Source organism: Escherichia sp. MOD1-EC5189 (assembly GCF_002966045.1).
Taxonomy (GTDB): Bacteria; Pseudomonadota; Gammaproteobacteria; order Enterobacterales; family Enterobacteriaceae; genus Escherichia; species Escherichia coli_F.
This window is the reverse complement of the sequence record NZ_PTRX01000029.1, coordinates 1-54,447: the sequence shown is the minus strand read 5'-3', so window position 1 is coordinate 54,447 and position 54,447 is coordinate 1. Positions and strand designations below refer to the sequence as shown.

Annotated in this window: 44 protein-coding genes, 1 tRNA gene and 1 other RNA gene; 16 read left to right on the top strand and 30 right to left on the bottom strand. The window is 51.7% G+C overall.

All coding sequences use genetic code 11. The annotated features are described in order from the left end of the window. The coding region (locus ATB02_RS20665) for a pyridoxal-dependent decarboxylase (RefSeq protein ID WP_001756651.1) at positions 1–452 on the bottom strand (452 nt) is incomplete at its 3' end. A 210-nt stretch (positions 453–662) separates the two neighbouring features. Then, on the bottom strand, positions 663–2,060 hold the full coding sequence (ccp, locus tag ATB02_RS20660) for a cytochrome c peroxidase (RefSeq protein ID WP_000784846.1): 1,398 nt from the start codon (positions 2,058–2,060) through the stop codon (positions 663–665). A 404-nt stretch (positions 2,061–2,464) separates the two neighbouring features. Here ccp and ATB02_RS20655 point away from each other — a divergent pair, with 404 nt between their 5' ends. Further along, a complete protein-coding gene (locus tag ATB02_RS20655; protein ID WP_105272164.1) occupies positions 2,465–4,114 on the top strand; it encodes an alpha,alpha-trehalase in 1,650 nt (549 codons plus the stop codon). Between the two features lie 50 nt (positions 4,115–4,164). Here ATB02_RS20655 and ATB02_RS20650 read toward each other — a convergent pair whose 3' ends face one another. After that, the gene (locus tag ATB02_RS20650; protein ID WP_001167676.1) at positions 4,165–4,767 is read right to left on the bottom strand and encodes a helix-turn-helix transcriptional regulator; all 603 of its coding nucleotides are present in this window, start codon (positions 4,765–4,767) and stop codon (positions 4,165–4,167) included. Between the two features lie 519 nt (positions 4,768–5,286). Here ATB02_RS20650 and ATB02_RS20645 point away from each other — a divergent pair. The 3 genes from ATB02_RS20645 (at position 5,287) to ATB02_RS20635 (ending at position 8,978) form a co-directional block, all read left to right on the top strand. Further along, the gene (locus ATB02_RS20645; protein WP_032321500.1) at positions 5,287–6,186 is read left to right on the top strand and encodes a LysR family transcriptional regulator; all 900 of its coding nucleotides are present in this window, start codon (positions 5,287–5,289) and stop codon (positions 6,184–6,186) included. 48 nt (positions 6,187–6,234) lie between these two features. Continuing rightward, the gene (yhjD, locus tag ATB02_RS20640) at positions 6,235–7,248 is read left to right on the top strand and encodes an inner membrane protein YhjD (RefSeq protein WP_000191251.1); all 1,014 of its coding nucleotides are present in this window, start codon (positions 6,235–6,237) and stop codon (positions 7,246–7,248) included. 407 nt (positions 7,249–7,655) lie between these two features. Then, positions 7,656–8,978: an MFS transporter gene (locus ATB02_RS20635; RefSeq protein WP_001149003.1), complete on the top strand. Its 1,323-nt coding sequence runs from the start codon at positions 7,656–7,658 to the stop codon at positions 8,976–8,978. A 117-nt stretch (positions 8,979–9,095) separates the two neighbouring features. Here ATB02_RS20635 and ATB02_RS20630 read toward each other — a convergent pair whose 3' ends face one another. Further along, positions 9,096–11,156 (bottom strand): AsmA family protein, encoded by a 2,061-nt coding sequence (locus ATB02_RS20630; RefSeq protein WP_105272163.1) that lies wholly within the window; start codon positions 11,154–11,156, stop codon positions 9,096–9,098. Positions 11,157–11,226: 70 nt separating this feature from the next. Next, positions 11,227–11,994, bottom strand: a complete 768-nt coding sequence (gene pdeH, locus ATB02_RS20625) for a cyclic-guanylate-specific phosphodiesterase (RefSeq protein WP_105272162.1) — start codon at positions 11,992–11,994, stop codon at positions 11,227–11,229. A gap of 231 nt (positions 11,995–12,225) precedes the next feature. On the opposite strand from pdeH, the gene kdgK reads away from it, so the two are divergent. Next, positions 12,226–13,155 carry a 2-dehydro-3-deoxygluconokinase gene (gene kdgK, locus ATB02_RS20615; protein WP_105272161.1) on the top strand — a complete coding sequence of 310 codons (930 nt, stop codon included), beginning with the start codon at positions 12,226–12,228 and terminating at the stop codon, positions 13,153–13,155. Positions 13,156–13,250: 95 nt separating this feature from the next. On the opposite strand, the gene ATB02_RS20610 is transcribed toward kdgK, so the two are convergent. The 9 genes from ATB02_RS20610 to bcsR form a co-directional block, all read right to left on the bottom strand. Next, positions 13,251–14,747 (bottom strand): M16 family metallopeptidase, encoded by a 1,497-nt coding sequence (locus ATB02_RS20610; RefSeq protein WP_105272160.1) that lies wholly within the window; start codon positions 14,745–14,747, stop codon positions 13,251–13,253. 219 nt (positions 14,748–14,966) lie between these two features. Then, positions 14,967–16,253, bottom strand: coding sequence for a C4-dicarboxylate transporter DctC (gene dctA, locus ATB02_RS20600; RefSeq protein WP_000858214.1), 1,287 nt, complete (start codon positions 16,251–16,253; stop codon positions 14,967–14,969). A gap of 182 nt (positions 16,254–16,435) precedes the next feature. Then, complete coding sequence (gene hmsP, locus ATB02_RS20590; protein WP_001266333.1) at positions 16,436–18,424, bottom strand: biofilm formation regulator HmsP; 1,989 nt, start codon at positions 18,422–18,424, stop codon at positions 16,436–16,438. A gap of 81 nt (positions 18,425–18,505) precedes the next feature. Further along, positions 18,506–21,979: a cellulose synthase complex outer membrane protein BcsC gene (gene bcsC / locus ATB02_RS20585; RefSeq protein ID WP_105272159.1), complete on the bottom strand. Its 3,474-nt coding sequence runs from the start codon at positions 21,977–21,979 to the stop codon at positions 18,506–18,508. Further along, complete coding sequence (bcsZ, locus tag ATB02_RS20580; RefSeq protein WP_001353587.1) at positions 21,961–23,067, bottom strand: cellulose synthase complex periplasmic endoglucanase BcsZ; 1,107 nt, start codon at positions 23,065–23,067, stop codon at positions 21,961–21,963. The genes bcsC and bcsZ overlap by 19 nt, the downstream gene beginning before the upstream one ends. A gap of 6 nt (positions 23,068–23,073) precedes the next feature. Further along, the gene (gene bcsB, locus ATB02_RS20575) at positions 23,074–25,413 is read right to left on the bottom strand and encodes a cellulose biosynthesis cyclic di-GMP-binding regulatory protein BcsB (RefSeq protein WP_105272158.1); all 2,340 of its coding nucleotides are present in this window, start codon (positions 25,411–25,413) and stop codon (positions 23,074–23,076) included. Positions 25,414–25,423: 10 nt separating this feature from the next. Continuing rightward, positions 25,424–28,042 carry a UDP-forming cellulose synthase catalytic subunit gene (gene bcsA, locus ATB02_RS20570; protein ID WP_032185390.1) on the bottom strand — a complete coding sequence of 873 codons (2,619 nt, stop codon included), beginning with the start codon at positions 28,040–28,042 and terminating at the stop codon, positions 25,424–25,426. Continuing rightward, entirely contained in the window at positions 28,039–28,791 is a 753-nt protein-coding gene (bcsQ, locus tag ATB02_RS20565; RefSeq protein WP_032185391.1) for a cellulose biosynthesis protein BcsQ, read from the bottom strand. Before bcsQ ends, bcsA begins: the two co-directional genes overlap by 4 nt. An 11-nt stretch (positions 28,792–28,802) precedes the next feature. Then, a complete protein-coding gene (gene bcsR, locus ATB02_RS20560) occupies positions 28,803–28,991 on the bottom strand; it encodes a cellulose biosynthesis protein BcsR (RefSeq protein ID WP_001063314.1) in 189 nt (62 codons plus the stop codon). Between the two features lie 271 nt (positions 28,992–29,262). Between bcsR and bcsE the strand changes: the two genes are divergently transcribed. The 3 genes from bcsE to bcsG are packed head-to-tail and all read left to right on the top strand — an operon-like array spanning position 29,263 to position 32,698. Then, positions 29,263–30,834 (top strand): cellulose biosynthesis c-di-GMP-binding protein BcsE, encoded by a 1,572-nt coding sequence (gene bcsE, locus ATB02_RS20555; protein WP_001204924.1) that lies wholly within the window; start codon positions 29,263–29,265, stop codon positions 30,832–30,834. Next, on the top strand, positions 30,831–31,022 hold the full coding sequence (gene bcsF / locus ATB02_RS20550) for a cellulose biosynthesis protein BcsF (protein ID WP_000988308.1): 192 nt from the start codon (positions 30,831–30,833) through the stop codon (positions 31,020–31,022). The genes bcsE and bcsF overlap by 4 nt, the downstream gene beginning before the upstream one ends. Continuing rightward, positions 31,019–32,698, top strand: a complete 1,680-nt coding sequence (gene bcsG / locus ATB02_RS20545; protein ID WP_000191596.1) for a cellulose biosynthesis protein BcsG — start codon at positions 31,019–31,021, stop codon at positions 32,696–32,698. Before bcsF ends, bcsG begins: the two co-directional genes overlap by 4 nt. 86 nt (positions 32,699–32,784) lie before the next feature. Here bcsG and ATB02_RS26240 read toward each other — a convergent pair whose 3' ends face one another. The 3 genes from ATB02_RS26240 to ATB02_RS26235 form a co-directional block, all read right to left on the bottom strand. Next, entirely contained in the window at positions 32,785–32,892 is a 108-nt protein-coding gene (locus ATB02_RS26240; RefSeq protein WP_000170736.1) for a type I toxin-antitoxin system toxin Ldr family protein, read from the bottom strand. A gap of 375 nt (positions 32,893–33,267) precedes the next feature. Next, positions 33,268–33,375, bottom strand: coding sequence for a type I toxin-antitoxin system toxin Ldr family protein (locus ATB02_RS20530; protein ID WP_001295224.1), 108 nt, complete (start codon positions 33,373–33,375; stop codon positions 33,268–33,270). 376 nt (positions 33,376–33,751) lie between these two features. Further along, the gene (locus ATB02_RS26235) at positions 33,752–33,859 is read right to left on the bottom strand and encodes a type I toxin-antitoxin system toxin Ldr family protein (RefSeq protein WP_000170738.1); all 108 of its coding nucleotides are present in this window, start codon (positions 33,857–33,859) and stop codon (positions 33,752–33,754) included. 475 nt (positions 33,860–34,334) lie between these two features. On the opposite strand from ATB02_RS26235, the gene ATB02_RS20510 reads away from it, so the two are divergent. Then, the gene (locus ATB02_RS20510) at positions 34,335–35,606 is read left to right on the top strand and encodes an aromatic amino acid transport family protein (protein WP_105272155.1); all 1,272 of its coding nucleotides are present in this window, start codon (positions 34,335–34,337) and stop codon (positions 35,604–35,606) included. A gap of 29 nt (positions 35,607–35,635) precedes the next feature. Here the strand turns inward: ATB02_RS20510 and dppF are convergent, their stop codons facing one another. The 10 genes from dppF to ATB02_RS20455 all read right to left on the bottom strand — a co-directional run bounded on the left by dppF (position 35,636) and on the right by ATB02_RS20455 (position 46,627). Next, positions 35,636–36,640: a dipeptide ABC transporter ATP-binding subunit DppF gene (dppF, locus tag ATB02_RS20505; RefSeq protein WP_000103580.1), complete on the bottom strand. Its 1,005-nt coding sequence runs from the start codon at positions 36,638–36,640 to the stop codon at positions 35,636–35,638. Continuing rightward, positions 36,637–37,620 carry a dipeptide ABC transporter ATP-binding protein gene (dppD, locus tag ATB02_RS20500; protein WP_001196486.1) on the bottom strand — a complete coding sequence of 328 codons (984 nt, stop codon included), beginning with the start codon at positions 37,618–37,620 and terminating at the stop codon, positions 36,637–36,639. The genes dppF and dppD overlap by 4 nt, the downstream gene beginning before the upstream one ends. A 10-nt stretch (positions 37,621–37,630) precedes the next feature. Further along, the gene (dppC, locus tag ATB02_RS20495; protein WP_000084677.1) at positions 37,631–38,533 is read right to left on the bottom strand and encodes a dipeptide ABC transporter permease DppC; all 903 of its coding nucleotides are present in this window, start codon (positions 38,531–38,533) and stop codon (positions 37,631–37,633) included. A 9-nt stretch (positions 38,534–38,542) separates the two neighbouring features. After that, positions 38,543–39,562 carry a dipeptide ABC transporter permease DppB gene (gene dppB / locus ATB02_RS20490; protein ID WP_000938853.1) on the bottom strand — a complete coding sequence of 340 codons (1,020 nt, stop codon included), beginning with the start codon at positions 39,560–39,562 and terminating at the stop codon, positions 38,543–38,545. Between the two features lie 307 nt (positions 39,563–39,869). Then, positions 39,870–41,477: a dipeptide ABC transporter substrate-binding protein DppA gene (gene dppA / locus ATB02_RS20485; protein WP_001222892.1), complete on the bottom strand. Its 1,608-nt coding sequence runs from the start codon at positions 41,475–41,477 to the stop codon at positions 39,870–39,872. 663 nt (positions 41,478–42,140) lie between these two features. Beyond that, positions 42,141–42,275, bottom strand: a non-coding RNA gene (locus ATB02_RS20480) — RtT sRNA. Between the two features lie 33 nt (positions 42,276–42,308). Next, positions 42,309–42,385: transfer RNA gene (locus ATB02_RS20475), tRNA-Pro, on the bottom strand. A gap of 91 nt (positions 42,386–42,476) precedes the next feature. Further along, positions 42,477–44,168, bottom strand: coding sequence for a kdo(2)-lipid A phosphoethanolamine 7''-transferase (gene eptB, locus ATB02_RS20470; protein WP_001269242.1), 1,692 nt, complete (start codon positions 44,166–44,168; stop codon positions 42,477–42,479). Positions 44,169–44,491: 323 nt separating this feature from the next. Continuing rightward, positions 44,492–45,700: an L-lactate MFS transporter gene (locus tag ATB02_RS20465; protein WP_000189051.1), complete on the bottom strand. Its 1,209-nt coding sequence runs from the start codon at positions 45,698–45,700 to the stop codon at positions 44,492–44,494. Between the two features lie 228 nt (positions 45,701–45,928). Beyond that, positions 45,929–46,627, bottom strand: coding sequence for an autotransporter outer membrane beta-barrel domain-containing protein (locus tag ATB02_RS20455; RefSeq protein WP_000584470.1), 699 nt, complete (start codon positions 46,625–46,627; stop codon positions 45,929–45,931). 157 nt (positions 46,628–46,784) lie between these two features. On the opposite strand from ATB02_RS20455, the gene tag reads away from it, so the two are divergent. Together tag and ATB02_RS20445 are read left to right on the top strand one after the other, a co-directional pair. Next, positions 46,785–47,348 (top strand): DNA-3-methyladenine glycosylase I, encoded by a 564-nt coding sequence (tag, locus tag ATB02_RS20450; RefSeq protein WP_000438962.1) that lies wholly within the window; start codon positions 46,785–46,787, stop codon positions 47,346–47,348. Next, on the top strand, positions 47,345–47,785 hold the full coding sequence (locus ATB02_RS20445; RefSeq protein WP_000617470.1) for an N-acetyltransferase: 441 nt from the start codon (positions 47,345–47,347) through the stop codon (positions 47,783–47,785). The genes tag and ATB02_RS20445 overlap by 4 nt, the downstream gene beginning before the upstream one ends. On the opposite strand, the gene bisC is transcribed toward ATB02_RS20445, so the two are convergent. Continuing rightward, the gene (gene bisC / locus ATB02_RS20440; RefSeq protein WP_105272154.1) at positions 47,754–50,087 is read right to left on the bottom strand and encodes a biotin sulfoxide reductase; all 2,334 of its coding nucleotides are present in this window, start codon (positions 50,085–50,087) and stop codon (positions 47,754–47,756) included. The two genes, ATB02_RS20445 and bisC, sit on opposite strands and share 32 nt — an antisense overlap. A gap of 152 nt (positions 50,088–50,239) precedes the next feature. Here bisC and ATB02_RS20435 point away from each other — a divergent pair, with 152 nt between their 5' ends. Together ATB02_RS20435 and ghrB are read left to right on the top strand one after the other, a co-directional pair. Further along, positions 50,240–50,899, top strand: a complete 660-nt coding sequence (locus ATB02_RS20435) for an OmpA family lipoprotein (RefSeq protein ID WP_000747625.1) — start codon at positions 50,240–50,242, stop codon at positions 50,897–50,899. A 103-nt stretch (positions 50,900–51,002) separates the two neighbouring features. Then, positions 51,003–51,977, top strand: a complete 975-nt coding sequence (gene ghrB / locus ATB02_RS20430; RefSeq protein ID WP_105272153.1) for a glyoxylate/hydroxypyruvate reductase GhrB — start codon at positions 51,003–51,005, stop codon at positions 51,975–51,977. A 49-nt stretch (positions 51,978–52,026) separates the two neighbouring features. On the opposite strand, the gene ATB02_RS20425 is transcribed toward ghrB, so the two are convergent. Further along, positions 52,027–52,737 carry a DUF3053 domain-containing protein gene (locus ATB02_RS20425; protein ID WP_105272152.1) on the bottom strand — a complete coding sequence of 237 codons (711 nt, stop codon included), beginning with the start codon at positions 52,735–52,737 and terminating at the stop codon, positions 52,027–52,029. A 433-nt stretch (positions 52,738–53,170) separates the two neighbouring features. Here ATB02_RS20425 and ATB02_RS20420 point away from each other — a divergent pair, with 433 nt between their 5' ends. The 3 genes from ATB02_RS20420 to ATB02_RS26765 all read left to right on the top strand — a co-directional run bounded on the left by ATB02_RS20420 (position 53,171) and on the right by ATB02_RS26765 (position 54,166). Then, positions 53,171–53,461: an HTH-type transcriptional regulator gene (locus tag ATB02_RS20420; protein ID WP_000455798.1), complete on the top strand. Its 291-nt coding sequence runs from the start codon at positions 53,171–53,173 to the stop codon at positions 53,459–53,461. A 280-nt stretch (positions 53,462–53,741) separates the two neighbouring features. Next, positions 53,742–53,954: a transcription antiterminator/RNA stability regulator CspE gene (gene cspE / locus ATB02_RS20415; protein WP_000014594.1), complete on the top strand. Its 213-nt coding sequence runs from the start codon at positions 53,742–53,744 to the stop codon at positions 53,952–53,954. A 140-nt stretch (positions 53,955–54,094) separates the two neighbouring features. After that, the gene (locus tag ATB02_RS26765; protein ID WP_212734940.1) at positions 54,095–54,166 is read left to right on the top strand and encodes a hypothetical protein; all 72 of its coding nucleotides are present in this window, start codon (positions 54,095–54,097) and stop codon (positions 54,164–54,166) included. On the opposite strand, the gene hokA is transcribed toward ATB02_RS26765, so the two are convergent. After that, positions 54,143–54,295 (bottom strand): type I toxin-antitoxin system toxin HokA, encoded by a 153-nt coding sequence (gene hokA, locus ATB02_RS20410; RefSeq protein ID WP_001135727.1) that lies wholly within the window; start codon positions 54,293–54,295, stop codon positions 54,143–54,145. The genes ATB02_RS26765 and hokA overlap by 24 nt on opposite strands. Positions 54,296–54,447: the final 152 nt, after the last annotated feature.

Here is a 54,447-nt window from a genome sequence, read left to right as displayed (position 1 = left end):
GGCTTGCCTGCGGCTTCCATACGCTTGCGCCAACGCCATTTCATCGCCATCCCGCCGAGCATACAGGCCTCGGAAGAGCCAATGGTGTTGGTGCCAACGGCCTGACCATTTTTCGGCGCAGGCGCATGCCACAAGTCAGCAACCATATTTACGCAACGCAGGTCGATAGCTGCAGATTGCGGATATTCTTCTTTGTCGATCCAGTTTTTGTTGATCGACAAATCCATCAATTTATGGACGTTTTCGTCGTCCCAGGTCTGGCAGAAAGTGGCCAGGTTCTGACGAGCGTTGCCATCAAGATATAATTCATCATTGATAATCTGGAATGCGACATCATCGCGCATTTCGTGCAGCGGAAATCGTTTTGACTCCGCGATAGTAGAAATGGCCTTTGCGCCAAAACGTGAATCGAGTAGTTCTGAGCGGAAATCCGTTAACAGCTTCTGGTCCATTTCGAACTCCTTAAATTTATTTGAAGGCAATAAAAAAGTAGGATTTATCCGCAATGGAAGCAAGGCATTACAGGCTTAATTTAAATAACAAAATCCTAAGCAGAAAAAGGACTTTTTATAATATAAACATTTAACATGATAATATTAAAAACAGACTTTATTGTCGTAATAAAAATCGCCCAAACATTCCTGTTCGGGCGATCAAATTAATTATTGTTTATCCTGCATATACGGCGTATATACCCCGTTCAGACTGTGCAGGAAAGCTACGATATCATCCACATCCTCCTGCGGTAGCTCTTTGCCTACCTGATAGCGCAGCATCAGTTTTACCGCCCCGTCCAGCGTCGGCACGTCACCGCGATGGAAGTACGGTGCCGTTAAAGCAACGTTACGTAAACCGGGTACTTTCTGACGCAATTTATCACGCTCTTCTTTAGTAACATTCATACGACCAATATCCGCCGCCGTAATTTCCCCAAAGTTAAAGTCTTTTTTCAGCCCCAACGGCTCGAAAGAACGTCCGCCGAGAATAATACCACCATGACAAGTTGCACATTTATTATCTTTAAATAATTGATAGCCTTTTTTCTGTTGCGCCGTCAGCGCATTCTCATCTCCACGCAACCATTTATCAAATGGGGAATCCGGCGTAATTAATGTTTTCTCAAATTCAGCAATAGCATCAGTAATATTTTCGCCACTGAAACCTTGCGGATAGACTTCGAGGAACTGCGCTTTAAGCTGCGGATCTTTTTCCAGCTTAGCAATAATTTCGTCCCAGGATTTCGACGCCATTTCAATCGGGTTCAACGGCGGTCCACCCGCCTGATCCTGCAATGTTGCCGCACGACCATCCCAGAACTGCTCAACGTTAAATACTGAGTTAAAGACCGTTGGTGCGTTAATCGGCCCAACGGCACCACCAACACCAATCGACGTTTTTCTACCATCAACGCCACCCGCATTTAACGCATGGCAATGTGCACATGAAATGGTGCTATCAGCCGATAAACGGGGATCATGATACAGCGTAAAACCCAACGCCACTTTTTGCGCATCGGTAGGCAGTTTTTGCGGAATAGGCTGCACCGGTTCATTGCGATGCTCCGGAGCAGTATCATTACTGGCGTAATATTCCGCGCGCTGTTTTGCAATCCAGGCAAGTATTTCCGCCCGCTCTTCATCACTCACCTTACCCGCCCAGTGTAGCGCGGTGTAACGCGTTGGCGGCATAGTTTCATACTGCATCACCCATTCAATCTTATTCAGATCGCTTTGCGAAACAGGTTTATCTGCCAACAGAGCCGCACGCACGGCCTCGAGGTTAAAAGATTTATATCCAAGCTTAATGTCGTAATCCATCAACTGTTTCGCGCCAGGAATATAATAATAGGCGGGTAATTCTGCCGAAGGCGTATGACAATAGTCGCATCCTTTTTCGCGAAGAAAACCTAAAACCTGATTATTTTCACTGACAGCAGATGCCTGAACATCGGCCTGTTTACTGCGTTTATTATCGTGGTACCACACATAACCAGATAACCCTAAATAGCAAATCGCGACGCCAGCCAGGCCGATCGCGGTAATACGTGAGACCATTTTCATTATTCTTCCCTCACGGTGGTGAGTTATTGTGACCCAGAAAATTTTCCAGAATGCTGCAAACGTCTCTGCGAGACAAAGCCATCATAAAAAACAGGGAAATACGCTTTTTGATAGGAATCAATCAATTACATGAATATAAACTATCAATAAGATAGTCTGTGCCTATTATACAGAGCAGGAATGGCATATCATGATTGCGGCGAGAGCAGGATTGAATGTTCTGAAAATGAAAAACAACACGGAATCCGTATTTTTATAAATTCTATTGATATTAGTGCGTTATATTTTTTGACAAGTTAATAAACGTGATCCACCGCACGCTTTGTCGCCCACCAGGCGGAGCGAATGACTACCCTTAAAGAAAAGCCCGATAATTAGCGACGAATTTCGGAGGTCGGATCCTTATGCTCAATCAGAAAATTCAAAACTCTAATCCAGACGAACTGATGATCGAGGTCGATCTCTGCTATGAACTGGACCCGTATGAATTAAAACTGGATGAGATGATCGAGGCAGAACCAGAACCCGAGATGATTGAAGGGCTGCCCGCCTCTGATGCGCTGACGCCTGCCGATCGCTATCTCGAACTGTTCGAGCATGTTCAGTCGGCGAAAATTTTCCCCGACAGTAAAACCTTTCCCGACTGCGCACCCAAAATGGACCCGCTGGATATTTTAATCCGCTATCGTAAAGTGCGCCGTCATCGTGATTTTGACTTGCGCAAGTTTGTTGAAAATCACTTCTGGCTGCCGGAGACCTACTCCAGCGAGTATGTATCGGACCCGCAAAATTCCCTGAAAGAGCATATCGACCAGCTGTGGCCGGTGCTAACCCGCGAACCGCAGGATCACATTCCGTGGTCTTCTCTGCTGGCGCTGCCACAGTCTTACATTGTTCCAGGGGGCCGTTTTAGCGAAACCTACTACTGGGATTCCTATTTCACCATGCTGGGGCTGGCGGAAAGTGGTCGGGAAGATTTGCTGAAATGCATGGCCGATAACTTCGCCTGGATGATCGAAAACTATGGTCACATCCCCAACGGCAACCGCACCTATTATTTGAGCCGCTCGCAACCACCGGTTTTTGCGCTGATGGTGGAGTTGTTTGAAGAAGATGGTGTACGCGGCGCGCGCCGCTATCTCGACCATCTGAAAATGGAATATGCCTTCTGGATGGACGGCGCAGAATCGTTGATCCCTAATCAGGCCTATCGCCATGTTGTGCGGATGCCGGACGGATCGCTGCTCAACCGTTACTGGGACGATCGCGACACGCCGCGTGACGAATCCTGGCTTGAAGACGTTGAAACCGCGAAACATTCTGGTCGCCCGCCTAACGAGGTGTACCGAGATTTACGCGCGGGGGCGGCCTCCGGTTGGGATTACTCTTCCCGTTGGCTGCGTGATACCGGTCGTCTGGCGAGCATTCGTACCACCCAGTTCATCCCTATCGATCTCAATGCCTTCCTGTTTAAACTGGAGAGCGCCATCGCTAACATCTCAGCGCTGAAAGGCGAGAAAGAGACAGAGGCGCTGTTCCGCCAGAAAGCCTGTGCCCGCCGCGATGCGGTAAACCGTTACCTCTGGGATGATGAAAACGGTATCTACCGCGATTACGACTGGCGACGCGAACAACTGGCGCTCTTTTCCGCTGCCGCCATTGTGCCGCTCTATGTCGGTATGGCGAACCATGAACAGGCCGATCGTCTGGCAAACGCCGTGCGCAGTCGGTTACTTACGCCTGGCGGGATTCTGGCAAGCGAGTACGAAACCGGTGAACAGTGGGATAAACCCAACGGCTGGGCACCGTTACAGTGGATGGCAATTCAGGGATTTAAAATGTACGGCGATGACCTTCTGGGTGATGAAATCGCGCGCAGCTGGCTGAAGACGGTGAATCAGTTCTATCTGGAACAGCACAAACTGATTGAGAAATACCATATTGCCGATGGTGTTCCCCGCGAAGGCGGCGGTGGCGAGTATCCGTTGCAGGATGGGTTTGGCTGGACTAATGGTGTGGTACGCCGTTTAATTGGTTTGTACGGCGAACCATAATATTTTTACAGCCAGCCGCTAACTTCCTGCTGGCTGTAAAATTATCCTCTTCAGGAGGAGATATTTAACATCATTGCCGCCTGGGTGCGATTTTTCACTTCCAGACGGCGATACAGGGATTCCAGATGCGCTTTTACCGTTCCGGTACTGATATTCAGCGCCCTGCCGATCTCTTTATTTGATTCGCCCGCCGCTAACATGGTTAAAATCTCCCGCTGGCGGGCGCTTAACGATTTGAGATCTTTAATGTCCTTTTCCGGCGTCGTTCGCCAGTCTCCCGGCAGAAACATCATCCCCATCGCCGCACTATTTACCGCCAACGCAAATGTCTCGACGGTTGAATCACGAGGCACAATAGCCAGCACATTAAAATGGATAACTTCCTGTAACCACCGTTTATTGCAATCCGTCGCCGTAATTAACACCTTAACCTCAGGAAATTGCACCACGGTTTTTTGCAGCAACCAGTAGCAAAACTCACCATCCTGATCGCCATCGAGCATCACTAAGGCTTCAGGGTAACTTTCCAGCTTTTGCCATAACTCGTCTGCCTGACTGGCCCCCTGAATACTCACTCCTGGAATACGTTGCTGTAAACTGATTTTCATTCCATGAATAAATATTGACTGCCTGTCAAACATGACTATTTGCATAACTGAATCTCCACCTGAATACGTTAAAAAGACTTAAGTAGTGGAAGGGTATTACCCGCGAGAAAAAATAAGAATTCGCCATTTGGCGGTGGCCATTCTACAGAGATGACGCGTAGAAAATAGTTACCGATATAAATGGTTACAGCTAAACGCCTGAAATTACATGTCGAGGGCATTATTTAAAACAATTTTGAGGATTTCCTTATATTGGTGGTTAGTACGCATGCAATTAAAAATGAAATTCCGCGACCACAAGCCAAAATAACAAACAGCAATGAGACAAAAATAAGCACAAATAGCCAACACGTCCTCTGTTCACTTTAAAGGAAATCGCTGAAAAATACGCTCTGTTTAAGGGGATTCACCTTTCTCATAAAGCTATTCTCCCCTTTTCCTACTGAGAAATCGCCACATTCGTCATGACAACATTGTGAAACCCGGCATTAGATGTTAGAAAAAACAATAAACAATGCGATATGCGCGTTACTGTTTCGCTGTGAACAACAATCGGTCAAAGAAATGGATAAAATTCACGCAATGCAGTTGTTCATCAAAGTCGCGGAGCTGGAAAGTTTTTCCCGCGCAGCGGATTTCTTTGCTTTGCCAAAGGGAAGTGTTTCGCGCCAGATACAGGCACTGGAACATCAACTTGGCACCCAGCTTCTCCAGCGCACCACGCGACGGGTCAAACTCACGCCAGAAGGCATGACCTATTATCAACGGGCAAAAGATGTGTTGAGTAATCTCAACGAACTGGACGGTCTGTTTCAACAGGATGCCACCAGTATCAGCGGTAAATTACGCATCGACATCCCGCCAGGAATCGCGAAAAGCCTGTTACTGCCGCGTCTGTCGGAATTTCTCTATCTGCATCCGGGAATTGAGCTGGAGCTGAGTAGCCATGACCGTCCGGTAGATATTCTTCACGATGGTTTTGATTGCGTGATACGCACTGGCGCGTTACCGGAAGATGGCGTTATCGCCCGTCCCCTCGGCAAACTGACCATGGTCAACTGTGCCAGTCCGCACTATCTGACGCGCTTTGGTTATCCGCAAAGCCCCGACGATCTGACTTCACACGCAATAGTGCGTTACACACCGCACCTGGGTGTACATCCGTTAGGTTTTGAGGTTGCCAGCGTTAATGGTGTCCAGTGGTTTAAGTCTGGCGGCATGTTGACGGTAAACAGTAGCGAAAACTATCTCGCCGCCGGTCTTGCCGGTCTGGGGATTATTCAGATCCCGCGCATTGCCGTGCGCGAAGCCCTGCGTGCCGGGCGGCTTATTGAAGTATTACCTGGCTACCGTGCCGAGCCGCTCTCCCTTTCGCTGATTTATCCGCAGCGTCGGGAGCTTTCCCGGCGTGTAAACCTGTTTATGCAGTGGCTGGCTGGCGTAATGAAAGAGTACCTGGACTGACCGACTATACTTTTTAAGAATGACCACGACAGAAGGACAAAAGAGCGGATGACGCAGGAAAACGAGATCAAACGTCCCACCCAGGATCTGGAGCACGAGCCGATTAAGCAGTTGGATAATAGCGAGAAAGGCGGCAAAGTTAGCCAGGCGCTGGAAACCGTCACCACTACTGCCGAAAAAGTCCAACGCCAACCGATTATTGCGCACCTGATTCGCGCGACTGAACGCTTTAACGATCGGCTGGGGAATCAGTTTGGTGCGGCTATCACCTATTTCTCATTTTTGTCGATGATTCCGATTTTGATGGTGTCGTTTGCCGCCGCTGGTTTCGTTCTGGCCTCCCATCCGATGTTGCTACAGGATATCTTCGACAAAATTCTGCAAAACATCAGCGATCCGACGCTAGCCGCCACGTTGAAAAACACCATCAACACCGCCGTTCAGCAGCGTACTACCGTAGGGCTTGTCGGCCTGGCGGTGGCGCTTTATTCCGGCATCAACTGGATGGGTAACCTGCGTGAAGCGATTCGCGCTCAATCGCGCGATGTCTGGGAACGTTCGCCACAGGATCAGGAAAAATTTTGGGTTAAATATCTGCGTGATTTTATTTCGCTGATTGGTTTATTGATTGCGCTCATTGTGACGCTTTCGATCACTTCGGTTGCCGGTTCGGCGCAGCAAATGATTATTAGCGCCCTGCACCTGAACAGCATTGAGTGGCTGAAACCAACGTGGCGGTTGATTGGTCTTGCGATTTCCATCTTCGCCAACTATCTGCTTTTCTTCTGGATCTTTTGGCGATTGCCGCGCCACCGTCCGCGCAAAAAAGCGCTAATTCGCGGAACATTTCTTGCTGCTATAGGTTTTGAAGTGATTAAAATCGTGATGACCTACACACTGCCATCGCTGATGAAATCTCCGTCTGGCGCAGCATTTGGCTCCGTGCTGGGACTGATGGCGTTTTTCTACTTCTTCGCTCGTCTGACGCTGTTTTGCGCGGCGTGGATTGCCACCGCCGAATACAAAGACGACCCGAGAATGCCGGGGAAAACGCAGTCTTAAAATATGCCGGATGCAGCGTAACGCCTTATCCGGCCTACGAATTTATTCGGCCTGGCTCCCCGTAGGCCGGATAAAATGCGCCAGCATCGCATCCGGCTATCATGCGCACATAACCACTTAAACTCTTCCCCAGAGCCTTTTCTGTCATCTCTTAGGAGCAAACAATTTCATTCCAACTCATTACTCCAGCATATAAATCCAGTTGGTAACTTTTATTTAACCTAAAACCAGTTTTATCCACCATTTATGAAATTATGTGAAGCATTTCATAGAAGAAAAATCACCAGCTTAAACATTATTCCCTTTTTGGCTGATTTTCGACCAACTCCGCGATTTGTTACACATTGAAATATCACTTTTGCTGTGCGTAATATGGCTATTCGTTAGCCAAAAAATAAGAAAAGATTATGCAAGCAACAGCCACAACACTCGACCACGAGCAAGAATACACGCCGATCAACTCGCGTAATAAAGTCCTTGTCGCCTCTCTCATTGGCACGGCCATTGAGTTCTTCGACTTTTATATTTACGCCACTGCGGCCGTTATTGTGTTTCCGCATATCTTCTTCCCGCAGGGCGATCCTACGGCAGCAACGCTACAGTCGCTTGCCACCTTCGCCATCGCCTTCGTCGCGCGTCCTATTGGCTCTGCCGTCTTTGGTCATTTTGGCGATCGCGTTGGGCGTAAAGCGACGCTGGTCGCCTCGTTGCTAACGATGGGGATTTCGACCGTGGTGATTGGTCTGCTGCCGGGCTATGCCACGATTGGTATTTTCGCCCCGCTGCTGCTGGCACTGGCTCGATTTGGTCAGGGTCTGGGCTTAGGCGGCGAATGGGGCGGAGCGGCGCTGCTGGCAACCGAGAACGCACCACCGCGCAAACGTGCATTGTACGGCTCCTTCCCGCAGCTGGGCGCACCGATTGGCTTCTTCTTTGCCAACGGCACTTTCTTACTGCTTTCCTGGCTACTGACCGACGAGCAGTTTATGAGCTGGGGTTGGCGCGTGCCATTTATCTTCTCGGCGGTGCTGGTCATTATCGGCCTGTATGTTCGCGTGTCGCTGCATGAGTCGCCGGTGTTTGAGAAAGTCGCTAAAGCGAAAAAACAGGTGAAGATCCCGCTGGGTACGCTGCTGACCAAACATGTTCGCGTAACCGTACTGGGTACGTTCATTATGCTGGCAACCTATACGCTGTTTTACATCATGACGGTCTACTCAATGACCTTCAGTACCGCCGCCGCGCCCGTGGGTCTTGGCCTGCCGCGTAACGAAGTATTGTGGATGCTGATGATGGCAGTGATTGGTTTTGGCGTGATGGTGCCAGTCGCCGGACTGCTGGCCGATGCCTTTGGTCGTCGTAAAAGCATGGTAATCATCACCACGCTGATCATCCTGTTCGCGCTGTTCGCCTTTAACCCGCTGCTCGGTTCTGGCAACCCGATTCTGGTTTTTGCCTTCCTGCTGCTGGGGTTAAGTCTGATGGGACTGACCTTCGGGCCGATGGGCGCGCTGTTACCAGAGCTGTTCCCGACAGAAGTGCGTTACACCGGAGCATCGTTCTCTTACAACGTAGCGTCGATTCTCGGGGCTTCCGTTGCGCCGTATATCGCAGCCTGGTTGCAGACTAACTACGGGTTAGGTGCGGTGGGGTTATATCTGGCGGCGATGGCTGGCTTGACCTTAATCGCCCTGCTGCTGACCCATGAGACGCGACATCAATCGTTGTAATAAGAGTGAAAAGCCTGATGCGCTACGCTTATCAGGCCTGAATTCCCATACAATATATTGAATTCGCAAGGATTTGTAGGCCGGATAAGGCGTTCACGCCGCATCCGGCAGTTTCCATCACTTCTTCATCTGCGACAAAATCGTCCGACACTGATTAGCCTCCCCTTCGGAAGGAGAGATCAGCGCCAGTAACGCCGCCGCCGGTGTTACCAGCGTTGCCAGTGCCGCCGCGACGGCTCCGCGAGCAATCAACGGTCCGGCTTTTACCCCAGCCTGCGGATTTTTAAATGTCCCACGCACATACAGCGGCGAACGCAGTGTGATAATGCGAATCCCTTTACTTTCTGGATCGATAGTCAAATCCAGTTGCTCCGAAGCAAAACTTGCCGTGCCGGTAACATTGATCAACGCATTCTCAGTATCAAAAGCAAAAATCTGCGGACGCGCCACACCGTTGGCAATATCCAGATTCGCCGCCGCACAGTTCACCCGCACCTCATCGTCACCAAATATCGCGCCGACAATGTAGTTACCGACATTCAGCCCGACAATCTCCATCAGGTTGCGGCTCACCAGCCCGTCATTCATCAACAGTTTCAGGTTGCCGTTACTGTTGCCTAAAAGCGCCGCCACCGAGTTACCGCTACCGCGTAGTTCCGCGTCACCGTTCATTTCCCCCAGCGTCTTCTGCATCAGTTCTACATCGGGCATCAGTTCTTTCAGTTTCAGCCGACGGGCCTGAATATCAGCCCGTCCTTGCATCGGCTTTTTATCGCCTTCCAGATGAATATTCGCCGCAATGCTGCCTCCCGCCATGCCAAATTTCAGCGGTTGCAGGCGCAGGTCAGCATTTTTGAGGATGATATGAGTAGAAAGATCGCTAATCGGCAAGCTACTACCATGTTCAATGCGCCGACCTTTGAAGCGGACATCGGCATCCATGACGTCCCATTTATCGGTTTCGAAGCGGTCATAAGGCAGCACTTTGCCCGCAGGCTGAACGCTTTTTTCGCCTTTCTTCTGCTCAGACCGTTTCGACTTTTCTGCACCTTTTCCAGAATCAACGCCAATCAATGGCCCTAAATCTGCCAGCCGCAATTGCCGCGATTCGACATCACCTTCCAGTTTTGGCCGTGGCTTGCCGGTGGTGTAGATCAGAGAACCGTGGATATCACTATCGCCAATGCGCCCATTAAAGCCTCGATAATCAAATACCGACGATTTTTCAGTGTCGATTTTCGCGACCAGCCGACCATCGGTTTCAAACGGCGGGGTATCGGGCAGCAGAACGCCCGTCAGTTCATAGAGATCACCCAGCGAATCGCCAGAAAATTTAAGCCGTAAATCGACACCGCCCATCTTCATTGGGTCATTCACGACGCCATCAAAAGCGACGCGAGTATTCCCGGAGCGGAAATCAGCCTGTACCGGAAACGGTGTACCTTCGCCGCGTAGTGCCAGCATACCGCCGATTTTACCTTTGCCCGTGAGCGGTTCACCGTTATAACGTCCCTGCGCCTTCAGACCAAAAACGTAATCGCCCACCTTTTCTTTGTCCGCTATACCTTTCGATCCGGTAACTTCACTGAACGGCAGCGGCTTGCCTAACGGATCGACAAAAATTTCCAGATCCGCTTTGCTTACTTTGTCATCAATGGCGATCCGCCCTTGATCGAACAGAATATTATCCAGCCGAAACGACCATGCCGACGGCTTTGCATTCGTGTCTTTGTTGTCATCGTTGGCGAGATTAAAGGTCCAGTTATTGTTCTTTTCAGAGAGGCGAATCAGGCGCGCGTCGGGCTTTTCGAGCTTGATCCACGGCAACCAGACCGTTTTGGTCAGCAGCGCCAGCGGGGCCAGAGTTGCCTCTACGCGTGGCAAATGCACCATTGTGACTTCGGGAATATCTGGTGGGTTGCCGAGAATGATGTCTTCCGCGTGTATATGGGGCCACGGCACCCAGCTGCGCCAGCCGGTTTCTTGTTTTTGCCGCTCCCACACCACGCCCAGATCGCCACGGATAGCGAATGGACGATTCAACTCCGCAGAGACTTTCTGGTTGATGGTCGGTTTGAGTCGATTCCAGTCAAATGTTGCAATCAAAATGATCGCCACGACAATCAACAACAAGAAAGCCCCTGAAATCGCAGCGGTTATTTTGCCTGCCTTGCTCATCATTCGCTTCCTCATATTTCTTCCTGTGCCAGTCCTAAAGATAGTCCAGCCAGGCAGAAAATGAGGCAGCTTATAGCGCCAGAACTGCCGAATTCAGCGTTTCTATCGGTGCCGGGCGTGAAAGAAACCAGCCTTGTGCGGCAAATGCAGGCGAATTTTGTACATCGCGCCACTCTTCCTGCGTTTCCACACCTTCGACAATCACCCCGCGACAATAGCGATTCATTAGATGTAAAAGCTGAGAAAAGAGCGTGCGTCCTTCCGGCGACTGACGCAGCATCACAAACAGCTCACGGGCGATTTTGATGTAGTCGTAACGTACTTCACTTAGCGCAGAGAAATTTGCCATCCCAGTGCCGAAATCATCCAGCCACAGCGGACCAAATTCACACATCGAGGCAAAGGTTGAGTCTTTTGGCAGGCGGATTTGTTCTACCAGTTCGAAACGCAGCCAGGGAAGATGCTCAATCTGGCGCAGGATTTTTGGTTGCTGACGCAGGGCGATGAGCGTAGGACCATCAATATTGACCGATGCCAGCAGGCCGTGCTCGACAAAGAAGTCGGCATTTTGCGCCAGCAAATCAATCTGCTCTTTCACAACCTCCATCCGATGGCTGACGGTGATTTCAGTAAAATAGCGATCCGGCGGCAGGCGTTGCGAAGGGTTCAAGGGATGCGTGACCACCGTTAATAGCTCCACGGCCATTAACCGCCCGCAGGTTTGATAGATCGGCTGCCAGGTGTAAGCACGCTCACACTGCAACCAAAAACGCCGTTCCTGCAAGCTCTCGATGCTTGCTTCAGGGTTGCTTATTCGCTGGATAACCTGCCTTATCATCAAAGATGTCCTGTGTTTAAAAGTGATGCTGCCCGGACTCGACAAAGATTATCGGCGCGCAAGGGCAGAACTTTACCGACTGGCCGGGTTAAATTTCCCCACTCCACAACGGAATCTTTCAGGAATACGTTCTGGCTCAAAAAAATAATGGAACACTGTTTTAATATGGTTGACCAGCAAACCACCACAGCGCAAACTAACGCTAATTTTTTACAGATCAGGTTCACGACTATGTCCAAAAAGATTGCCGTGATTGGCGAATGCATGATTGAGCTTTCCGAGAAAGGCGCGGACGTTAAGCGCGGTTTCGGCGGCGATACCCTGAACACTTCCGTCTATATCGCCCGTCAGGTCGATCCTGCGGCATTAACCGTTCATTACGTAACGGCGCTGGGAACGGACAGTTTTAGCCAGCAAATGCTGGACGCCTGGCACGGCGAGAACGTTGATACTTCCCTGACCCAACGGATGGAAAACCGTCTGCCGGGCCTTTACTACATTGAAACCGACAGCACCGGCGAACGTACGTTCTACTACTGGCGTAACGAAGCCGCCGCCAAATTCTGGCTGGAGAGCGAGCAATCTGCGGCGATTTGCGAAGAGCTGGCGAATTTCGATTATCTCTACCTGAGCGGGATTAGCCTGGCAATCTTAAGCCCGACCAGCCGCGAAAAGCTGCTTTCCCTGCTGCGCGAATGCCGCACTAACGGTGGAAAAGTGATTTTCGACAATAACTACCGTCCGCGCTTGTGGGCCAGCAAAGAAGAGACACAGCAGATGTACCAGCAAATGCTGGAATGCACGGATATCGCCTTCCTGACGCTGGACGACGAAGACGCGCTGTGGGGTCAACAACCGGTGGAAGACGTCATTGCGCGCACCCATAACGCGGGCGTGAAAGAAGTGGTGGTGAAACGCGGGGCGGATTCTTGCCTGGTGTCCATTGCTGGCGAGGGGTTAGTGGATGTTCCGGCGGTGAAACTGCCGAAAGAAAAAGTGATCGATACCACCGCAGCTGGCGACTCTTTCAGTGCCGGTTATCTGGCGGTACGTTTGACGGGCGCCAGTGCGGAAGACGCGGCGAAACGCGGGCACCTGACCGCAAGTACCGTTATTCAGTATCGCGGCGCGATTATCCCGCGTGAGGCGATGCCGGCGTAAAAGCAGCATATGCAAAAGGCTGGATAAAGTGTTACCCCTCTATCCAGCTCATCCATAAATACCTGATGGTTGTGCTAACTCATCACCATCAGGCATTACTGTGCGGGTGGAATATCCGTCACTTCAGGATGTACGTCATCCGTGGCAACTGAGGTTGTGGCAGCAGTAGTAGATGAGGCCATGATTTGATCCCAGGCCGCCTGCAACGCTTTCATGTTAAATTCTGGCTCGCCTTTCGGCTGCAGAAGAATTAACGCCATATCGTTCGACAACTGCTGGCGCAGATCCTGATTTAACATCTCTACCGTCAGACTATTAAGGAAATCCTGCCGCAATTTCTGATATTGCTCCGGCGCGATATCGACAACCTGATTTTGCAACGAACGCATCCGCTGCCCCATCAAAATATCGGTATCAGCTCGCGCATAGGCGGCAAACAGTTTCTGCAGCTCCAGTTTCTTTTGCGCCACTAACGCATTGAACTCTTCTTCCGGCAGACCTTTATCGCGAACCTTTGCCAGCTCACGCGCAACCAAATTAAGGTTGCTGTTCAGCTTGTCGTTTGGTGACTCGATGTTGATGGCACACTGCGCACGCAGATACAGCACACGGCAGTCAAATCCAAGACCGATGTCTTTGCTGTTACTGGTGCTTAACGCTTGCTGAACGTGCCAGAACAGCGCCTCACGGGCCAGGTCCGCACGCCAGTAGCGCAGCAGTGCGGCTGATTCACGAATTGGCTGCCACGGCGTATCCCACATGATAGATAACCGGTCCTGACGTACCGCATCGGTCATAATACTCACCGCTTCAGGACGCAGCGGAGAAAGCGTCGGCACCGGAGCCGGTGTTTCACGTTTGCCTTTCAGTTCGCCAAACGTTTTGTTGATTTGGTCGACAACCGAGCGCGCATCCACGTTTCCCACCACCAGCAGCGTCATTGCATCCGGGGTGTACCATTTCTGATAGAAATCTTTAATCTTTTCCGCTTCAACGGGTTGTTTCAGCGGATCGGCAGGATCGTGACCTAACAAGGTTGATCCTTTCAGACGATAGCGCCACCAGCCCTCTTTAGTATCGGCAGGCCAGGTTGCCACCATGTCCTGACTTTGCAGCGCGTGGTTGATGGTTTCTGGCGTGATAGTCAGTTTGCCAGTGGCATTTGCCAGATAAGAGAGCGCTTCTTTCAGCAAGTCGTTACGGTTATTGGGCAAACTCAGATTAAACAGCGTGGTGTCATAAGAGACAATTACCGGCGGCATCGGGCGTTTAGGGTCGATCCCCTGCTGCCACAATGAACGCGCCTGTGCTGCGTCAAGGCCACCGCTTTGCGTTAACGCAATACGAGGGATGGCGTGGCTGTAACCGCTCTGTTGTGTACTTTCGGCGAGCGAACCGGTATTAACCAGCAGGCGAATTTCAACGCGATCGCTGGGACGCTGGGGCGTGGTCAGCACTTGCCACTGTAAACCGTTGGAAAGCGTCCCCTGTTGCCATGCTGGATCAGGCTGGAGCGCATCTGCCTGCACATAGCCAGCAGTGGCCATCATCAGCAAACCGCCCGCTAAAAGTCGAATTTTTGTGCCCTGCATGTGAACCCCTGATCAACTATCCTGGTAATAAAAAACTGCCCGTTGTCGGTCAGTCTAAATGACATTAAAAACACTTCGTGTTAGACCGCAAGAACATGAAAATGTCACGGAAGAAGTGAAATAAACCTGAACTCACCCAGGTGGTAAGTTCAGGCACAGGGGTCAATTATGCGCAAACACCCGCACTCGGGGAAGGGAGTGCGGGCATAAGTGGTGAGATTAAGAGGATAATTCGTGCGTTTTGCCATCCGGCGCACGATTATTCAGCACATCGTCCAGTTTTTTGTGGTCCAGTTCTTTCACCCACTTAGCAACAACAATGGTCGCTACGCCGTTACCGACCAGGTTAGTCAGCGCACGAGCTTCTGACATAAAGCGGTCGATACCAAGAATTAGCGCCAGACCCGCTACCGGCAAATGGCCCACCGCAGAGAGCGTCGCTGCCAGCACGATAAAGCCACTACCCGTTACCCCTGCCGCCCCTTTAGAAGAAAGCAGCAACACGATTAACAGCGTGATTTGGTGGACGATATCCATCTGACTGTTAGTGGCCTGGGCGATAAACACCGCCGCCATTGTCAGGTATATCGATGTGCCATCAAGGTTAAACGAGTAGCCTGTCGGGATGACCAGCCCCACCACCGATTTGCGGCAGCCGAGTTTCTCCATCTTGTCGAGCATACGCGGCAGCGCCGACTCGGAAGATGAAGTCCCCAGTACAATCAGCAGTTCTTCACGGATGTAGCGGATAAATTTGAAGATACTGAAACCAGTCGCTTTAGCGATTGAACCCAGTACCAGCACCACAAACAGGATACAGGTGATGTAGAAGCAGATAATCAGCTGCCCCAGTTGCACCAGTGTGCCGACGCCGTATTTACCGATAGTAAACGCCATTGCCCCGAACGCACCAATAGGTGCCAGACGCATGATCATATTGATGATGCCGAAGATGACCTGCGAGAAACTTTCGATCACGTTAAAAATCAGTTGGCCTTTGCTGCCCAGACGGTGGAGCGCAAAACCAAACAGTACGGCAAACAGCAGCACCTGCAGAATGTTACCGCTGGCAAATGCGCCAATGACGCTCGCCGGGATGACATCCATAATGAAGGCGACAATGCCCTGGTCTTTCGCCTGATCGGCGTAAACCGCTACCGCTTTCGCATCAAGCGTTGCCGGATCGACGTTCATTCCGGCACCAGGCTGCACGACGTTAACGATGATAAGACCAATAATCAGCGCGATGGTACTGACAATTTCAAAGTAAAGCAGTGCGACTGCGCCGGTACGACCGACCGCCTTCATGCTTTCCATGCCCGCAATGCCCGTTACGACGGTACAAAAGATGACAGGAGCGATGATCATCTTAATGAGCTTAACGAACCCGTCGCCAAGCGGTTTCATTTGCTCGCCTATTTCAGGGTAGAAATGGCCAAGGAGAATACCAATGGCTATCGCTGTCAGGACCTGAAAGTAAAGGCTTTTAAACAGAGAGGTTTTCATAGGGTGTCCTTTAGTAAAACCACAGGTCTTGTAAGGTTATGGGGTACCTGCGGCCTTAAAATAACACCCAGACAACATCACAGAAATGTACCTGGATCATAATTGAAACAAAAAGGTTAAAAAGTTTGAGCTGGCTCGCACAAACCAGCACTTTTTAAAGTTTTGTAATCAGTTTGGGGTAGCTACTTTTCTTCCAGGTAACTCTCTTCGAAGATTTCAATAGGGAGTGGGCGAGCAAAAAGGAAGCCCTGGGCAATACCAACGCCCGCTTTTGCCAGCCAGTCGCGTTGTGCTTCAGTCTCCACGCCTTCGGCAATCATTTGTAAGTTCAGGCTTTGCGCCAACATGATAATTGCAGCAATCATGCTGCTATCTTCCGGCAAGCCTTCAACAAACATTTTGTCGATTTTTAACACGTCGATTGGCAACGATTTCATATGCTGCAGCTGACGCAGCCCTGCGTAGCCCATGCCGAAATCATCCAGCGCCACCCGAACGCCGGCATTACGCAACGGGCGGAGGATTGCCACCGCTGCATGAGGGTCGTCAATACGTCGGCTTTCTGTCACTTCCAGAATCAGTGTTCCCGGCTGAATGCGATAGCGGGTTAACAGTTCCAGCATATCCGCTACCATATTCGGGTGCATCAGTTGCAGCGCTGAGAGGTTTACCGACAAGGGCAGCATAATGCCGCGCTCTTGCCAGGCAGCCAGCAGTCGACAGGACTCTTCCAGCACCCAGTGACCGACGGTAACCATCAGCCCACAGCACTCAATGCGATCGATTAAGCCATCCGGCAGATCCCAACTGCCATCCGGTTGCTGGATACGCAGTAACACTTCCGCACTGACCAGTTTACCGCTGGTCATCTCGACCTGTGGCTGTAACCAAATCGCAAACTGATGATTTTCCAGTGCATTAAGGATATCGCTCTCTTCCGTCAACCGCTGTTGGGCGGCTTCCATCTGCTGCGGATCAAAGAACTGAATCTGATTCTTACCTTTATGGCGAGCGGTAAATGCCGCAGAAATAGCGCGACTGTAAAGCTGTTCGGCGGTGAGATCGCCGTAGAACATCGCCACGCCAATGCTACAGTGCGGACGGAGTTGAATACGTTCAATCGGCAGGCGCTCGCTCATGATAGTGAGCACTTGCTGACCTAAAGTAATAGCATGCCACGGCTCCTGTACACCGTTGGCAATGACAGCAAAGTCATAACCACTAATCTGCGCGAGGATCATACGTGGCGACAGTACCGATTTGAGTTTTTCCACCAGCGTCAGCAGCAGAATTTCTCGTTGCGCCTCTTTCAGCACGCCCGCAGTATCACGCAGGGTTTCACAGGTGATGATCATCAGCGCGGTGGTTTGTTTACGCGCGACAACCTGCTCCAGCATCTCCATCAGCAAGGCTTTGTTCGGCAAATCCGACACCGGGAAGCGCATCGCATTTTCGTTCTGTTCTTCATAATGGCGCTGCAGCAATTGCTGGTTGAGGTTGTAACTGCGCACCAGCATACCGATTTCATCGTCCTGATGCAGACGTGGTAATGCCAGTTGGTGACCAACAAGCTCCTGGGCTGGGATGGCGTTAAGTTCACGAGCAATATTGCGTAACGGATGCAAAATCAGGCGGTTAATGCACCAGCTAATCGCCACCGTCAATATTAACGACAAAAGTAAGTAAATGGTCACTAACGTTGAGAGGGTGCTCATCACGAACTTATACATGCGGAAGGAATCCGCCTGTAGCACCAGATAGGCAATTGGCTGCGGGTTTGCCGGACGTTCCAGCGAGTAAACGCCCAGCGAGATTTGCACCGGTAGCTCAAACATGCGAGTAACCATTACCGGCACCGGACGCTCTGGAATAAAACTTTTACGCAGCGCCTGGAACTGGTTAGGCAGCACCACATCGGCACGGCTGACCACGCCTGCCGGTTTAATGCTGGCAAGAATAGCTTCCGCTTCGGGAATATCGCCTTTCAAAATGGCAGAAGATAAGGGTTCGCGGACAGAGCGAGCAATGCTTTCCAGTTGCGTAGCCGTGTTATAGCGATTCTGCTGGACCAGATGGAACAGCAAAACGGTGCAAAAAATAAAAACGAACACCAAGACAACGGCTGCCACCATTGCCATCTGCTTGATTGTTAACGAGCGACTTACGCGCAAATTGTCTCCCCCCGGAAATCCCAGATTGCCGCCCGAGTATACCCGATCGCAGCGGCATTAAGAGAGGCGCTATCTGAAAACTTACCAGTCGGCGTAAGGTATCAGCGGCTGCGGCGGTAAATCCATGTCACCCTGCCATCCGGCGGCGGAATAACGTACGTAGAGCAGGAAATGGCTGGGCGCGTAATCCTTCGCTTGCTGGATATCAATTGCCGTACCGACAAACCAGTTGGATGTGACGCGACGCTCAAGTAATGCCCGCGCCGTATAGCCAAAGCCCTGACTGCTGCCGCCATCGTTGGATTGCCGCGCAGCTTCTTCCTGCCAGTCAGTCGGGATCAGATTCATCAGCGGATACCGCGGCATGGTTTTGGTGCGCGAATGCGACCACGAACCAGACGCCCCCAGCTCCCACGACCAGTTTTCTGTCCGTTCACGCCACATCACCGGAATAGCAAACGACAGGTATTCCTGCGGGCTGTAGTAACCGCCCTGACCGAGTGAGTACCCACTCAGGTCTTTGTCGTAATGCCAGATCATGTTGTTCAGGCCAATGGTCACACGGCGATTATTCTGGTTGATGACCTTATAGTAATAGCCCGTCATCCAGCGCACGCGCCAGTTATCTTCGACATTTTTACCGGTTAACTGGTCACCGCTAAGCGATGCCCAGACGCCGTTTGCTTCACCTTTATCGTAGCTCAGGCTTAGCCCCACGCCGTCGGCACGCACGCCACCCCATTTTTTCCCGGTATTGCTCGGGGAGTCTTTTTGCCCGCCAAAGGCCAGCAAAGAACTGGAAATGGGCCGACGATGGGCGTTAACGGTGTAACCCAGCGGCCCGATATCATCACTGTAACTGATGCCGCCGACCACATCCACCACGTTGAAGCCCATCGGCGTGGTGCCGATATCCCAGCTCCAGACGTCATTTCGCCAGCCGACCGCCACGCTGGCACCGGAATCCGACTGGCTGCGGTTGCCGCTACAGTCCTGTAATGTACAAGTGCCCCAGTTGTCATCCCATTTGCCATCGGCATTAGTGGAGAAACTGCCGACGTTCATATTGACGAAATCACTGCGAAAGAACATCCGCCCGTCAGAATAGGGCGCATCCACCTGCAACATGGTAGTGTGCGCTTTCAGATCGGAGTAACCACCGGTGCCGCTCGACCCCCAGTAATCGTGCTCGAGGGTGACGTTAAGATCCTGCTGGCGATAGAGGTCCGCTGCATCGCTGCGCACGCCGCGTTTCAGCCAGTCATCTTTCTCGTCGTTACGGGTCAGCCGGGTAAAGGTGTCGTTATCCTGCGGACGCGTCGTGGTCACACCGGATGCGACCATCGCGTCTTTGTAGGTTTCCAGCGCCTGCGTTGGATCGCCCGCCTGCGCTTCAAACTTCGCACCGTCGCGCAGTACCATCGCGCTTTCCATCGACGGTGGCTGAGATTTTGCCTGCGGGATCAGCTTGTTAAATGTCTGCTGCGCCGCTGCGGTATCGCCAAGCTGCGCCTGCGCCAGCGCCACGCGCCGCTGTGTGTTCAGGGAGGCGTTATCGGTGGCAGGCAGTTTCGCCAGTTGGCTACGTGCCGCCGCTTTGTCACCGGCAGCGATATCCACTTCCGTCAGGCCAAGAATGGCATCAGCGTTAGTTGGCTCCCGCGTCAGGACATTCTGATATGCAGCACGGGCAGCAGCGTAATCACGTCGTTGTTGCGCCCAGTCAGCCAGCGTCAGATCAATACGCGAGGAAGGCGGTTGCTGGCGCAGCATCGCTTCTGCTTCTGCCTCTTTACCGTTTTCTCGCAGGCGATTAGCGGTTTCCAGCACCTGGTCGCTTTGCAGCCGATTAACCAGCTCCTGAATATTGCTGTTCCACTGCGCGCGCGGCAGGCTGTTGATATGCGCCAGTGCCGCTCTGTCCTGGTCGTGACCTGAGAGGTACAGCCCGTAAGCGTAAACCTGCTCCGGGTCGTTCGGCTTCTGCTGCGCGAGATTGCGCATTAACGTATCGGCCTGGCTGCGTTGTCCGGCCTGCCAGAGATCCTGCGAAAGTCGGTAAGTAATCCATACACTGCCGGGGTCCAGTGCCAGTCGTTGCCGCTGAAGTGCTGCTGCCTGCGCCCATTTGCCCTGGTTTTCCAGTGCCTCTGCCTGCTGTGCCAGACGATCGTTTTGCAGGCTGCGTTCGATATCATCAATGCTGCGCCGCTGACTGGCAGAGAGCGAGGCGATAAACGCTTCGGCTTTTTCTGGCGACTGCTGGCGGTAAATATTCGCCAGCCCGCGCACGGCGTTAGTGTTGCTACTGTCCATACGCAGCGTCTGCTGGTAATAGCGTTCGGCGGCAGGGTAATCTTTGCGCGCCATCGCCACATCGCCCAGCCCAAGCACTGCATAGCTGTCAGTATTATCAACGTTACGCGCCTGCTGGAACAGGCGTTCTGCCCGGTCAGGATTATTGGCTTTCAGCGCGGCATCACCCTGCTGGATCGCCAGCCAGTAGCGGTTTACTTTCAGCAGACTGTTCCATTTGTCGTTGTTGCTGCTGTGCGGGTCCAGTGCGAGGGCTTTTTCCAGATTCGCCACCGCATTGGCGCGATCGCCTTTCTGAGAATACGCCTGGCCCAGCGCCCCCAGTGCCTCACTGTCTTTCGGGTTCGCCCGCACTGCCTGTTGTAGTTCGGGAATGGCTTTACCCGCCATGCCAGAGTCCACCGCCGCTAAACCTTGCGCACGAGCGCGGAAAGCAGGGTCGGCCAGCTGTTTTTGCTGTTCTGCCAGTTGCGATTGTGCAGCAGCTACGCTGTCGCCATCGCTAAAGATAGAGAGATATTTTTTCAGCGCCGACACACTGGCATCGCTGACGGGCATGTCTTTAATCTGCCCGTACCAGATTTTAGAGGCTCCCTCGCGCCCGGCGTTCGATTTCGCCATCTGCTCCAGTACAGCAAAACCTTCATCACGGCGATCGCTACTAAACAGCAATAGCGCCAGATTGTTTTGCAGGCCTGTATTGCCTGGGGTATCCGCATTGATGCGTTTTAGCTGATTAATCGCTTCGCCACGGCGAGCCGGAATTTTCGCCACCGTACTCCAGTACTCGACGGCAATATCACCTTCTGGCGGCGCACCGTTGAACAGCTTGTTGTAACTCGCCACGGCCTCTTCCGCATGACCGGTAGTCGCCTGCAATCGTGCCTGTTGCAGTGCCTGACGACCATCCGGCGTGGAAAGCAACATTGTGGTCCGCGACGATTTATACGCATTTGAACTCGGCGCTAACTGCGACAGCCGATCGAGCTGTTTTTGCGCGCCATCAATATCGCCCTGACGTAACAGAGAACGGAAACGGGCGGCAACGACGTCCGGGTTATTCGGATCAATAAGTTCCAGCCGATACAACGACTGTTGCACCAGGTCTTCACGATGGGTCGCTTCGCCTAACCGAACTTGCTCCAGCAACTGTTGCTGAGCGGTTGGTGCTGCCTCGACCATCGGCATGACGGCCAGACCGAGGGAAAGCGTGAATATGTTTAGTGTGAATTTGCGCATTCCTGGCCCCAGTCAGGTAATAACTCACCTTTTGTCGAGAAGCGGAAACGGTGTTGATCCCAGCCTTGTCCAAACAGGGTCAGCACATAGTTGTAATAGGCATCGCTGCCGGGAAAGTTATCGGCCACGCGCTGGCGCTGAACGGCCTGTGCATCGCGGTTTTGTAAAAAGGGCAGCATGGCGGCAGAAAAACCGACCGGTCCTTTACCCTGCGCTTTCCCCGTAGCCACATCGACTTTTTCCGGCGGATAGCCGTTTTTCTCGGTGAATGTCGCCATCGGTTTAAACCGGTTGAGCATCCGCGCTTTTTGCGGATCGCTGTCAGGCATCATGCCTACCCACATGTAAACACGGATAGCGTCGTAGCTGCTGATCAATGTTTTTTCGGCTTTTAGCTGCCAGCCTTTGTCTTTCTCATAGCGCACCCAGTCTGGTGAAAAGCCTTTCGGGGCGGTTTCCAGCAATAAACGTTGATTGGTTTCGCGCAGCGTAGTCCACGGCGCGCCAAAGCGGGTGAAATACTGCGCCAGCGTCGGCGGCAGGTAGCTGGGGTTAAAACGCCAGCTGTTATCCTCAGCAAATCCCACTTTGCCCGGCAACAACATGGAACCCAGCCCAGGCACCGTCACCACTTCCTCCCGCGCAATACGTTTTAACAACGCGCTGCCGATGTCGGTATAACGCTGCTCTTTCCACAAACGCCCCGCCTCCAGCAACGACCAGGCCATCCAGACATCACCATCAGAGGCCGAATTGCTGTCCAGCACTTCCCACTTACTGTTCTCTTTCTTGCCCCACAGCCAGGCGGGCAAATGTTCTTTTAAAGAACCCTGAGCGAGATTGTTCTGTGTCCAGTCGAGAATATTATCGAAAGCTGCACGGTCGTTAGCCGCCAGGGCAAAGAACATGCCGTAACTTTGCCCTTCGGAGGTGGTGATTTTGCGCGCGTCGCTGGGGTCGATGACGCGCCCTTCCTGACTGATGTAATCCTTTTTGAACTGCTCCCAGGCAGGCCAGTTGCAGGCAGCCTGAACACTAAAGGCAGCCAGCAGCAGCATCGTCACGAGTCCACTACGCAACACATTCATCTTCAATTACTCGTTATCCGGGTTAAGACGACGACGGCTGATAATACGCAGCAAACGCCACAGTACCCAGGCCAGCAGCACGACGCTGATTGCCGCCAGCACCGCCAGCAGAATCGGATGGTTTGCCAGCGCATACCATAAGCGTTCGAACCACGGCAGATGGCCAACGTAATAGACGTCGCCAACACGCAGGCTATTGATACCGGACTCGCGGATCACCGCGACCGAGCCGAACATGGTGGCACGTTTGCCGCTATCGTTCACCGCATCGTTAAGCATTTTATAACCGCGTGGGCTATCTGCCAGCAGCGCAATCACGCTACGCTGGTCGTTATACGGCGACTGGAAGCCAATCACCGCTGCCATCGCACCGGAAGAGGTCAGCGTTGATTGAGTTTCTGCCGCGCGATCGCTCTCGTCCGGCACAATGCCGGGGAACGGGGTCTGGCGCATCGGCGTTTTCACCCAGCTTTCGGTCGCCTGCACCAACAGGTCGATCTGCTTGTCGTCTTTCAGTTTGTCCGGGATACCACCGATGATCATGATGTCGGCATCTTTGCCCTGAATGGTGCTGCCATCATCGGTCACCGTCAGGTTAATCGCCGGGAAGCCCGTCTGCGCACCGATAAAGCCAACGGTATTCAGCAAGGTTTCCATCTGTGCTTCGTTAGGCGCTTTCGGCATCACGGTGATGGTTTGTGACAGATCCGCCATCCGGCTGAACGGGAAGCCCGCGTTAGCAAAGGCGCGTAGATCCGGCATCGGGATGAAGTGGTAATACTTCGAGAAGTCGATGGTGGAGTCGTCACCAATCACCACATGATTCTGCACCGGCTGGAAGGTAATGCAGTTATCCACCGAACCGCCCGGCATCGGGTTCATATACTCAAAGTCGAAGCGCAGCTGGTTGGTCGCGCCCAGTTTCAGCGCCGGAATAGAGACATCCGTTTTGCCATCCAGCAGACCTTGTAATACCGGAATACGCAGCAGCAGGCGGTTCGCCTCCTGTTTACTGCTCAGGTTGAAGGATTGCAGGAACTGGTTATTCAGGCTGATATCCATCCGCGAACTGTCTTTCACCGGCGGCATGGTGTAGCGATAGTTGATATCCATATCAATGCCGGTACTGCGCATCAGGTAGAGATCCGGCGGCAGGTTTAGCGAAACGTTAATCGCTGCTGGCTCAAGACCGCTGGATTGTAACTGTTCTTCATAGGTTTTCAGTTCACCAAAGGTGACCGGACGATCGGTACGCACCCAGTTCGGCGCATCGTACGGCTTACGCGGTAGCAGCGGTTTCACTTCATTCACTACCACGCTTTCACCACGGAACAGAATGTTACCCTGAGCGATACCTTTCGCTGCCTGCAACAGGTCTTTGTCGTCACGACCAAAGACCACCAGCAGTTTGACGTAAGGATTCTGTGGATGGTTGATCATCTCAATCACCGGGGCTTTTACCGCCGGATGATCGCGCAGGAAGTCCGGGCGTTTGTCATTAGTGGCAAAAACGATGGCATTGCGATCCGGCAGTTGGTTATAGAGCACCGGGAAGTTCTGCCCACGCCAGCCAGAACGCGAACCAAACCACGAGGCGACAATGGCAGATGCTTGTTGCAGCCCAACATCCGGCGCACCCGCAAAGACCATCGGCAAGGTGTTGGTGCGGTTATCACGCGGGTCAAAGAATGGTACCGGGAAGTGTGACAGATCATTCTTCACATTCAGGGTCTGATAGGTCAGATCCAGTCCACTGCTCCGCCCAACATCCAGCCAAAGCGTGGTGCTGGCCGGGTTTTCGCACACGTCCTGATAATGACCGACAAACTCCAGCCGCACACGGTTGAAGTCGGTAATAAACAGTGGGTTAATTGGCATTTGTGCCAGCGTTTTTTTACCCAACTGTTCTTTGGTCACTGGCAGCACGCCCATCAGTTCATCATTGAGATAAACCTTTAACTGCGACTGGACAGGCAGTAACGATGGCGATGGCGTGTATTCGAGGTTGAGCATCGCCTTCGTCACCACTTCATCGCTGCGCATACCAAACTCAATGCTGCCGTTCGGGTTAATGCCACGTAGCACCATGCTGCCCGGCGGTGGCGCAATTTGCGCAAAGGTCAGCTTCACATCACGCGAAGGACCGTTCTGCGCCACGATGGGGGCATCAGCGCCCTGCACGCCCGGCATCACTTGCCCCACCTGCGGATTTTGTTCCGTCTGGGCGGCTACAGCTGGCTCAGCATTGATCAGTGGTTGCGTTGCTGGCGTCGCCTGCGTCATGAAAGAGGGGAACGCACTCATCCCCATAGCCACTGCACAAATCCAGAATAGTTTTCTTTTCATCGCGTTGTCATCATTGTTGAGCCAAAGCCTGATCCGATGGTTGTGCCGTTTCGCTCCGCGCCGGGCGGCGCGGAATAAACGATACAACCCAGGAAACCAGAGAAGTCAGCACACGGAAAATGCCCTTCACCGAAGAAGGCGCAAACTCCGCCAGATGGCGGTAGCCACGGAAGCCGAGCTTCAGAATATCCAGCAGACTTTCCAGCGGCTTATCTTCCGGGTAACTGTCCTGCCAGAGCGCCCATGTATCCGCACGGGCAAACGTACACTGCACAAAATCGATATGTTGCTGGGTGGTGAGCGGCATTAATTTCAGCCCAACTTCATTACCCATCACGCGCGCCACCTGGGCCGGGAAGACGTATTCTTGCTGACCGCGTTTAAGCAACAGATTCACTTTCTGCCCTTCCAGAATCTGTGCCTGACCGTTGATCTTGATCCCCAAACCACCGTCGGAGAAATCCTGAACGGTACACGAGAAGAGGTGACCATCTTCGCGGGCAATTGCCGCGGGCATCGTCATCTCCACGCGGTGCGATCGGCGAACCTGTTTGCTTTCTACCGATACCGCTACCGCACCACCGAGAATAATCAGGTTGTAGAACACCCACACCATACTGACGATGACAGTGAGCATCTCGGTTGGCGGGCCGTAGAAGTAACGCCAGATACCGACCGCAATACCGACCAGGTTGAGCAATACCAGGAAAATGTAGGGCCGTGAGATCACCCAGTCGACGTACTCTTCTTCCACCAGTCCACCTTTGGCGGTGACGTTAAATTTGCCTTTGTGCGGGTTAATCAGCGCCACCAGCGTCGGTGGTGCGATATACCACGCCAGCACCGTTTCGTAGATTTCACTCCAGAAAGAGTGGCGATATTTGCCCTGGATCTTCGAGTTGGTCAGGCTGGCGTGAATCATATGCGGCAGCACGAACAGGGCGATCATCAACGCTGGCGCATAGATGATGTAGGCATGCAGCAGCAGGAACGCCAGCGGCGCAGTCAGGAAGATCAGTCTTGGAATGCCCGACAAGAAATGGAACATGGCGTTGACGTAGCACAGCCGCTGAGCAAACTTCAGCCCTTTACCGGTGAGCGGGTTATCAAGACGGAAGATTTGCACCATCCCCCGCGCCCAGCGAATACGTTGGCCGATATGCGCCGACAGACTTTCGGTCGCCAGCCCCGCCGCCTGTGGAATACGCATATACGCTGAAGTGTAGCCACGACGGTGCAGACGCAGAGAAGTATGCGCATCTTCGGTTACCGTTTCGACGGCAATACCGCCAATCTCATCCAGCGGCTTACGACGAATCACCGCACAGGAACCGCAGAAGAAAGTGGCATCCCACATATCATTGCCGTCCTGCACCAGACCATAAAACAGCGTGCCTTCGTTTGGCGTTTTACGAAAACGCCCCAAGTTACGTTCAAACGGATCCGGTGAGAAGAAGTGGTGCGGCGTCTGCATCATCGCCAACTGTTTTTCTTTCAGGAACCAGCCCATGGTCATTTGCAGGAATGAGCGCGTCGGCACGTGGTCGCAGTCGAAAATCGACACGAACTCGCCTTTGGCATATTTCAGCGCATTGTTGATGTTCCCCGCTTTCGCATGTTCATGAGTGGTACGGGCGATATATTTCACCCCCACGTTTTGTGCAAACTGGCGAAACTCTTCCCTGCCGCCGTCATCGAGGATCCAGATGTTCAGCTTGTCTTTCGGCCAGTCGATACCCAGCGAGGCGTAAATCGTATTTTTCACCACGTTGAGATCTTCGTTGTAAGTCGGGACAAAGATATCCACCGACGGCCACAGCGACATATCTTTCGGCAATGGCACCGGCTGACGATTCAGCGGCCATACCACCTGAAAGTATCCGAGCACCAGCACAATCCACGCGTACGTTTCGGCGAACAGCAGAATAAGCCCGCACACCAGGCTGACCGGATCGTCCCAGTTCAGCGTAGAGGTGTAGCGCCACCAGATATAACGGCAAGAAACAGTCAGCGACAGCACAATCAACATTAGCGCCGAGAAGCGCCCCGGCATCCGCCGTACGATCAGCGCTACACCCCACAGCAGCATCAGGAAGATAAACTGCGCCAGCGGGTTAAACGGCTGGGTAACGCAGATTAACGCCAGAATCAGCGAGAAGGTGACGATGATACCGAGGATCAACCGCCGCGCCCCGGCGCTCAAATGGCCGAGTTCTTTTTTCTCATCGAGATGCTGTGTTTTATGGCTAACGCGCTCAGGCAGCTCGTTCATCCATTGATGGTAACGTCCACGAATATTCTGCAGACCTGAAAATGTCCGCCTGCGCGGTTTCGGCGTTTCTTTGCGCGATGTACCGATCAGTAACCAGCATGTTTGAATGAGATAACGGACCGGGTCCAGCGGACGCGGACGCGAGGCGTTGATATGCGGATACAGGTTTTTATGTTCTGCGCGAATACGCTGCCAGCGCGGGTGCTCCAGCGGAATAAAAATCCAGGCCAGGATCAACCAAAAACAGCCGAGCGTCGCGCTGAAAGCCGACGCGCCGTGACGACGATAATCGCGATAACGCCCGATAAGCCGCGCGTTGACCGGCGGGATAAGCAACCACCGGGTCAGGATACTCATGATGCACTCCCGACTGGCGTTTTCAGCCCGGAATAGTTCAACAGGCACCAGTTAGCCAGCGTCAGTATCTCTTCAGCCGCCAGCGCATCACTGCGGTATTCACCGACTGGTTGCTTAGCCGCCAGGCATTGAGCCATCGCTTCATCACGATGAATGAGCATTGGCAGTAATCGGCGCTGGCTTTGCAACCAAAGCTGGTAAATATCATCCTGAACCTGACTGCCGATACGGAAGTCATTAATCAAAATATGCGCGCCATCCGGCAGCGCCTGCTGATGCAGCCGGATATGGCAGTTGGCATCCACATTGACGATTGCCAGCGAGTGATCGCACAAACTCAGCAGCTGGTGGGTTATCTGCGAGGCATCACGCGGTAAGTCGATTAAAATCCACTGGTAACGCCCGCTGGCTTTTAGTTGCTGTAAGCCGGAGCAAATATCGCTCAGCCGGGTTTGCCAGTGCTGTGGATTTTCTTGTTCTTCAATGGATAACTGACCAAAAGGCAGCAAATCGAGTTGCGAGGTATAGCGCAACCCGGCGTCACGCCAGTCCTGACCGTCCAGCATGGCTCTGGCCCAGCCCTGACGGTGGGTAAAATCAACGTTAAATGACAGGCGCAACAAGTTGTCCGGGCAGGCATCGACCACCAGGACATCTTCTCCCAACATTTGTAATGACCAGGCTAATGCGGCAGTGATGGTTGTTGTTCCCACGCCTCCCCGCACCCCCTGCAATCCCAGTACGGCCATTCACCAATCCCCTACTTTTGTTGCGCAAACTCTGCCAGCAACGGCCAGCGTTTTAATGCCGCGGCCAACTGTTCGCGTTGGGAAATATCGGCATAATCAATATCAGGCAGTGAAAACGCCTGCTTTAACGCCAAAATATCATTCTGGAAGATATAGCCTATCGCGGGATCAGGCAGAGTATCTGGTTCATTGTTATTCATTTGCTTGATCCCTATGAAATAACCGTACCGTTCATGAGACAATTCTAACCGTGAGCATTTCACCGGTTTATTGTTTACGGCGAGACGGGAATTTGCTCACTTTTTGACTTTCCGTTACGCAACAAAAAAAGTTAAAAACGAAAAGACTAAAATCACACGTCTTGTGACCTGCTAAATTGATTCACATGCTAAATCTGATAAGTTTTAATTTCAATGGTAGGTTTATTTCTTAGCTTTCGCTAGTAAACTGATAATCAGACAAAATGGTGACATGAGGGACATTGTGGACCCTGTATTCTCTATCGGTATCTCATCATTATGGGATGAGCTGCGACATATGCCAGCAGGCGGCGTCTGGTGGTTTAACGTCGATCGCCATGAAGATGCTATCAGTCTGGCGAATCAAACAATTGCATCCCAGGCTGAAACCGCACACGTCGCGGTCATTAGCATGGACAGCGATCCGGCGAAAATCTTTCAATTAGATGATTCTCAAGGGCCGGAAAAAATAAAATTATTTTCAATGCTAAATCATGAAAAAGGTCTATACTATTTGGCCCGTGATTTGCAGTGTTCTATTGATCCCAATAATTACCTTTTTATTCTTGTTTGCGCAAATAACGCATGGCAAAACATTCCTGCCGAGCGGCTTCGCTCATGGTTGGATAAAATGAATAAATGGAGCAGGTTAAACCATTGTTCGCTTTTGGTAATTAATCCCGGAAATAATAACGATAAACAATTTTCATTGTTGCTTGAGGAATACCGTTCACTTTTTGGTCTTGCCAGTTTGCGTTTTCAGGGCGACCAACATTTGCTGGATATTGCCTTCTGGTGCAACGAAAAAGGGGTCAGCGCCCGTCAGCAGCTTAGCGTTCAGCAACAAAATGGTATCTGGACATTAGTTCAAAGCGAAGAGGCGGAGATCCAACCACGCAGCGACGAAAAACGCATTCTGAGTAATGTTGCTGTACTGGAAGGTGCGCCGCCGCTATCGGAACACTGGCAACTGTTCAACAATAACGAAGTTCTGTTCAATGAAGCCCGTACCGCTCAGGCGGCGACGGTGGTCTTTTCTTTACAGCAAAATGCGCAAATCGAGCCACTGGCCCGCAGCATTCATACTCTGCGTCGCCAGCGCGGTAGTGCGATGAAAATCCTCGTACGGGAAAATACCGCAAGCCTGCGCGCCACCGATGAACGTTTGTTATTGGCCTGCGGTGCAAATATGGTTATCCCGTGGAATGCGCCACTTTCCCGCTGTCTGACGATGATCGAAAGCGTGCAAGGGCAGAAGTTTAGTCGCTATGTGCCGGAAGATATCACTACCTTGCTGTCAATGACCCAGCCGCTCAAACTACGTGGTTTCCAGAAGTGGGATGTGTTCTGTAATGCCGTTAACAACATGATGAATAACCCTCTCTTGCCTGCACATGGTAAAGGCGTTCTGGTTGCCCTACGTCCGGTACCGGGTATCCGCGTTGAGCAAGCCCTGACGCTGTGTCGCCCTAACCGTACCGGCGATATCATGACCATTGGCGGTAATCGGCTGGTGCTGTTTCTCTCATTCTGTCGGATTAACGATCTGGATACCGCGTTGAATCATATTTTCCCATTGCCGACTGGCGACATTTTCTCAAACCGTATGGTCTGGTTTGAAGATGATCAAATCAGTGCCGAGCTGGTGCAGATGCGCCTGCTTGCTCCAGAACAATGGGGCATGCCGCTGCCTTTAACGCAAAGTTCTAAACCGGTCATCAATGCCGAGCACGATGGTCGCCACTGGCGAAGAATACCAGAACCAATGCGACTGTTAGATGATACTGTGGAGCGCTCATCATGATGACCATCAGCGATATCATTGAAATTATTGTCGTTTGCGCACTGATATTTTTCCCGCTGGGCTATCTGGCGCGGCACTCTTTGCGACGCATTCGCGACACCTTACGTTTGTTCTTTGCTAAACCTCGTTATGTTAAACCGGCCGGGACGTTACGCCGCACGGAAAAAGCCAGGGCAACCAAAAAATGACTCAATTTACGCAAAATACCGCCATGCCTTCTTCCCTCTGGCAATACTGGCGCGGCCTTTCCGGCTGGAACTTCTATTTTCTGGTTAAGTTCGGCCTGTTGTGGGCGGGATATCTTAACTTCCATCCGCTCCTCAATCTGGTGTTTGCCGCGTTTCTGCTGATGCCCATTCCGCGCTACAGCCTGCATCGCTTACGCCACTGGATTGCCCTGCCGATCGGCTTTGCTTTGTTCTGGCATGACACCTGGTTGCCTGGCCCGGAAAGCATAATGAGCCAGGGTTCGCAGGTAGCGGGGTTCAGTACCGATTATTTAATCGACCTTGTCACACGCTTTATTAACTGGCAGATGATTGGGGCCATTTTTGTTTTATTAGTGGCCTGGTTATTCCTGTCACAATGGATTCGCATTACCGTTTTTGTGGTTGCCATTCTGCTATGGCTGAACGTACTTACCCTGGCGGGACCAAGTTTCTCCTTGTGGCCTGCCGGTCAACCGACGACCACTGTAACAACGACGGGTGGTAACGCAGCGGCAACCGTTGCGGCGACGGGTGGCGCACCGGTAGTGGGTGATATGCCCGCACAAACTGCACCACCAACAACGGCGAACCTTAACGCCTGGCTGAATAATTTCTATAACGCGGAGGCGAAACGTAAATCGACCTTCCCGTCTTCGCTGCCCGCTGATGCTCAGCCATTTGAACTACTGGTGATTAATATCTGTTCGCTTTCCTGGTCGGATATTGAAGCCGCCGGGTTGATGTCGCATCCGCTGTGGTCGCATTTCGATATTGAGTTCAAGAACTTTAACTCCGCCACCTCCTACAGTGGCCCGGCGGCGATCCGTTTACTGCGCGCCAGCTGCGGGCAGACTTCGCACACTAATCTGTATCAACCGGCAAATAACGACTGCTATCTGTTTGATAACCTGTCGAAACTGGGCTTTACCCAGCACCTGATGATGGGACATAACGGCCAGTTCGGCGGTTTTTTGAAAGAAGTTCGCGAAAATGGCGGCATGCAGACCGAATTGATGGATCAAACAAATCTGCCGGTTATTTTGCTGGGCTTTGATGGTTCGCCGGTTTATGACGATACCGCCGTGCTTAACCGCTGGCTGGACGTTACCGAAAAAGATAAAAACAGCCGTAGTGCCACGTTCTACAACACGCTTCCACTGCATGACGGCAACCATTATCCGGGCGTCAGCAAAACAGCGGATTACAAAGCGCGAGCGCAGAAATTCTTTGATGAGCTGGACGCCTTCTTTACTGAACTGGAGAAATCGGGTCGTAAAGTGATGGTGGTAGTGGTGCCGGAACACGGTGGCGCGCTGAAGGGCGACAGAATGCAGGTATCTGGCCTACGTGATATCCCTAGCCCGTCTATCACAGACGTCCCCGTTGGGGTGAAATTCTTCGGCATGAAGGCACCACATCAGGGGGCACCGATTGTCATCGACCAACCGAGCAGCTTCCTGGCTATCTCCGATCTGGTGGTTCGCGTTCTTGATGGTAAGATTTTCACCGAAGACAATGTTGACTGGAAAAAACTCACCAGTGGGTTGCCACAAACAGCACCGGTCTCCGAGAACTCAAATGCAGTAGTTATTCAATACCAGGATAAACCGTACGTTCGCCTGAACGGCGGCGACTGGGTGCCTTACCCGCAATAAGAACGAAAAAGGCCGCAGAGTTTCACCCCTGCGGCCTGATCCGGGCGCAAATTGCCATTACGGCAGCCTGACGCCCGCATGACACGTTACTTCCGCTTATTCAGCGAGTTCACGATCAGACTAGCAAGAATGCCAGCAATGACCGGAGCCGCTAAATCATGCCAGAAGGCCATGCCCAGTTCTGCGAGCGTCATATAGCCGCCTGTGTTGTAATGACAACGTTTCGCGGCTATTCTTGTATTGTTTGGATGCAAGAATGGCCCCCGTGATGTTGTCAGGTGCATACCTGCAACGTGCGGGGGTTTTCTCTCTCCAGCAACCAATGCCACCAGGGATAAAGCCCCCGCAACATTGCGCCTCACCGGAACCCTTCCGGCTTGCTGCTGATTCTACGACTGTTTTTCTGTTCCGGAATCCATCACTTCTTCACTCTGTGCTGCGCATTCCGCAGAATATTATCCGCTTGCAACCGTTGCATTTTTCTTACGAAAAAGGCCGCAGAGTTTTATCCCTGCGGCCTGATCCGGGCGCAAATTGCCATTACGGCAGCCTGACGCCCGTCTGACACGTTACTTCCGCTTGTTCAGCCAGTTCACGATCATGCTGGCAAGAATGCCAGCAATGACCGGAGCCGCTAAATCATGCCAGAAGGCCATGCCCAGCTCTGCGAGCGTCATATAGCCGCCTCTGTTGTAATGACAACGTTTCGCGGCTATTCTTGAATGGTCTAGATGCAAGAATGGCCCCCGTGGTGTTGTCAGGTGCATACCTGCAACGTGCGGGGGTTTTCTCTCTCCAGCAACCAATGCCACCAGGGATAAAGCCCCCCGCAACATTGCGCCTCACCGGAACCCTTCCGGCTTGCCGCTGATTCTACGACTGTTTTTCTGTTCCGGAATCCGTCACTTCTTCACTCTGTGCTGCGCATTCCGCAGAATATTATCCGCTTGCAACCGTTGCATTTTTCTTACGAAAAAGGCCGCAGAGTTTTATCCCTGCGGCCTGATCCGGGCGCAAATTGCCATTACGGCAGCCTGACGCCCGTCTGACACGTTACTTCCGCTTGTTCAGCCAGTTCACGATCAGACTGGCAAGAATGCCAGCAATGACCGGAGCCGCTAAATCATGCCAGAAGGCCATGCCCAGTTCTGCGAGCGTCATATAGCCGCCTCTGTTGTAATGACAACGTTTCGCGGCTATTCTTGAGTGGTCTAGGTTCAAGATTAGCCCCCGTGATGTTGTCAGGTGAATATCTGCAACGTGCGGGGGTTTTCTCTCTCCAGCAACCAATGCCACCAGGGATTAAGCCCCCGCAACATTGCGCCTCACCGGAACCTTTCCGGCTTGCCGCTGATTTTACGATTGCTTTTTACCGTCAGCACCCGGCAATCTTCCTCATTGCGTGATGCCTTCCAGCTTAATTTCTTTATTTGCAATAGTTGCAGTTCATATCCGAGCTGACTCCAGACTGGTAGTGAAATGCGCAATTTTGTAGAATTGCGCCTCCTCGCGACCTCCCCAGTGAATCTGTTGCCTCATTTTTTACATACTGCGTATTCGACTTCTCCACCTGTTGCGCAAGAGAAACTGGGTTTATTCATTTTTGCGAGGCCGACTTCTTTCTGGACAGGACTTTATGCAGCACAACACACTACCGATACACGATCAGAAATTGCCGTTTACACGCTACGACTTTGGCTGGGTTTTATTATGCATAGGCATGGCGATTGGTGCCGGAACCGTGCTGATGCCAGTTCAAATTGGCTTGAAGGGAATTTGGGTATTTATTACCGCAGCGATCATTGCTTATCCTGCCACTTGGGTAGTGCAGGACATTTATTTAAAAACCCTCTCTGAAAGCGATTCCTGTAATGACTACACCGATATTATCAGCCATTACCTGGGGAAGAACTGGGGAATTTTCCTCGGGGTTATCTACTTTTTGATGATTATCCACGGAATTTTTATCTACTCTCTCTCCGTGGTTTTCGACAGCGCCTCGTACCTGAAAACCTTCGGTTTAACCGATGCCGATCTTTCACAATCTCTACTTTATAAAGTCGCCATTTTCGCCGTACTGGTGGCAATTGCGTCTGGTGGTGAACGATTACTGTTTAAGATTTCCGGGCCAATGGTGGTGGTCAAAGTAGGGATTATTGTCGTCTTCGGTTTTGCGATGATCCCGCACTGGAATTTCGCCAATATAACCGCCTTCCCGCAAGCCACCATCTTCTTCCGCGACGTCCTGCTTACTATTCCTTTTTGCTTCTTTTCTGCGGTATTTATTCAGGTGCTAAACCCGATGAATATTGCCTATCGTAAACGGGAAGCGGATAAAGTACTGGCAACCCGGCTCGCGCTGCGTACCCACCGAATTAGTTATGTCACGCTCATCGCGGTGATCCTGTTTTTTGCCTTTTCGTTTACCTTCTCAATTAGCCACGAAGAAGCCGTTTCTGCCTTTGAACAAAATATCTCGGCACTGGCACTGGCCGCGCAGGTGATCCCTGGGCATATCATTCATATCACCTCTACGGTGCTGAATATCTTTGCCGTACTGACCGCATTCTTTGGCATTTATCTCGGTTTCCACGAAGCCATTAAAGGCATTATTCTCAATCTGTTAAGCCGAATTATTGATACCAAGAAAATTAACTCACGCATGCTGACTCTGGCGATCTGCGCTTTTATCGTCATTACGTTGACGATTTGGGTTTCGTTTCGTGTATCGGTGCTGGTGTTCTTTCAGTTGGGAAGCCCGTTATATGGCATTGTGTCGTGCCTCATTCCATTTTTCCTGATCTATAAAGTCTCACAACTGGAAAAACTTCGCGGGTTTAAAGCCTGGATGATTCTGCTGTACGGCATTTTGTTATGCTTGTCGCCACTGTTGAAGCTGATTGAGTAAACCGGAGCGCATGGCCCCGGTTTTGTGAGTTACCGCTGCGGATTTTCATCCTGATCAACAGCAAAACAAGCTACCAGTTGACCGCCGTAGTCTTTTAGCTGCGGCTGCAACTGGGTGCAGGGGCCGAAGCGCCGACGACAGCGGGCGTTAAACGCGCAGCCCGGCGGTGGATTGAGCGGGCTTGGCAGTTCACCGGTGAGCTTGATGCGCTCGCGGCGATCGTCCGGGTTCAGGCGCGGCGTTGCGGAGAGTAGCGCCTGGGTGTACGGATGACGCGGGTTATTGAAGATTTGGTCCTTCGTTCCCTTCTCCACGCAGCGGCCCAGGTACATCACCATCACTTCATCAGCAATGTGCTCCACCACCGACAGGTCGTGCGAGATAAAGACATAAGACAGCCCCAACTCCTGCTGCAAATCCATCATCAGATTCAGCACCTGCGCACGCACTGAAACGTCCAGCGCGGAAACCGGTTCATCGGCAATCACCACATCCGGATCGAGCATCAGACCACGGGCAATGGCGATACGCTGACGCTGACCGCCGGAGAACATATGCGGGTAGCGGTCGTAATGCTCGGTTTTCAGGCCAACTTTTGCCATCATCGACAACGCTTTTTCCCGACGCTGTTCTTTGCTTAAACTGGTGTTAATAAGCAGCGGCTCTTCAAGAATTTGCCCAACTTTTTTACGCGGATTTAGCGAACCATAGGGATTCTGAAAGACGATCTGGATTTTCTGCCGACGCAACTTCTGCGCCTGCGGATCGTGCTTGAGCAGATCCTGCCCCTGGTAATACAGCTCACCACCGGTGGGCGTTTCGATCATCGTCAGCAACCGACCGAGGGTCGACTTACCGCAGCCAGATTCACCCACTACTGCCAGCGTTTTGCCACGTTCAAGGTTAAACGAAACGCCGTCCAGCGCCTTCACCAGACGTTCCGGCGCGAACATGCCTTTCTTCACCGGATAATGTTTTTTCAGGTCGATAGCCTGCAACAGCGGTTGTTGCGAGGTGGCCTCATGCGTACTCATAGTGTCGGCCTCCCGGCATCATCAAGTGGGTAATGGCATTTGGACTGACGCCCGTCAGCGAGCATATTCAGCGCCGGTTCTTCAGCGCGGCATCTGTCAGTGGCATAGGGGCAACGCGGGTTAAGCAGGCAGCCATTCGGACGGTCGTATTTGCCAGGAACGACGCCAGGCAACGACGCCAGACGTTCTTTGTCCTGAGCAAATTCCGGCAGCGCACGCAGCAATGCCTGAGTATACGGATGACGCGGTGCATGGAAGATGGCGTGCGCATCGCCCGTTTCCACCACCTGGCCTGCATACATGACGATGATTTTATGCGCCGCTTCCGCCACCAGCGCCAGGTCATGGGTAATCAATACCAGCGCCATGTTCTCTTTCTGCTGCAACTCCAGCAGCAGTTCGATGATTTGTGCCTGAATGGTCACGTCCAGCGCGGTGGTCGGCTCATCGGCAATCAGCAGTTTTGGTCGACAGGCAATCGCCATGGCGATCATCACACGCTGGCTCATGCCGCCAGAAAGCTGATGCGGGTAAACATCCAGACGCGAAGCCGGATCGGGAATACCGACCTGATTCAGCAGGTCAATCGCCCGCTGACGGCGAGTGCTCTTATTACCGCCCTGATGCACCTTAATTGCTTCCATAATCTGGAAACCTACGGTGTAACACGGGTTAAGGCTGGTCATCGGGTCCTGAAAGATCATCGCCACTTCGGCACCCACCAGGTTGCGGCGCTCTTTTTCCGAGATACGCTGCAAATCCTGGCCGTTAAACTCCAGCTTTTCTGCCATCACGCGGCCCGGATAATCAATCAGCCCCATAATCGCCAGTGAACTGACCGACTTACCGGAGCCAGACTCACCCACAATTCCGACCACTTCGCCTTGTTTCACGCTGTAGCTGATACGGTCTACGGCGCGGAACGGTGCGCTTTCGTCGCCGAAATGCACCGATAATTTATCTACATTTAATAACGCCATCTCGAACCTCTTACTGCTTCAGTTTGGGATCGAGCGCGTCACGCAGACCGTCACCCATCAGGTTAAATGCCAGCACCGTCAGCAGGATCGCCAGACCGGGGAAGGTTACGACCCACCAGGCGCTTTGCGCGAACTGCAACACATCGGAGAGCATGGTGCCCCACTCCGGTGTTGGCGGCTGCGCTCCCATGCCGAGGAAACCAAGAGCAGCCATATCGAGAATGGCGTTAGAGAAACCGAGCGACGCCTGAACAATCAGCGGCGCAAGGCAGTTCGGGAAGATGTTAATAAACATCTGACGCATCGCCCCAGCACCTGCCACGCGAGACGCGGTGACGTAATCGCGATTCACCTCCACCAGCACGGCGGCGCGGGTTAAGCGCACATAGTGCGGCAGCGCAACGAAGGTTAGCGCCAGCGCGGCGTTACCAATCGACGGGCCGAAAATCGCCACCAGCACCAGCGCCAGCAGTAGACTTGGCAGCGCCAGCATGATATCGACCACGCGCATGATGATGTTATCGACCAGGCCGCCAAAGTAACCAGCGATCAGGCCGAGAATAACGCCCATAATCAGCGATAACACAACTACCAGACAGCCAACCAGCAGCGACAAGCGCGCGCCGTACATCAGCCGCGACAGCACATCACGGCCTACGTCATCGGTGCCAAGTAAGTGCGCCATGCTGCCGCCTTCCTGCCAGGCTGGCGGGGCGAGCAGTGCATCGCGGAACTGTTCCGCCGGGTTATACGGCGCAATCCAGTTGGCAAAGATCGCGATAAACAACACGATGACGACGTAAACCAGCCCGACGACCGCGCCTTTGTTGCGTTTAAAATAGTGCCAGAACTCCTGTAACGGGGTCATCGGCACCGGTGCGCTAATCACTTTATTTTCAGTAACCTGTGACATGATGTCCCCTTACTTCTTATGACGAATACGCGGGTTCACCACGCCGTACAGCAGATCGACCAGCAGGTTGACGAGGATAATCATCGTCGCCACCAGCAATACGCCACCCTGCACTACCGGATAATCGCGGCGTTGCAGTGCGTCAATCAACCAGCGCCCCAGACCGGGCCACGAGAAGATGGTTTCGGTCAGAATCGCCCCCGCCAGCAATGTTCCCACCTGAAGGCCGATAACGGTCACTACCGGCAGCATCGCGTTACGCAGCGCGTGGACGATAATCACCCTAAGGCGGGTCAGCCCTTTGGCACGCGCGGTGCGGATGTAATCCTCGCCCAGCACTTCCAGCATCGAGGAGCGCGTCATACGTACAATGACCGCCAGCGGGATAGTACCCAGCACAATGGCGGGCAGGATCATATGGGCGACGGCATCGATAAAGTTACCGTCTTCACCCCAGATGGCGGTGTCGATCAGCATAAAACCGGTTAACGGATTGGAATCATCGAGGAATACCATGTCGCTCACGCGACCGGAGACAGGCGTCAGGTTCCAGTGCACCGAAACCAGCATGATCAGCATCATGCCCCACCAGAAGATCGGCATCGAGTAGCCGGTCAGCGCCAGGCCAACGGCTGTATGATCGAAAATAGAACCACGTTTAACCGCAGCCAGCACACCAACCGGAATACCGACCGCGGTAGCAAAAATCATCGCACAGACGCCAAGTTCCAGCGTGGCCTGGAAGCGCGGCACGAACTCTTCCCAAACCGGGATGCGGCTTTTCATCGAAATGCCTAAATCACCGTGCATTACACCCCAAATGTAATGGAGATACTGCTGCCACATCGGTTTATCCAAGCCGAGTTCTGCCAGCAATTGTGCGTGACGCTCTGGGGAGATCCCACGTTCACCCGCCATGATCATCACCGGATCGCCCGGGATCATGTGGACAAAGGCAAATGTGAGAAGGGTAATACCGATAAACGTGGGGATGACGAGTCCCAAACGTCGGAGAATAAACTGCAACATAACCCGGATTCTCTGTAGTGACCCGCAGCCTGGAACTGCGAGTCTGTATTGCTCACAAATCAATTCCCGCCCTTATAGGACAAGGAATTAAGTATTGCTGCCGGATGGCGCTGCACTTAAAGGCACAGCACCACCGGGTATGCAGATTGTTGACAAAGTACGCTTTGGTCATGCCGGATGCGGCGTGAACGCCTTATCCGACCTACAAAATCGTGCAAACTCAATACATTGCAGAACTCTCGTAGGCCTGATAAGCGGAGCGCATCCAGCAGTTTTGCATTTGCCATCAACCTTGTATGGCTTTTAATTATTCGATAGAGACGTTTTCGAAGTGATGTTTGCCTAATGGATCAACCACATAGCCTTTAACTTCTTTGCGTACCGGTTCAAACACGGTGGAGTGAGCGATGATCAGTGCCGGAGCCTGATCGTGCATCACGACCTGTGCTTGTTTGTACAGTTCAACACGCTTGTTGTGGTCGTCGGTAGCACGCGCCGGTTGAATCAGATCTTCAAACGGTTTGTAGCACCATTTTGAGTAGTTGGAGCCTTGTTCAGAGGCAGCGCAGCTGAACAGGGTAGCGAAGAAGTTATCCGGATCCCCGTTATCGCCAGTCCAGCCCATCATTACCGTCTGGTGCTCGCCATCTTTTGCACGCTTGAGGTACTCACCCCATTCGTAGGTAACGATTTTCGCTTGTACGCCGACTTTCGCCCAGTCTGCCTGAATCATCTCTGCCATGCGACGAGCGTTCGGGTTATACGGACGTTGTACCGGCATTGCCCACAGGTCGATGGAGAAGCCTTTTTCCAGACCCGCTTCTTTCAGCAAGGCTTTCGCTTTTTCAGGATCGTAGGTGTAGTCCTGAACATCATCGTTATAGCCCCACATGGTTGGCGGGATCAGGTTTTTCGCTGATACGCCCGCGCCCTGATACACCGCTTTGATAATCGCGTCTTTGTTCACCGCATAGGTCAGTGCCTGGCGAACTTTCACGTCATCCAGTGGTTTTTTCTGCACGTTATACGAGAGATAGCCGACGTTCAGCCCCGGCATTTCCATCAGGTTGATGGATTTATCCTGCTTCATGCGAGCGATGTCTGCCGGGTTCGGGTACGGCATCACCTGGCATTCGTTCTTCTGCAATTTAGCGTAACGCACGGAAGCGTCAGGAGTAATAGAGAAGACCAGCGTATCGATCTGCGGTTTGGTGCCCCAGTAGCCATCAAACGCTTTGTAGCGGATACGGGAATCTTTTTGATACTGCTGTAACTGGAACGGACCGGTGCCGATTGGGTTAAGGTCCAGTTTTTCCGGCGTACCGGCTTTCATCATCGCGTCAGCATATTCTTTTGACAGAATAGAGGCGAAGTCCATTGCCAGGTCAGCAAGGAACGGCGCTTCCGGGCGAGTCAGCACGAACTGAACGGTGTTGTCGTCCACCTTTTTCACTTCGCTGATCAGCTCCGGCAAGCCCATACCTTCGAAGTATTCGTAGCTGCCGCCAGAAACTTTATGGTACGGGTTTTGCGCGTTTTTCTGACGATCGAACGAGAACACCACGTCATCGGCATTCAGTTCGCGCGTCGGTTTGAATTCTTTGTTGTTATGCCACTTCACACCTTTACGCAGATGGAAGGTATAGGTTTTACCGTCTTCGCTGACTTCCCACTTTTCAGCGAGGCCCGGAATCACTTCAGTGGTGCCGATTTTAAATTCAACCAGGCGGTTATAAAGCGGTACGGAAGAGGCGTCATAGGTGGTGCCGGAGGTAAACAGCTGCGGGTTAAACCCTTCCGGAGATCCTTCTGAGCAATAAACCAGAGTTTTAGCCTGAACACTTGCTGCGACGGTCATAGCCACCAGGCTGAGACCAAGCTTCAGCATCCCTGACTTTTTCAAGGAAATACGCATTATTCTGCTCCAATTGTGATGTTTGTTGTTTTAACCCTTTGCAGTGGGTTGTCGCTGCCTGACCTTTTTTGTTTTTTACCCGGTCGGGTCAACGTTATGAGGTGGGGATGCCGTACTAATTAACATCAGTGTAACAGTGCGGATCCTCCATAAAATGCCCCTCGTGACCTACAATCTGTCAACAGAATGTGAAAACGTCAATACAGCCAACCGGGATTTACACCAACGGTGAGAATCCACAAACAAAGATTAAAAAAACTTCAAACAGCTATTTGCAGCAGAGAAATTTGTGCTACGCCAACATAACCAGAACAATCAGCTTAATATTTAGCAACATTTGGTGATTAAGTTTTATGCATTTAATGAAAAAAATCTGAGGAAAAGATGGATATCTGAGCGATTAATACCATGAACGCTAAAACGCACAGCGGAAAATGCCAGCGCCAGCCATAAGTAACGCAAAAAAAGATTTAAGCAAATATAAAAAAAGACAATGGATTCTGTCACAAATCCGTTAATGGATAGTGAGATGTGGGGCGCAAATTTGGCAGGGAAATATGTGGTGTGTCGGTCAGATAAGGCGTTCACGCCGCATCCGACAATAAGTGCGGTGCCGTTGCCTGATGCGGCGCTGACGCGTCTTATCAGGCCTACGTTCAGATTTGGTCGGTGCCAGAGGATTACTCGCCACTGCGTGGCTCGCCCTGCGGGCCGTTGCTGCCACAACGTTCTCTCGCTTCGCTCGAGTCGAACCTCCCTGCCCTCGGAGGTTCTCATCCTCTTCAGGCCGCAGAAAGCAAAAAACCAGCCCGTAGGCTGGTTTTTCTAAATTGGTCGGTGATAGAGGATTCGAACCTCCGACCCCTTCGTCCCGAACGAAGTGCGCTACCAGGCTGCGCCAATCACCGAATGCGGGGCGCATCTTACTGCGCAGATACGCCCTCGTCAATCCCTTAATAGCAAAATGCCTTTTGATCGGCGAGAAAGTCAGCAGGCCTCTTAGTTAGCCACGACCTCTTTCGCCTGCGGGATGTGACACCAGTTGTTGTTTTCGTTAATACCACCGTCCGGTGAAGTATAGCCAAGACAACCCATGATGGTGTCGTACAGCTCTACGTGACGGCGTGGCACTTTCATATCAGCTTCTTTTTTCAACTGCGCAAATGCCTGCGCGTTGGCTGGATTTTCCAGATATTTATCCGACATCCAGACCATCATCGGTACGCGGAACTGCTCCGGCGGTGCCAGTTCACGCGGTGTGCCGTGCAGGTGCTCGCGTTCGTTAATTGACTCACCGTGGTCAGCTGCGTAGAACACAATCGCTTTCTTATCGCGAACCTGATCAATCACGCTGGAAATAAAGTGATCCACATAGGTCACCGAGTTGTCGTAGGAGTTGATCATCTGCGCTTTGGTACAGCCGCTATCAACACCAATACATTCTGGCTTCCACTGCGCAAAGCTGCGCGGGTAACGCTGGGTGTAGTTAAAGTGCGACCCCTTGGTATGCAGAATGATCAGATGCTTACCATCCGGGTTGCGCCCCAGCGATTGCTGCATTTCGTCTACCAGCAACATATCATCTACCGGCTTGCCGCGGTTACGCGGTTCCGCACCAATCTGCTCACGATAAGCAATATTGTCCGCCATCGTGTTGCTGTAGAACCACATTTCGCTTTGCATAGCGTAGAGATCAGAACTGAATCCTAACTGCTTCAATACCGCGAAAATGTTCTGTTCTTTTAATGTGCGCTGCGGATTATCTTCTGCTCCACCCTGACGCACAAACATGCAACGCAGAGAAAGTTTGGTCGCCGTGTCACAAGAATAGCCACGAAACGCCGCCAGATTTTTCTCCTGAGCCAGTTTCGGTGTGGTATTGCGTTCATAGCCGAAAATGCCCATATGATCCCAGCGCGTGGTTTCACCAATAATGAAAACGACATATGTATCATCAACGTTTTGTGGAGCCTGGTACGTAAACTTCTTCGCAGGGTTAAGGAGAGAATTGTTATCGGAAGATTCATCGACCCGCGCCCAGGCATAAAGACCTAACGCCGAAAGCCAGTTTGATGGCAGATAAGAGTTCGCGACAACGCCACCATAACTCGGCAAATCAACACCTGTCGCCCTCTCCACTTTCTTCTGCTGGATATCCAGCAAACGAATCGGTGCCCAAACCATAATACCTGCCAGTACGACGACCGCCAGACTCCGAATACGTTGCCCTGGGGTTCGCAGTTGTCGGAGCAAGGTGTAGCGACAGCGGTTATTCCAGATAAGGATAAGAGGTAATGCGCTTACGGCGATTAACCAGAGAATAAAGTTCAGACCAACAACTTCTTTTGACAGGTCGATATCGGTGGTCATGACGGATGCGATGATGCCATAACCAATGACCACATTAAGGAAAGTCATGTAATAGCTGGCACCTGCAGAAAAGAGCACCACCAGCGATGCCAGAATTCGCCAGCTGCGGCGGCCAAACAGCGAAAGCAGACGCAGTAAAAAGAAGGTCACCAGTACGGTAGCGACCAGTTCAACAACAGCAGAAACGCCTTTCCAGACGGTAAAATCGTGCGCATAGCTGCCGAAGCGGCGGTAAAAAACCGCGCCATTCATAAAAAGGCCAATATAGATTGCAAGCAAAAAGCTCAGCTTCTGCTGTGTAATCGATTTGATGTATCTCATGCAAACAAACCCTGGACAAACAGGTGATAACACCCTGCTTAGTGGCTTTTCAGGCCCGGCAGGGGAAAAGTGCGGAGGTAGTCAGATAAGTAAAATCTACACGCGCGAATAAGTAGACCACAGCAAAGGGAAAAAGTGTGGGGAAAGAGTGTGCATGAAGCACAAATTTACAAAAATGCAAGTTTGAAAAGAGACTTTAGCGTTACAAAAAGCAGTAAAAAGGGCCAGTTCACTGGCCCAAATTTTACGCGTCATTGTTTATACATTGCGTTGAAGCGTTTGATTCACACTAAGGCTAAAGCCCAGTAGCTCGCGGCAGGTCATTAAAGGGAGCCATGCGCCTCACGCAACATTTTCTGCTCTGGCTGGCGAATCGTCGTAGAAAGCGCCAGTGACAGAATCAGCAGGGCGAAAATCACGTAGAAAGTCACATAGAATCCGCCAAACAGTGAAGCGATAATCGAACCACAAATGCTGCCGATACCGAAACCGAGGTAAATCACACCGTAGTTTTTTGCCAGATTATTTAGGCCGAAGAACTCACTGACCAGTGACGGGAACACCGTGATAGTGCCGCCGAAGTTAAATGCCACGCAGGCAATCGCTGCAAAGAACGTCACTGCATTCAATGGTGCAAACAGCAGGGCCGCCATGCCCACCAGCGAAATGACCTGACCAATGGTGATAACACGGATACGGGCGATTTTGTCAGACAGAATGCCCAGCACCAGACGACCAGAAAGGTTGGCGATGGAAATAACCGTCACAGCATTGGCTGCGGAAATTGCATCAAGATGCGCCAGACTTTGAGCGATATCTTTCGCCACGCCAATCACATACAGGCCACTCATGCAGGCGGTCAGGAACATAACTGCTAACATCCAGTACTGCGGTTTACGCATCGACTCTGCCAGCGTGTAATCCTTCTCCACCACGCCATTGCTGGTTTTCACTTCCTGCTTCGGCGCATCTTTCATTAATGTTGCGCCAAAGACAATCATCACCAGTACAATCGCGCCCCAAATAACAAAGGTTTTTTCCAGACCGACCGTTTCCAACAGTTGCGTATCGATAAATTTGAAACCCAGACTACCAAGTCCATAAGAACCAATAGCGAACGCAGAGATGAGTCCCTTACGCTCCGGGAACCACTTCACGCAGTTTGAGAGCGTCAGCAGGTAGCCCGCACCATCCGCCAGACCAACCAACACACCGGCGCTTAACCACAGCATCATCAGGTTGTTGGAATGTGCTGTCAGGAAGAAACCTAATCCCAGCAAAATGCCGGAAGCCATAGTGACGCGTTTAACACCAAAACGTTCTTGCAATTTGCCCGCAACAGAAGACGAAATTGCCAGCCCCAGACTTAACAAGCCGAAAGAGAAAGCAACCTGGCTTACCGGAGCCCCCAGCTTGGCAGAAAGCGCGCCGTTAAACAGACTCCAGGTATAAACCGACCCCAGGGCAAACTGGGTAATGATAGTACCGATGAGTGTCAGCCAGCGAGTACGCTGATAATTTGAAGGTGTCATGGCAGTATTCCTGCAGTAATAAAAAGGAAAAATCTCTGCTGACAACCATAACGAAGTGCACTTTATGCCTGGGGAAAAACGGCATGAAATGCCATCAGAACGGAATGAAATGCATTAGTTCAGGAATGAATGACTCGACAATTATTCACCAAATTTATTATTTAGTAAGTTAGTCCCCACTATCGCCACATTAGTTGTTATTTATGGGTTTCAATTGTATCTATAACGTTAAAATCTGGCGCTAACCCCCATCGTATACAGATAGTCATTATTGTTCGTGGTATTTTCTGCCTGAGATAACGCAGCGTAGGCGGCAATATTTTGATTGAGCAACATATCAGCACCTACCGTGACATCCAGCCAGTTGCCGTTCTGGTTTGTCGCCGTCATCCGGCTTAAGCCTGATTGCGCCTTCCAGATATTCTCGCCAAATTGCTGGTTATAGCTGATTTGCGCCCAGGGTCGGAGATCGCCAAGCCGGGAGTCAACACGCCAGCCTAAGGTACTCACACTGGCATGCCATAACGGATCGGTCAGTGTAGTAGTACTGTCGCCAAACTCGTTATACATCGAGGTGGTTGTACCATCGTAATGTAATGCCGCGACCGGGCCGGTTGTAACCTGTTCATATAAAGGAAAATTCCAGCCCATACTCATACTGCTGGTCACATCCACAGGGGTTTCTTCCGCCAGATTGACTTCCAGTCCCAGCGCCCTTTGGCTACTTTGAATACGTTGCGACAGAATATCGTTGTAATCAGGTTGATGATCGCTATCCCAGGTGTAGCGCTCTGTGGAATGTCCGGGTTGCGTATCAACGATATATTCTTGTTGCCAGGCGTAAGCTGTGTTGAGAAAAAAGGCACTGATTACCACGCTCGCCAGCAGGCTTAACTGCCAGCGACCACCGCTTTTTTTTATGATCATTAACACGACTCCAGGGAAGAGCCGAATTCGGCAATATTATTGTCATTGTATGAAGGATATCGGGCATAGTAGCCCTGTATTAAATATTGACTTTTTCACCGATGCGTCAAGAAAAGCGGCTGAAATTTTTACGATCGGGTACATAGCGAGGGAAAGTATGGAACGTTGCGGCTGGGTGAGTCAGGACCCGCTTTATATTGCCTACCATGATAATGAGTGGGGCGTGCCTGAAACTGACAGTAAAAAACTGTTCGAAATGATCTGCCTTGAAGGGCAACAAGCAGGGTTATCGTGGATCACCGTCCTCAAAAAACGCGAAAACTATCGCGCCAGCTTTCATCAGTTCGATCCGGTGAAGGTGGCTGCAATGCAGGAAGAGGATGTCGAAAGACTGGTACAGGACGCCGGGATTATCCGCCATCGCGGGAAAATTCAGGCAATTATTGGTAATGCGCGGGCGTACCTGCAAATGGAACAGAACGGCGAACCGTTTGCCGACTTTGTCTGGTCGTTTGTCAATCATCAACCACAGGTGACACAAGCCACAACGTTGAGCGAAATCCCTACATCTACGCCCGCCTCCGACGCTCTATCTAAAGCACTGAAAAAGCGTGGTTTTAAGTTTGTTGGTACCACAATCTGTTACTCCTTTATGCAGGCATGTGGGCTGGTGAATGATCATGTGGTTGGCTGCTGTTGCTATCCGGGAAATAAACCATGATTCGGGAAGCGCAACGTTCAGAACTCCCCGCGATCCTCGAACTGTGGCTGGAAAGTACAACCTGGGGGCATCCCTTTATAAAAGCGAATTACTGGCGTGATTGCATTCCGCTGGTGCGGGATGCCTATCTTGCCAACGCGCAAAACTGGGTCTGGGAAGAAGACGGTAAGCTTCTCGGTTTTGTCAGCATTATGGAAGGCCGATTTCTGGCTGCAATGTTTGTCGCACCGAAGGCCGTCAGACGCGGTATTGGTAAGGCGCTAATGCAGTATGTGCAGCAGCGCCATCCCCATCTGATGCTGGAGGTTTATCAAAAAAATCAACCGGCGATAGATTTTTACCATGCGCAGGGTTTTCACATTGTCGACTGCGCATGGCAGGATGAAACCCAACTACCCACCTGGATTATGAGCTGGCCGGTGGTTCAAACGCTGTAAGTGTCAGTTCCGGACCGTTGTATTTTTCCAGCCATGCCAGCGCCGTATTACCCGCACAGCCATTCCCCAGCCGCGAGCTGGGGAGATCTTTGGTCAGAACGTTCACCGCGCCGTTTTTACAAATACCGTCAGCGGTTAAATCCAGATCCGGCCATGCCCCTTCATGAATGCAAATCACGCCAGGTTTAATTCCCTCGCTAATGACCGCTCCGGCAAGAATTTGCCCGCGTGCGTTCCACAACCGAACAATATCGCCATCTTGTATGCCGCGCGCCTGGGCATCGTCAGGATGAATGGTGACAGGCTCACGATTTGCCACCGCGTACAATTCGCGCAGAGAACTGTAATTCAGCTGGCTGTGCAGACGATGTGCCGGATGAGCAGAAAGTACCTGCAACTGTTCCGGTTCGGCATTGCCCTGCCATTCGTCCGGCTCCAGCCACATTGGATGCCCAGGGCAATCCGGATAAGCGTAATCGGCAATACGCTGCGAGAAGATTTCAATCTTGCCGCTGGCGGTTTTTAATGGATGCGCCTGCGGATCGCGGCGAAAATCGGCGAAGCGAATAAACCGCTCGCTGTCCGGGTTTTCCGGCATCTCAATTAACTGGTTGGCTTCCCAGAACTCAGCAAATGGCGGCAATTCAACCTGCTGGCTTGCCCCGCGCTGCCGTGCAACGTTATAAAACGTTTCCAGCCATTGCAGCTCACTTTTTCCTTCCGTAAACCGCGCACAGCCGCCCTTCTCCCAACGTTCACTCAACTCGGCAAAGACATCAAAATCATTACGCGCTTCATAACGTGGAGGCACCACTTGCTTCATCGGCACCAGATGCTGATTACTGTAATCGCCGGTCATGGTGAGGTCATTACGCTCAAACGAGGTGGTTGCAGGGAGGACGATATCGGCGTGTTTCGCCGCTGCCGTCCAGAAGCATTCGGAGATCACCACCAGCTCCGGTTTTTGCCAGGCACGAATCAGACGATTGGTATCCTGATGATGAGTAAAGTTGGCGCCGCCCGCCCACCAGATAAAACGAATATCCGGGAAGTGACGGTTCATGCCATTGTGTTGGTATGCACCGCCAGGGTTTTCCAGAGCTTCAACAATACGGGCTACGGGGATTTTATCTACCGCATCGGTGCCACCTGGCAAGCTGCCCTGCATAGATGAAAGCACCGCAGCGCGGCGCGTAGGGTTACCGCCATTGGCAAAATGGTAAGAAAGACCAAAGCCCCCGCCAGGCGTGCCGATTTGCCCTAACATTGCTGCCAGGGTGACGATCATCCAGTGTTTTTGCTCACCAAACTGCTGGCGCTGCATTCCCCAGCCAGCCATCAGCATGGTGGTATTTTGATGAAAAATAGCCGCCAGTTCGCGGATTTTCTCTGCGTTAATCCCACAAATCTCTGCCGCCCATTCGGCATTTTTCGCTATTCCGTCACTCTCGCCCAGCAAATAAGAGGCGAAGACGTCATAACCTGTGGTGCAACGCGCCAGAAACGCTTCGTCGTGCCAGCCATTTTCCACCAGCGTATGGGCGATCCCCAGCATCAGCGCAACATCGGTGCCCATGTGCGGTGCCACCCACTCCATTTTATCGCCAAAGAAATCGACGGTTTCCGATCGCATTGGATCAATGCAGATCAGCTTTTTCCCGCTGTCACGCAGTGCGGAAAAGTAAGAAAGCCCCTGCTCATCGGATGCATTCCACGCAATTTTCAGCGTATTGAGTGGGTTAGCACTCCATAGCACCACGACATCGCTATGTTCCAATACCAACGGCCAACTGGTTTGCTGTTGATAAACTTCGCTGCCCCCCACGACATACGGCATGATCGCCTGTGCTGCACCGGTCGAATAATCCCCCAGATGCCCGGTATAACCGCCTGCCAGCGCCATATAGCGTTGTAATAATGTCGAGGCCTTATGCAGCACGCCGTTTGAACGCCAGCCGTAGGAACCAGCAAAAATCGATGCCGGACCATAAGCCTCACGAATACGTTTATGTTGTTGGTGAATAAGCTCCAGCGCCTCATCCCAACTCACACGAACAAATTCATCCTGCCCGCGAATGCCTTGCGGGTTTTCCGGTGACGCAAGAAAGCCTTTGCGCACCATTGGAAATCGTACCCGCGTATTACTGTGAACCTGGTCGCGAACCGCGCTCTGCAAGGAGTTTTCCATTCCTGTGGCTAACGCGCCACGCGAGCTAAGCACGGTTTCGCCGTCGGTTTCAACCAGCATGGGCCCCCAGTGGGCAGCAGTCAGAACGGAATATCGTGAGGATGAGTTGGCCAAACCGAAGGCTCCTGAAAGGTTAAATGTATTGATCAGTTAAATATTACTTACAAATTTCCGAGTATTCCCAGGAATAATCTTCATGTTCACGCGGCATAATCTCCCGCCACGGAACCCGTGGCAAAGAATAAAAAGGTTATTAAGGATTAACAATGAAGAAACGTGTTTATCTTATTGCCGCCGTAGTGAGTGGCGCTCTGGCGGTATCTGGCTGCACAACTAACCCTTACACTGGCGAACGCGAAGCAGGTAAATCTGCTATCGGCGCAGGTCTGGGCTCTCTCGTTGGCGCGGGTATTGGTGCGCTCTCTTCTTCGAAGAAAGATCGCGGTAAAGGCGCGCTGATTGGTGCAGCAGCAGGCGCAGCTCTGGGCGGCGGCGTTGGTTATTACATGGATGTGCAGGAAGCGAAGCTGCGTGACAAAATGCGCGGCACTGGTGTTAGCGTAACCCGCAGCGGGGATAACATTATCCTCAATATGCCAAACAATGTGACCTTCGACAGCAGCAGCGCGACCCTAAAACCAGCGGGCGCTAACACCCTGACTGGTGTTGCAATGGTGCTGAAAGAGTACCCGAAAACGGCGGTTAACGTGATTGGCTATACCGACAGCACTGGGGGTCACGACCTGAACATGCGTCTCTCCCAGCAGCGTGCGGATTCCGTTGCCAGCGCGTTGATCACCCAGGGCGTGGACGCCAGCCGCATCCGTACTCAGGGCCTTGGCCCGGCTAACCCAATCGCCAGCAACAGCACCGCAGAAGGTAAGGCGCAAAACCGCCGTGTAGAAATTACCTTAAGCCCGCTGTAATCCCTTTCATGCCAGGTGATGCAAAAATCACCTGGCATTCTTCAGTTTTCCTTCATCATATTTCAGGCTAAGGTGATCGCCTTATCAGTGAATGGAGAGAAGAATGAAGCCGTCCGTTATCCTCTACAAAGCCTTACCTGATGATTTACTGCAACGCCTGCAAGAGCATTTCACCGTTCATCAGGTGGCAAACCTCAGCCCACAAACCATCGAACAAAATGCAGCAATTTTTGCCGAAGCTGAAGGTTTACTGGGTTCAAACGAGAATGTTGATGCCGCATTGCTGGAAAAAATGCCGAAACTGCGTGCCACATCAACGATCTCCGTCGGCTATGACAATTTTGATGTCGATGCGCTTACCGCCCGAAAAATTCTGCTGATGCACACACCAACCGTATTAACAGAAACCGTCGCCGATACGCTGATGGCGCTGGTGTTGTCTACCGCTCGTCGGGTTGTGGAGGTAGCAGAACGGGTAAAAGCAGGCGAATGGACCGCGAGCATAGGCCCGGACTGGTACGGCACTGACGTTCACCATAAAACACTGGGCATTGTCGGGATGGGACGGATCGGCATGGCGCTGGCACAACGTGCGCACCTTGGCTTCAACATGCCCATCCTCTATAACGCGCGTCGCCACCATAAAGAAGCAGAAGAACGCTTCAACGCCCGCTACTGCGATTTGGATACTCTGTTACAAGAGTCAGATTTCGTTTGCCTGATCCTGCCGTTAACGGATGAGACGCATCATCTGTTTGGCGCAGAACAATTCGCCAAAATGAAATCCTCCGCCATTTTCATTAATGCCGGACGTGGCCCGGTGGTTGATGAAAATGCACTGATTGCTGCATTGCAGAAAGGGGAAATTCACGCCGCCGGGCTGGATGTCTTCGAACAAGAGCCACTGTCCGTAGATTCGCCGTTGCTCTCAATGGCCAACGTCGTCGCCGTACCGCATATTGGTTCTGCCACCCATGAGACGCGTTATGGCATGGCCGCCTGCGCCGTGGATAACTTGATTGATGCGTTACAAGGAAAGGTTGAGAAGAACTGTGTAAATCCGCACGTCGCGGACTAAGCCGCGACTGCGTGGAGTAAAGCCCGATAATCGCCCGGGCTTTTACTCTTTATTGGGTTGCAGTAACTGCTGTAGTCCAGGCCTGATTAAACGCCTGATGCTGTGCCGGTAATGGCGCAATCAGTTTGTTATATTCACTTGCCTGCTGCGAAGTCGGGAACTGGATGCCATTTGCGACAAAGCTCACCTGAGTACCTTGCTGAGCAATGTAGTCTCCAACCATCACCAGTTGTTGCGTGAAAGTTTGTGCCGCCGGAATCAACGGTTGCAATGCATCAGCTGGCGTCGTTACCACTTTGGTGAATGCCTGATCGAAAACCGGTTTCAGGTCATCGCTCTGTTTTAGCGCAGAGTGCGCAGCATCGGCCTGCAACTTCGCATTTTGCAGCTGTTGCGCCAGCACACCCAGAGAACTGTTCATTTCACGCAGTGGGCCGCTTTGCGTAACGTAATCCTGCGGTACGCGAATTGCGTTAACGCTGTCTACAACCGGGCGCAGACCGGAATCCATTGCCTGATTCACCTGCTGAGAATAACCATACAGAATCGCGTAATCAGAGACAAAAGGACCAAACTGTTTTTTCTGATCGGCAGTCAGGGTTGGTAGACGTTCACCGCTACGCATCACTGTATTCTGCAGGAAGTCGATAAACGCTTTACGCTGATCGCCTTCTTTATCAAAACACCCACTCAGGCTAACTACCATTAATAACGCCGCAAGAGGCGCAAACCAGCGAGAGCAGGACTTTCCTGTCGCCATTTTCTTACTCCTTTCACCCAAAAAAAGCGCACAACGACACACGCGTGTCTGACGTGACAAGGATAGTCCAGGACAGGCTTGCAGGATACCCTTTCTACGTAATCTTCCTGGTAAAATAATGGAGAAAACGAAACAAGGTTAATTTGTTGTTTCATTGTTAAAAAATGATAGTGCCGTTGCTTTTTTTGTAGCCAGAGATTTACGCCTTCTCAGAACGTTAGATTTTCGAAATCTTTACAAACCGGGAGTGGTAAGAGATATATCGGCATTTATCAGATCGTTAGGTCGCTATAAGTCACGCTAAATGACTGGCTGAATCGAATCATAGCCAGAGCATGCCCTGACTACACCCCGCTGTGTCTGTTTTTCCCGACTATTCTTAATGAGCTTCGATGCAATTCACGATCCCGCAGTGTGATTTGAGGAGTTTTCAATGGAATATAAAGATCCCATGCATGAGCTGTTGAGCAGCCTGGAACAGATTGTTTTTAAAGATGAAACGCAGAAGATTACTCTGACGCACAGAACAACGTCCTGTACCGAGATTGAGCAGTTACGTAAAGGTACGGGGTTAAAAATCGATGATTTCGCTCGGGTTTTGGGCGTTTCCGTCGCCATGGTAAAGGAATGGGAATCCCGACGCGTTAAGCCTTCAAGTGCCGAACTAAAATTGATGCGTCTGATTCAAGCTAACCCAGCGTTAAGTAAGCAGTTGATGGAATAGACTTTTATCCACTTTATTTCTGTTTACGGTCCTGATGACAGGACCGTTTTCCAACCGATTAATCATAAATATGAAAAATAATTGTTGCATCACCCGCCAATGCGTGGCTTAATGCACATCAACGGTTTGACGTACAGACCATTAAAGCAGTGTAGTAAGGCAAGTCCCTTCAAGAGTTATCGTTGATACCCCTCGTAGTGCATTTCCTTTAACGCTTCAAAATCTGTAAAGCACGCCATATCGCCGAAAGGCACATTTAAATTATTAAAGGTAATACACTATGTCCGGTAAAATGACTGGTATCGTAAAATGGTTCAACGCTGACAAAGGCTTCGGCTTCATCACTCCTGACGATGGCTCTAAAGACGTGTTCGTACACTTCTCTGCTATCCAGAACGATGGTTACAAATCTCTGGACGAAGGTCAGAAAGTGTCCTTCACCATCGAAAGCGGCGCTAAAGGCCCGGCAGCTGGTAACGTAACCAGCCTGTAATCTCTGCTTAAAAGCACAGAATCTAAGATCCCTGCCAAATGGCGGGGATTTTTTTATTTGTTTATTCAGGAAATAAATAATCGTTCGCGTAATAAAATCTATTATTATTTTTGTGAAGAATAAATTTGGGTGCAATGAGAATGCGCAACGCCGTAAGAAAGGCGGGAATAACTTCCCGCCGAAGACTCTTACTCTTTCAAATTGCAGGCTAAAAATGCCGCCAGCTCATAACTCCCCTGTTTAATATGCAATTCACACAGTGAATCTCTTATCATCCAGGTGAAAAATAAAAGCGTGCAACAAATCACTATTAAAGAAAGTAATCTATATTTCTGCGGCATTCCCAGCCTCCTGTGTTGATTTCCAACGAGTAAGAGGCTAACCTTATGGTGTTCAGGCATAGGGTAGCCTCACTTTGTACTGACCCCAAAAAGTTGGACAGTTAAACACGAGGCATATAGGTCTGATTCCGATATTCAATTGGAGTCAGACC

Excerpts from the sequence above, each read along its gene's own strand:
- ccp (WP_000784846.1), bottom strand. The coding sequence starts at position 2,060 with ATGAAAATGGTCTCACGTATTACCGCGATCGGCCTGGCTGGCGTCGCG.
- ATB02_RS20655 (WP_105272164.1), top strand. The coding sequence starts at position 2,465 with ATGCTCAATCAGAAAATTCAAAACTCTAATCCAGACGAACTGATGATC.
- ATB02_RS20650 (WP_001167676.1), bottom strand. The coding sequence starts at position 4,767 with ATGCAAATAGTCATGTTTGACAGGCAGTCAATATTTATTCATGGAATG.
- ATB02_RS20645 (WP_032321500.1), top strand. The coding sequence starts at position 5,287 with ATGGATAAAATTCACGCAATGCAGTTGTTCATCAAAGTCGCGGAGCTG.
- yhjD (WP_000191251.1), top strand. The coding sequence starts at position 6,235 with ATGACGCAGGAAAACGAGATCAAACGTCCCACCCAGGATCTGGAGCAC.
- ATB02_RS20635 (WP_001149003.1), top strand. The coding sequence starts at position 7,656 with ATGCAAGCAACAGCCACAACACTCGACCACGAGCAAGAATACACGCCG.
- ATB02_RS20630 (WP_105272163.1), bottom strand. The coding sequence starts at position 11,156 with ATGAGCAAGGCAGGCAAAATAACCGCTGCGATTTCAGGGGCTTTCTTG.
- pdeH (WP_105272162.1), bottom strand. The coding sequence starts at position 11,994 with ATGATAAGGCAGGTTATCCAGCGAATAAGCAACCCTGAAGCAAGCATC.
- kdgK (WP_105272161.1), top strand. The coding sequence starts at position 12,226 with ATGTCCAAAAAGATTGCCGTGATTGGCGAATGCATGATTGAGCTTTCC.
- ATB02_RS20610 (WP_105272160.1), bottom strand. The coding sequence starts at position 14,747 with ATGCAGGGCACAAAAATTCGACTTTTAGCGGGCGGTTTGCTGATGATG.
- dctA (WP_000858214.1), bottom strand. The coding sequence starts at position 16,253 with ATGAAAACCTCTCTGTTTAAAAGCCTTTACTTTCAGGTCCTGACAGCG.
- bcsC (WP_105272159.1), bottom strand. The coding sequence starts at position 21,979 with ATGCGCAAATTCACACTAAACATATTCACGCTTTCCCTCGGTCTGGCC.
- bcsZ (WP_001353587.1), bottom strand. The coding sequence starts at position 23,067 with ATGAATGTGTTGCGTAGTGGACTCGTGACGATGCTGCTGCTGGCTGCC.
- bcsB (WP_105272158.1), bottom strand. The coding sequence starts at position 25,413 with ATGAAAAGAAAACTATTCTGGATTTGTGCAGTGGCTATGGGGATGAGT.
- bcsA (WP_032185390.1), bottom strand. The coding sequence starts at position 28,042 with ATGAGTATCCTGACCCGGTGGTTGCTTATCCCGCCGGTCAACGCGCGG.
- bcsQ (WP_032185391.1), bottom strand. The coding sequence starts at position 28,791 with ATGGCCGTACTGGGATTGCAGGGGGTGCGGGGAGGCGTGGGAACAACA.
- bcsR (WP_001063314.1), bottom strand. The coding sequence starts at position 28,991 with ATGAATAACAATGAACCAGATACTCTGCCTGATCCCGCGATAGGCTAT.
- bcsE (WP_001204924.1), top strand. The coding sequence starts at position 29,263 with ATGAGGGACATTGTGGACCCTGTATTCTCTATCGGTATCTCATCATTA.
- bcsF (WP_000988308.1), top strand. The coding sequence starts at position 30,831 with ATGATGACCATCAGCGATATCATTGAAATTATTGTCGTTTGCGCACTG.
- bcsG (WP_000191596.1), top strand. The coding sequence starts at position 31,019 with ATGACTCAATTTACGCAAAATACCGCCATGCCTTCTTCCCTCTGGCAA.
- ATB02_RS26240 (WP_000170736.1), bottom strand. The coding sequence starts at position 32,892 with ATGACGCTCGCAGAACTGGGCATGGCCTTCTGGCATGATTTAGCGGCT.
- ATB02_RS20530 (WP_001295224.1), bottom strand. The coding sequence starts at position 33,375 with ATGACGCTCGCAGAGCTGGGCATGGCCTTCTGGCATGATTTAGCGGCT.
- ATB02_RS26235 (WP_000170738.1), bottom strand. The coding sequence starts at position 33,859 with ATGACGCTCGCAGAACTGGGCATGGCCTTCTGGCATGATTTAGCGGCT.
- ATB02_RS20510 (WP_105272155.1), top strand. The coding sequence starts at position 34,335 with ATGCAGCACAACACACTACCGATACACGATCAGAAATTGCCGTTTACA.
- dppF (WP_000103580.1), bottom strand. The coding sequence starts at position 36,640 with ATGAGTACGCATGAGGCCACCTCGCAACAACCGCTGTTGCAGGCTATC.
- dppD (WP_001196486.1), bottom strand. The coding sequence starts at position 37,620 with ATGGCGTTATTAAATGTAGATAAATTATCGGTGCATTTCGGCGACGAA.
- dppC (WP_000084677.1), bottom strand. The coding sequence starts at position 38,533 with ATGTCACAGGTTACTGAAAATAAAGTGATTAGCGCACCGGTGCCGATG.
- dppB (WP_000938853.1), bottom strand. The coding sequence starts at position 39,562 with ATGTTGCAGTTTATTCTCCGACGTTTGGGACTCGTCATCCCCACGTTT.
- dppA (WP_001222892.1), bottom strand. The coding sequence starts at position 41,477 with ATGCGTATTTCCTTGAAAAAGTCAGGGATGCTGAAGCTTGGTCTCAGC.
- eptB (WP_001269242.1), bottom strand. The coding sequence starts at position 44,168 with ATGAGATACATCAAATCGATTACACAGCAGAAGCTGAGCTTTTTGCTT.
- ATB02_RS20465 (WP_000189051.1), bottom strand. The coding sequence starts at position 45,700 with ATGACACCTTCAAATTATCAGCGTACTCGCTGGCTGACACTCATCGGT.
- ATB02_RS20455 (WP_000584470.1), bottom strand. The coding sequence starts at position 46,627 with ATGATCATAAAAAAAAGCGGTGGTCGCTGGCAGTTAAGCCTGCTGGCG.
- tag (WP_000438962.1), top strand. The coding sequence starts at position 46,785 with ATGGAACGTTGCGGCTGGGTGAGTCAGGACCCGCTTTATATTGCCTAC.
- ATB02_RS20445 (WP_000617470.1), top strand. The coding sequence starts at position 47,345 with ATGATTCGGGAAGCGCAACGTTCAGAACTCCCCGCGATCCTCGAACTG.
- ATB02_RS20435 (WP_000747625.1), top strand. The coding sequence starts at position 50,240 with ATGAAGAAACGTGTTTATCTTATTGCCGCCGTAGTGAGTGGCGCTCTG.
- ghrB (WP_105272153.1), top strand. The coding sequence starts at position 51,003 with ATGAAGCCGTCCGTTATCCTCTACAAAGCCTTACCTGATGATTTACTG.
- ATB02_RS20425 (WP_105272152.1), bottom strand. The coding sequence starts at position 52,737 with ATGGCGACAGGAAAGTCCTGCTCTCGCTGGTTTGCGCCTCTTGCGGCG.
- ATB02_RS20420 (WP_000455798.1), top strand. The coding sequence starts at position 53,171 with ATGGAATATAAAGATCCCATGCATGAGCTGTTGAGCAGCCTGGAACAG.
- cspE (WP_000014594.1), top strand. The coding sequence starts at position 53,742 with ATGTCCGGTAAAATGACTGGTATCGTAAAATGGTTCAACGCTGACAAA.
- hokA (WP_001135727.1), bottom strand. The coding sequence starts at position 54,295 with ATGCCGCAGAAATATAGATTACTTTCTTTAATAGTGATTTGTTGCACG.